Origin of the sequence: Chryseobacterium sp. MDT2-18 (assembly GCF_030815285.1) — a bacterium.
Taxonomy (GTDB): domain Bacteria; phylum Bacteroidota; class Bacteroidia; order Flavobacteriales; family Weeksellaceae; genus Kaistella; species Kaistella salivictor.
This window is the reverse complement of the sequence record NZ_JAUSWQ010000003.1, coordinates 1-57671: the sequence shown is the minus strand read 5'-3', so window position 1 is coordinate 57671 and position 57671 is coordinate 1. Positions and strand designations below refer to the sequence as shown.

Genomic DNA, 57671 nt, shown 5'->3' with positions numbered 1-57671 from the left:
AGTCAATGCAAAATTTCATTAATAGCAAGTGGTGGAATTTCTTCAATACAGGATTTGCAGGATTTAAAACAGATCGGCTGTTCCGGAGCGATCATCGGAAAAGCTTTATACGAGGGAAAAATCAGTTTAAAAGAACTTCAAAAATTTAATTAAATGTTGAAAAAGAGAATAATCCCGTGTCTGGATATCAAAGACGGAAAAACGGTGAAAGGAATTCAGTTTGAAGATTTACGGATTGCCGGCGATCCTGTGGAACTTGCCAAGAAGTATGTCAAAGACGGTGCTGATGAATTGGTTTTTCTGGATATTACGGCGACTTTAGAAAACAGGAAAACTTTGATTCAACTCGTTGAAAAACTGAGTTCGGAGATCAATATTCCTTTTACGATTGGTGGCGGAATTTCTTCTGTAGAAGATGTTGAAGCTTTATTAAAAGCCGGCGCGGATAAAGTCTCCATCAATTCTGCGGCAGTTCGGAGACCGGAACTCGTTCGGGAACTCGCACAGCAATTCGGGAATCAGTGTGTCGTGGTGGCGATTGATACGAAGAATATTAATCGTGAAGATTATGTTTTCATTAATGGTGGAAAAATTCAGACGGAACTGAAAACGCTGGATTGGGTGAAAACCGTTACTGATCTCGGAGCCGGAGAAATATTGCTGACTTCCATGGATTTTGACGGTACGAAAAACGGTTTCGATATCCGAATGTTGCAGAATGTTGCCGGGGTTTGTCAACTTCCGGTCATCGCTTCCGGCGGCGCAGGAAAAATGGAGGATTTTACCGAAGTTTTCACCAAAACAAAAGTGACCGGCGCTTTGGCTGCGAGTATTTTTCATTTCAATGAAGTCAATATTTTTGACCTTAAACAGCATTTAAAACGAAATAAACTCGCCATACGGTGAAATCGCTATTAACAAGTTTACCAATAAACGCAAATAAAGTCTGATGCTTGCTTATGACATTTAATTTAAAAACAATAAAAAATTACAGATGAATATAGATTTTGAAAAAGGGAACGGTTTGGTTCCCGCAATTATTCAGGATTCCCGCACACAACAGGTGTTAATGTTGGGTTATATGAATGCAGAAGCGCTGGAATTAACTCAGAAAGACGGACGGGTTCATTTCTTCAGCCGCACCAAAAACAGGATTTGGCTAAAAGGAGAAACCTCTGAAAATTACCTTTATGTAAAAAGCATTAAAGAAGACTGCGATTCCGATGCGCTTTTAATTCAGGCAAAACCAGCAGGAAATGTTTGTCACACCGGAAGTTTCAGTTGTTTTGGCGGAAAAAAATCGAGTGGATTTTTGTATGAATTAGAGGAAACGGTTTCAGAACGAATTGATGACAAAGTTGAAAACTCTTACACCTACCAATTGTACCAGAGAGGCATCAATAAAATGGCGCAGAAAGTAGGGGAGGAAGCGGTAGAACTGGTCATTGAAGCGAAAGATGATAATGCCGATCTTTTTAAAAATGAAGCGGCAGATTTGCTGTATCACTTTTTAATCTTGCTGAAAGCAAAATCTTTTTCTCTAACTGAGATCGAAGAGGTGTTGCTGGAAAGAAATAGAAAGTAATATAAGGGCTTTTACTTCTCACAGATTCCACAGATCTCACAGATTAATAAGCGATCTAATTTTGTTTCTTCTTGCGCATTTGCTAAGTGTAACGTCCTTGCGTCCTAAAAAACACACGCAAAACAGCATGATTGTCAGCTAACCGTTGCGCCGTTGCGTTATAAAAAAAACATCATCATTTAGAGCTTTTGTCAATTTGTTTTTAAGCGTGTTTTTTTGTCAACAACCTTTAGTTTTTAAAATTTATATAAAACTGAGCATATCTCATAAAAAAATCTCATACCTGGTGGTATGAGATTTATAATTGATAACAAATAATTCTACATTTATTTTACTTGATCAACGATTGCTTTGAACGCTTCAGGGTGATTCATTGCTAAATCAGCTAAAACTTTTCTGTTCAATTCGATGTTGTTCGTTTTAAGAGCGCCCATAAACTGGGAGTAAGACATTCCGTGTTCTCTTGCACCAGCGTTGATACGCATGATCCAAAGAGATCTGAAATTTCTTTTCTTTTCTTTTCTACCGCGGTAAGCATATTGCATTGCTTTTTGTACGGCATTTTTAGCGACGGTCCAAACGTTTTTTCTTCTACCGAAAAAACCTTTCGCCAGCTTAATTACTTTTTTTCTGCGAGCTCTTGAAGCTACTGCATTTACTGATCTTGGCATAATTAAATTTGTTTTTTTGAAAAGGGCGGCAAATTATTTCATTACACTTGTTTGCACCGTTTCAGGGTTAAATTTTCTGAATTTGTTAATTCTTATAAACCGGTTGATTTATAAAAACTATTTTAAAGCTAATTGACGTAAAACGCTCTTTTTGTCCACTTCTGCAACATAAGAAGTTTGCGTAAGATTTCTCTTTTGCTTCGTTTCTTTTTTGGTCAGGATGTGGCTTTTGAAAGCACCTTTTCTTTTAATCTTTCCGGTTCCGGTCAGCTTAAAACGCTTCTTAGCACCTGATTTAGTTTTTAATTTTGGCATTTTGCTTAATTTTATCTATTTGTTATCAATGTCATTTTCTTATCATGTGCACCCACTTTACAGTATTCTACACATTTTTCAGACTGCAAAAGTACGAAATTTCAGTGAATTACAAAAACATATTACGACCGAATATCAATAAAGGTTCTCGCAGGTTAGTTTGTTCCTGAGTTCAGAATTGGGCGTGCCCTTCAGTCGGTCATTATCCCGTCTGACGACGGAACCATTCCCTCCTTCCGGTCGGGCTCTCCGCTCATACTCCTCATGCCAAAGCTTTCCCACCGCTTATTCCGGGGTAACCGCTGCGATCCCTCACGCGGGAGCGTTTTGTTAATTAGAAGATTTTGTGTGCCGATATGATTATCGTTGATGAAATTTAGATCTTTTGTGGGAATTATTCTTTATATTTGAGATGATAATGAATGACGAAGATGTCCGACTTGTCCGGGTAATGGTTTTGTTGCCCGTAGTTTTAGATGAACGCCACCAAGTAAAACTTATTAAAAAATGAAAAATTTAATACTATTCTTTTTACTCTTAATTTCCCTCAATTTATTTTCCCAAAATTCTGAAGATTATAAAACATTTATTGAAAAAATAAAAAAAGATTCAAAAACTGACAAAGCTGACAAAACAGTATATCATCTTTTCAATGATTTCTACGAACAAGGATTACAATCTGATCAAGGGGAATTAAGCGAAGACATTTCCCAAAGAATTCAAAAGTTATATTCTGATAAAAAAGCAAAAAATTTGCAGATACTAACTATGTTTTTGCTATACCAAAACCATATTACTGAAACCGCTGCAGTTGGAAAACAGCCTGATCCAAATTTTCAGATTAATTTGATCAAAGATTTAGAAAGCGAATTGAAAAACACTTACGGAAGTGTTCCTATAATTATTAATATTTATAAAGCGGAAGCTTTAAACTCTGCTGGAGCAACGAAAGAGTCTGCTGAAATAATTTCAAATAGCTTAATTCAATATCCAAACTCTGTTCCGCTAAAAGTCTATAAATATTTAGATACAAAAGATGAGAAAATTAAAAAAGATTTAGTGGATAATCATACTAATCATTGGATGGTTAAACAATTTGGGATAAAATAAAAACGTTCGAAAATCTATCTATCTGCAACAAGGATTTTAGCCATATTTTTGTTTTAATTTAAATATCCCACTTTGGCAGTTTCCATTTCCTCCCTTGCAAATTCTACTACTTTAATCCGAAAACATCATTAACTTTATTTCCGGTAATTTGCTCGCTGCAATCTCTGTCGGAAATAACCGCCGATTCCGCAGAACAGTTTTAATTCCAAAAGATTCTGCCGATATTTAACGTTCCGCATTTTTAAATTATTTTTGTAGGAAGCTTTACAGTCCTTTATAAAAACCGATTTATAAAAACCATGATCCAAAATAAAATTGAAATAATAGAATATTCTGACGACCTGAAAGAAGCCATCAAACTCCTCAATTACGAATGGCTGGAAAAGTATTTTCGGATAGAGGAAAGTGATATTCAGTCGCTTTCAAATCCAAAAAAAGAGATCATTGATAAAGATGGATTTATTTTTTATGCAAAACTTAATGATGAAATTGTGGGCACCGTTTCCCTGTTAAAGAAAACAGAAAGTGTTTATGAATTAGGAAAAATGGCCGTCTCTGAAAAGGCACAAGGCTACAAAATCGGAACACTTTTAATGGAGCATTGCTTAGATTTTGCGAAACAAAAACACCTAAAAACTTTAATTTTATACTCCAATACGCAATTAGAATCTGCCATTCACCTTTACCGTAAATACGGTTTTTCTGAAATTAAGCTGGATGAAGGCCTTTACGAAAGAGCAAACATTAAAATGGAAAAACATCTTTTGTGAATTTTCTTACTGATACCATCAATCACACAAATCAGATTTAAATAACAGAAATTGAAGTAATCGTTGAATATTTTCCTCATTTTTGCACCTTGAAAATAGGAGAATGAAGTTAGATAAAAGAATAATACCTCTGGCCATCGGAGGTTTAGGAATAGGAACGACGGAATTTGCGGTAATGGGGTTATTGCCGGACATCGCAGATACTTTACAAGTCAACATTCCACAAGCAGGGCATTTGATCTCGGCGTATGCTTTTGGCGTGGTCATCGGAGCGCCTTTAATCATTGGATATGCGGTGAGATTTCCGCCCAAAAAAGTATTGATTGCCTTAATGGTTATTTTTACTTTATTTAATGGTCTTTCGGCAATTGCGCCCGATTATACTACCATGCTGATCATCAGATTTCTTTCAGGTTTACCACACGGTGCATTCTTCGGAGTGGGAACGGTGGTTGCTGCAAGAATGGCACAGAAAGGCAAGGAAGCATTTAACATATCACTGATGTTTACGGGACTTACCGTCGCGAATCTCGCAATGGTCCCCTTCGTTACCTATATTGGTCACATCTTTCACTGGCGGTGGTATTTTGTGATTGTTGGAATCATCGGGGTGGTCACCGTGCTGTCTTTAAAATTTTGGCTTCCGGAAATAGAAAGAAAAGGAGAGACTCACTTTTTAGAAGAATTAAAATTTCTAAAACACAAACAATCTTGGTTAGTTTTACTCATCACAGCCATCGGATTCGGAGGATTATTTACGTGGTTCAGCTATATCACGCCTTTAATGACCGAAGTGTCAAAAATTGACAGTGCTCACATGGCCTATGTAATGGTACTTGCCGGTGCAGGAATGGTCGTCGGAAACCTGGCCGGTGGATTTTTATCTGACCGGTTGGGTCCGGAAAAAACATGCTCCCTTTTATTGTTTTCAATGATGTTTTCTTTAGTCGGAGTATTTTTCCTTTCAGAATATCAAAGTGTTTCTCTGGTGCTAACTTTTATCTGTGGAGCACTTTCTATGGCTGTTGCAGCACCGATTAATATTATGATGATGAAGGCGGCACCAAGAAGCGAAATGATGGCAGCCGCTTTTATGCAGGCAGGATTTAATATTGCGAATGCTTTGGGAGCTTTTTTGGGCGGAATTCCGTTAGAAAAAGGATATGCATTCAATTACCCTGCACTGGTCGGTGTCGGAATGACTTTTTTCGGATTGCTCATAAGTTTGCGATACCGGTATTTACACCAAAAGGGACGTTTTGAAACGGATAAACTGGCACTTTGATTTTGATAACTGAGGCTGAAATTTTATAAATTAGTATTTAACTAAAAAAGAGATTCGTTAGAGTCTCTTTTTTAGTTTATCAATCAAAGCAATGTTAGCAAGAAATCAGTACATCAACTGATCATCAAATTTATTTAGCAGGATTTTTAGGGCTCATCATTGAAATCATTTTCAGGCTAAAAAAACGATTTCAATAATAACGAAATTGATGTGAAATAATTTTTTTTAAAAGGTATTTCGACTTCCTTCAGAGTCCATATCCGATTCCATACCATCGCTTGTGGCATCATAAAACCGGGTTGCGTCGGTAAAATAGAGATTGTTTTTTGCTTTGCTGATTATTCTGGCGCGCTCCGCTTCACTTAGATCATGATGTTTTTGAGCGGTTTCGGGATATCTTTCTTTTGTAAATTCGTTGACGTTAATTGCTCCTTCATCGTTCATGATTTTTCTCGCTTTTTCCGCACGATCCATTTCATCGGTGTAAACGGTTACAATATTACTTTTTGTACCCGCATAACTGTATTTATTTTTTTCATCTTCATTATCACCGAAAAGCCAATGCCAAAATCCCGAAGTTTTTTCATCTTCCTTGAAATGATTAAAACCTGAGGATTTGTCGTCTAATGCTGAAGTGGAATAGCGCGAAACAGTATAATCTTGTTTTGGAAAACCGGCACTTTCCAATTGTCTTTCGACTCTATCTAAATCTTCATTGTTCGGGAACATTCCCACGATGGTATACGACATAATTTTAATTTTTTAATATTATTAATGGTAATTTGGTAGTTGATATCATATCAAAAATGATGACAAAATCAATGCCTATAGTCAACTTTACAAGTTTTTAACACAAACCCTGAAACGGAAATTTCGGTAAAGTTTCTTTAAATGAAAATTTTTCTGTAATTAAACTGTCTTGTCTAAACATTATTTTTTCCCTCTTCCATTGTTATTTTCAGCGTACGATTGTAAAAAAGATATTTGATTTTAACGCAAAAAAAAAGAGATTCAAAAGAATCTCTTTGCTATTTTATAATTCAAAGTTGAAAAATCAACTGATCATCAAATTTACTTAGCCGGTTTTTTCGGGCTCATCATCATAATCATTCTCTTGCCTTCTAATTTCGGCAATTGATCAACTTTTCCAACGTGCTCTAATTCCTGAGCCAACTTAAGAAGAAGGATTTCTCCCTGATCTTTAAAGATGATTGAACGGCCTTTAAAGAAAACGTAAGTTTTCAGTTTTGAACCTTCTTCTAAGAATTTTTCGGCGTGTTTTTTCTTGAAATCGTAATCATGCTCATCGGTTTGCGGACCGAATCGGATTTCTTTTACGGTCACTTTTACTTGTTTGGCCTTTAGTTCTTTCTGCTTCTTTTTTTGCTCATAAAGAAACTTTTTATAATCCAGAATTCTGGAAATAAAAGGTTCTGCTTTATCTGAAATAACCACTAAATCTAATTCCTGATCTTTTGCTATTTCAAGAGCTTTTTCTAGCGGATAAACGCCTGGTTCCACATTATCACCTACTAAACGTACTTCTCTTGCCCGGATTTTTTGATTAATCTGGTGCAAATCTTCTTGAACACGTCTCTGTGGACCTCTACCTCTGTAATGAAATTTTTGTGCTATGGTGTCTTATTTTAATTGGTTAAATTCTATTTTTTTTAAATTTTTGCTTCTTTTTTGAAGTAATTGATAAAGTCTTCTACGCTCATGGTGCCCAGATCACCTTCACCTCTTCTTCTTACAGAAACTGTTCCGGTACCTTCTTCATTTTCACCTACGATCAGCATAAATGGCAGTTTCTGTAATTCTGCATCCCGGATTTTTTTACCCGTCTTCTCGTTTCGTTCATCAACCAGTCCACAAATATCGTGATTTTCCAGCAATTGTGAAACTTTTTTTGCATAATCCACATATTTTTCACTTATTGGTAAAATAGTGAACTGATTTGGAGCTAACCAAAGAGGGAAATCTCCTGCTGTATTTTCCAGCAAAATTGCAATAAACCTTTCCATAGAACCGAATGGCGCACGGTGAATCATCACTGGCCGGTGTTTTTCATTATCGCTTCCGTTGTACCAGAGGTCAAATCTTTCCGGTAAATTATAATCTACCTGAATCGTTCCCAATTGCCATTTACGACCGAGTGCATCTTTGACCATGAAATCGAGTTTCGGACCATAGAAAGCTGCCTCGCCATATTCAATCACATAGTTTAAGCCTTTCTTTTGAGCAGCCTGTATAATCGCATCTTCTGCTTTTTTCCAGTTTTCATCGCTGCCGATATATTTTTCTTTGTTCTCCGGATCTCTTAAAGAAACCTGAGTGACAAAATCTTCAAATCCTAAAGATTTAAAAACATACAATGTTAAATCAATTACATTTTCGAATTCTGCCAGCAACTGATCTGGTGTACAGAAAATGTGTGCGTCATCCTGGGTAAAGCCACGGACTCTGGTCAAACCATGGAGTTCTCCTGATTGCTCATATCTGTAAACCGTTCCGAATTCTGCAAAACGTTTTGGTAAATCTTTGTAAGACCATTGCCCCACTTTATAGATTTCGCAGTGATGTGGACAGTTCATTGGTTTTAACATAAACTCTTCACCTTCGTTTGGAGTTTTGATGGGCTGAAAACTGTCAGCGCCGTATTTATCCCAGTGACCGGATGTTACGTATAATTCTTTGGCACCAATATGCGGCGTCATTACGAATTCGTACCCTGATTTTTTCTGAGCAGCCGATAGGAAATCCTCGAGTTTTTTGCGGAGTGCAGTCCCTTTTGGTAACCATAACGGTAAACCTGCACCTACTTTTTCAGAGAAAGCAAAGATTCCTAATTCTTTACCCAGTTTTCTGTGGTCGCGCCGTTTTGCTTCTTCAAGACGTTCTAAATATTCAGTTAAATCTTTTTGTTTCGGGAAAGTGATTCCGTACACGCGGGTTAACTGTTTGTTTTTTTCGTCTCCTCTCCAATAAGCTCCGGCTGCGTTAAGAATTTTTGCTGCTTTTACAATTCCGGTTGACGGAATATGGCCGCCACGACATAAGTCTGTGAAGTTATCGTGGGTACAGAAAGTAATTTCCCCATCATTCAGGTTAGAAATTAATTCTGTTTTATATGGATTGTCGGCGTATTCTTTTAGCGCATCTGCTTTTGAAACAGGGTATAGACTGAAGGTTGTATTTTTTTTTGCATTCTCCAGCATTTTCTTTTCTATTTTCTCAAAATCTTTTTCTGATAAAGATTCGTCGCCGAAATCTACGTCATAGTAAAAACCCTGCTCAATTGCCGGACCTATCGTTAATTTTGCCTCCGGATAAAACTCCATAATCGCCTGTGCTAAAAGGTGAGCAGAGGAATGCCAAAATGCTTTTTTACCCAAATCATCGTTCCAGGTCAGCAATTGAAGCGTAGAATCTGTGGTTATAGGAGTGGTTGTTTCTACCTGTGTTCCGTTTAAAATTGCGGAAATGGTGTTTCTTGCCAAACCTTCGCTAATTGATTTTGCTACGTCAAGCGGAGTTATCGCGCCTTCAAATTCTTTGATGCTTCCATCGGGAAGAGTGATTTTAATCATTTTGAACTAAAAATTTAAGTTGCAAAAATAAGGATTTTTTTGCTTTATCGGATTGTCTTTTATTGAAAACTATCCATTAGTGCAAACTGATGGTATTCAGTTCCAAAATATGAGAAATTTTTGAGTGTTGAAGATAAAGGGTTTGGATTTTGAAAATGAAAAGTTTATTTTCTGAAGTTGTTAAACTCATCTTCAAAATAAGAAATCGTCCCTATATTTTCATTTTGAGACGATTTCTAACTATTAAAAAAAATATTGATGAGGCATCAGTTTAATGGCTCCTGGTTAAACTTGATATTACTTTTCTTTAGTTTTTTTCTCTTTCTAGAGTGCATAAACGAGGTCTTTGCTAGTTTTGCATCCTGTATTTTTTCTTGGCAGATGCCTGTTATCTTATTGAGTTCAGCTCCAAATTTTATCAAAATATTTTTCGCTTTATGCGCCCGGTTTAAGTTGGGGGTATACACTGAAATTTCATTCCGGTCGATAAAATGATCTTCTATCAAAGATTCAGGTTGAAATTTAGTATTTTTTGTAAAACCAGGAAATTGTTTGATAAATCCTGCTTTGGTTAAGCTTTTGGCTGCTGAAATTGCGTCGTCGATGGTTGGGAAAACTCCGGTTATAGTATATGTCATTGCTGAAAATTTGTTGGATTCTGCAAAATGGTATGCGTAACATATTGCATGCAAATTGTGTGACATTTGGCTGGTGCTGACGGACTTTAATAATACTTTAACAATAAAAAACAGCGAAAATTAATTTTCGCTGTTTTGATCTGTATTGTCAGTCTTGCCATCGGGCTGTAATCGGGAACTTTTTTTAATTTGTTTTTTTACAGCATGTTCATTTTTTATTTCTTCAGTGGCGGCCGGTAGATTGGGTAAATCCTCATTTTCCTTTTTTACGCGGGCTTCTTTGTTTTTTTTATTTTTGGGAGAATCCATACTTTGATAATTAAAGTTTTGATAAATCGATCTGACCGGTCTGGTCTTCTATTTTATAGTTCAAAGCCTTTGCCAAAACAAATATTTGATCTAAATCTTTTAAAAGTTGTTTTTTACCTTCATCCCGAAGTCGGTTTTGGTTGACGGTTTTATAAGCGTTGTCTTTTGCTGATTTGGTGATTTTCTGAAAATCTTTGCTGGTAAACCGATTAAAGAAAGCGTCATCCAAAGATTGAATTTCAACGCTTGGAATGATTCGGATTTCTGCATTTGGTAATTCTGTAATAATGAGTTTTTTATTGATAGAATCAACTTTTATTTTCATTTTAGACAAGTCGTAGGTTACCTGTGCATTGGTTTTGGTAAAGGTGATAATCTGCTTTTCAGAGGAAGGTAGCAGCGAGCTGCCTAACATCTGTGAGGTGATTTTCGTTTTCTGCATGCTCGAGAAATCCTGTTCCAGCACGACCAGTTTATTCAGCTTTCTTATTTGATTGGTAATGATGTAATAATCGTTCTGAACTTTGTCTTCAGCTTTTTTTGTTAAAGAATTCCACAGAAAAAAGAGGAGCAACATCACTACTGCGCCGGCGATAAAGAATAATGGTTTTTGGTTTGCTTTCAAATTTACTTTATTAAATCTTTGAGGGATGTATTGTCTTTTTTAAGGATATCCACTAAATCTCTTTCCAGATATCCTGTTGAAGGACTTTCAATAATCCTGCCAATTTCTTTGCCGTATTTCTGTACGATGATGGTCGGGACCCGCTGAATATTTAAGGGGCCTTCTTCGCCGTTCGGAGCTTCTTTTTTACGGTTGACCGCGATCATGGTAAGTTTATTTTCCGGATATCCAACCGCTTCCAATATTTTGAATAATCTGGGAACTTCGCGGTGGCTGTCTTCACACCAGGTTCCCATTACCAAAGTGATATTGTAAGAATTCAGTTTTTCTTTTTTCAGTTCGGCAATTGCTTTCTGATCAATTTGGTATTCGTCGTGTTCTTTTCCGAACCATTCGTTGTAAGGCTCTTTTAAGAGTTGATTTTTTGTTTGAGGTCCTAAAAGCATTTTTCCATCATTTTTTGTCTCTACTTCACGGTTTATCACAATTTTCTGTGAATTGCAGGATTGTAACGCAAGAAACAGCGTAGATGCAGTGAGTATTGTTTTAGTGAAATTTCTCATTGTATAGGTAATTGAAAATGGATTATTATAATTATTCTTCCAGGATGGTTTTCAGATCTGCGGGTGAGTAATAGAGGTTTTTGAGAACTTTGTGATCAGACAGGCGGTGTACATTAATTTTATCCCCGGAATTTTGCGCGTAAGCAGCTTCACCTTTTTCCTTATAAAATGCGATTGTTTCTGCAGCTTCCTGTTGGTTTGCGCACGCTTTAGACATATTGGAGCGCTGAACTTCATTAAATAATCTGACAAATTTTTCGCCCAACCCAAATTCCAAAACGGCTCCGCTTAAAACGTATTGTAAATCACACAAAGCATCTGCAATTTCCACCATATTCTTGTCGGCGATGGCGTCTTTCAGTTCATTTAATTCTTCCTGCAAAAGTGCAATTCTCAAGTTGCACCGGTCAAAGTCGGGAATTGCCGGTTTTTCCAGTACAGGCGCATTAAATGTTTTGTGAAATTCTGCAACCTGATTTAGGGAATCTATTTTATCCATTCAATTTTTAATTTTAACAAATATATACATTCAGTTTAATAAATAAAAAAGCTGACTCATGAATGAAGCAGCTTTTAATTATATTTTTTTCTACAAGAATTATTTTGAAATTTCTCTTCCGATAACCAATCTCTGGATTTCAGAAGTTCCTTCTCCAATCGTACAGAGTTTAGAATCTCTGTAGTATTTTTCAGCCGGGAAATCTTTGGTATAACCATAACCTCCGAAAATTTGAACGGCATTATTAGCAATTCTTACACAGGCTTCAGAAGCATATAATTTTGCCATTGCGCCTTCTTTGGTCATTGGCTGTTTGGCATTTTTCAGATTTGAAGCACGCTGAATCAATAATTCGGCAGCATCGATTTCGGTGGCCATATCTGCCAACATGAAATTAATCGCCTGGAACTGATTGATTGCTTTTCCGAACTGATGTCTTTCTTTCGAATATTTCAAAGCCGCTTTATAAGCACCTTTTGCAATTCCTAAACTTAAGGCAGCAATAGAAATTCTACCTCCATCCAGGATTTTCATCGCCTGTTTGAAGCCGGAACCAACCTCACCTAAACGGTTTGCATCGGGAACTCTTACGCTGTCAAAAATAAGTTCTGCTGTTTCTGAGGCGCGCATTCCCAATTTGTTTTCTTTTTTACCTGACGTAAATCCGGCCATTCCTTTTTCTAAAACAAAGGCAGTAGAATTATTTCTGGCTCCTTTTTCGCCGGTTCTGGTCATTACTACAGCGATATCTCCTGAAATGGCGTGCGTAATAAAGTTTTTTGCTCCTGAAATAATCCAGTCGTCACCATCTTTTACGGCAGTAGTGCTCATACCACCAGAGTCGGATCCGGTGTTATGTTCGGTTAATCCCCAGGCACCGATGACTTTACCGGAAGCGAGTTGCGGCAACCATCTGTGTCTTTGTTCCTCATTCCCGAATTCATAAATATGGTTGGTACACAGTGAATTATGGGCAGCGACAGAAAGTCCTATCGAAGGATCTACCTGTGAGATTTCATCCAGAATAGTCACATATTCGTGATAACCCAGACCCGAACCACCATATTCTTCCGGAATCACGATTCCCATGAATCCCATATCACCCAGCTGGTGAAATAATTCTACGGGGAAAGTTTGGCTTTCGTCCCAGTCCATAATGTTAGGACGAATATTTTTTTCTGCAAAATCTCTGGCGGTTTCTGCGATCATATTAAGGTTGTGAGTAGTCTCGCTGTTCATATATTATTTTTGTTTTCAAAGATAATTAAAATGATGTATTAAGAAAATTTTTTTTAACTTTAAAATATATGTGATAGATGGTTCTTTTTTCAAAAAGTATTGTCAGTGTTTAAAAAATTCATAAAAAATTAATGATTTAGTTATCAAACATTAGTTATTTAACTAATTTAGCAATCCAAAATTTTAACAATGAAACAACTTTTATTTTCTGTTTTCTTATTGCCTGTCTTCTTTTTTTCTCAATCGCCGACAAATTATTATGACGGAACTTCTGGGCTTAATGGGTATGAACTAAAATCGAAACTTCATGATATCATTTCCTCCAAAACCATTACCTGGCATTATGGCGATTTGCCCAATTTCTATGGACAAACCGACGTGGATCATTATTATGATTATGATGCATCGAACACTACTTATTTACTGGATATGTACAGCAATAATCCAAACGGAACCACTGCTTATCATTATACCAAAGAAAATCTCATCAGTTCTGCCGCAACCGAAGGGTTGGGGTATAACCGCGAACACATGATGCCGCAAAGTAGTTTCAACAGCAATTATCCTATGTATTCTGATTTGTTTTTTGTGATCCCTACCGATGCGAAAATTAATCAACTAAGAAGTAATTATCCTTACGGAATTGCAGGAACACCGAATTATTACACTTTTACCAATGGTTCTAAAATCAGTAAAAACGGCACGCCAAATTCCGCTTATACTGGCAGAGTCTATGAGCCAAATTCCGAATTTAAAGGTGATATTGCCAGAACTTTATTGTATTATGTGGTTCGGTATGAAGGAAAATTAAATTCTTTCAATTACTATAACGGTACTTCGCCAGCAAATGACACAAGCCCTCTGGATGGAACAGAAGAGAAGGCTTATGAAGATTGGTTTTTAGCAATGCTTCTGCAATGGCATAAGAATGATCCCGTTTCGCCTAAAGAAGTTGAGAGAAACAATGCGGTGTATGCGATTCAGAAAAACAGAAATCCCTTCATCGATCATCCGGAATGGGTCGACTCAATTTGGTCGCAAAATCACGCGGTCATAACTCCGCAAGCTCCACAGAATTTAAGCAGTTCGCAGACCAGTGCGTATTTTGTTAATTTAATCTGGACTCCTTCTTCAGATCGCGATGTTTTGGGATATAAAATCTTTCAAAACGGAAATTCGGTTGGCTATACAAAAAATGCAAATTTTACGGCAGATCACCTTTCTCCGTCTACTTCTTATCAATTTACGGTAAAAGCATATTACCGAAATTACACCGAATCACCGGAAAGTAATTTGTTGTCCGTAACCACTTTAGATGAGGATATTTATGCAAAAGATTTAATGATTACCAAATATTTGGAAGGAACAGCTGATAATAAAGCTATTGAAATCACGAATAAAACCGGGCATGCTGTTAATCTGAATAATTACCGGATTAATATTCAGTTCTATAGCGGAACAAATTATTATTCTCCGGCTCCTTATGAATTGGAAGGAACTGTGGAGCATAACGAAACTTTTGTAGTTCTTAATCCGAGAGCTAATTTATCTTGCATTACTAATGAACAGGCGAAGTTTGTTTCCGCAGCTCCACAAATGACTTTCGTGGGAAGTAATTATATGGAATTGAAATATAATACCACCACCGTAGAGGCGATCGGAACTTACGGAATGAATAATTCATCAACTTTATCCGATGTTTCCCTTTATAGATTGCCATCAGTGACGAATCCTGCCAAAACTTTTTCGCTTTCGGAGTGGCAAAGTTACCCGACAGATTATTGTGAGAATTTAGGAGTTTTAGCAGCTTCCGATGTCAGTATTTACAGCAGTAACGACTGGTCTGTGTACCCGAATCCTACGGTTGGAAATACTTTATACATCAAAGGAAAGCAGGTTGAGAAAATTCAAAAATCTTCTATTTACGATATTTCAGGAAAATTTATTCAGCAGGAGAATTTACCGTTTAAGAATAAAAACTTCATCAATGTTCAAAAGTTGAATCCTGGCGTCTATATTTTAAAACTTGATAAAGAATCATTGAAGTTTATCAAAAACTAATAATGACGGTGTTTTATAAAAAATCAGCTTCCCCGGAAGCTGATTTTTTATTTAAGGTATAATCTCATATTCTGCTCTGCTTCGGGTTTGATGTTCATTGTTCTGAAAAATTTTTTCTCATCCGAATAGCTGATTCTATAGTAGATGATTTTATCGGCGTAGTATTTAAAGTACGGATGGCTTTTCAACCAAGATTCCGGGGCGTCCATCAGAGCATATTTCGGGATATTATCTGTAGATAAAGGTGCGGTTGCTATCAACTTTTCAGCGAGATCTCTGTCGATATTATAGGTGTCGACAATCTGCCTGGCAGAAACGAATCCTCCTAATTTATTTCGAAATCCTATATAACTTGCCGCGCTTTTCTCATCAAAGCCAAACTCTATCAATTGTTTGAAAGTGATTTTATTCAAATCTGTTTTCGTAAAATCTGTTTTTGTTTCGTCATTACCTGGCGATTTGGCGTTTTGATAAGGAGGAGGACTGTTTATAGTAACAGGCGGATTTGGTAAGTTTCTATTATTTAGATTTTGGGAATTTAAAATGATATAGGGTTTTAACTGTTCAAATTTTTCCGCAGAAATTACAAAGCAACGGGCGATGTCTTCTAATGATTTAAAGCTTCCTTTCAGATTTTTGTCTCTGTAATTAATGATTACCTGTGCTTGTTTTTCAGAAAAACCCAGATTTTTCCAGCCTTCAAGGTTGGTCGTGTTTGGGTCAAATTGGGAATAAGTAACCGCTGGTTTTTCATGGGAGGAAGTCTGGCTTGGAAAGGTTTTTTTTTCGAAACTGTTTCCAGAAGCTGTTTCAGGAAGAAGTAAATAAGGGGCCAGTTTTCTGTAATTTTCTTCGCTGATGATATAGCATTCTTTAAATTTTTCTTTGCTGATAAAACTTCCACCCAGATAGTTTTTATATTTCAAAATCGAAATGGCTTGCTTTTCTGTAAAACCTAAATTAATAAAATCATTGATGCTGTAAGCGTCAGGATCAAATTTTCCGGGAATAGATAACCCTTTCTTCGGTGAAGTGGCAGCGCTGTAGTAAGTTCTTCCGGAGCTGTAACTGCGCACATAATTTTGGTAAGAATTCGATTTTTTTGCGTGGTCGGGAAGAAGCAGATACGGTTCTAATTCCATATATTTTTCTTCCGAAATGGCATAGCATTTCCTGAACTGTTCCTTTGAACTGAAATTTCCGCCCACCACAGATTTATATTTAAGGATGGTGGCTACCTGCCGTTCAGAGAATCCTAAATTTATCCATTGCTGTTCATCGAGGTCATTCGGATTAAATTTGGTTAAACTGACTTTTTTAGTCGTGAGGTTTTCTGTTTCTAAACTCTCTAAAAAAGTGAGCGGTGCTTTTTCGTCAGTTTTGTCGGTATTGAAAAAGTACAAGCCAGACCCCAAAAAAATACAGGCTACTGCAAAGCCCAGAAAATAATTTTTTGCTGCTGATAATGGTACGGAGAATCTCATGATAGTAATTTTCCGTAAAGCTATTATGAAAAAAAATCGTATAAAAGTGAAAAACACCTATTTTTATTAACAAAAACAGTTATTTTTATTCGGGTCTTTCTGCGAGTGATTCTTTTAATTTTTGTAATTCAGCTTTTACAAACTCTAGCCGGTCAATCATCGAGACGGTTTCAGAGATTTTAGAGTTGGTAGTTAAAGCGATTCTGGCGCCGTCGAGCGTATAGCCTTTTTCTTTAACCAAATGATATATTATCTTCAGGTTTTTAATGTCTTCCGGAGTAAAATATCGGTTTCCTTTTTTGTTTTTCTTGGGCTTTATGATAGGAAATTCCTGCTCCCAATAACGAATCAGCGAAGCATTGACATCAAAAGCTTTGGAAACTTCGCCAATAGAATAATAGAGCTTATCTGGTAAATTAATTTTCATTTGGAAAAGGTCAAAAAACAAAATTACATAAAAATTAAGACTTTTCTGAATAGAATATTGCTCATTTTCAGGGCAAACTTATTTTTATCGGTCATTTTTGCTACAAATACACGAATTAAAAATTGATGGAGGTTATAGAAACCAGCGGAGTGTTTTTTATTTTCATCCCATTGAAGAAAAATTCGTGTATTCGTGGTATTTTTAATAAGCAATTTCGATTTTCAGTTTTTTATTCTTCAGTCTATGGTTTTCTAATTTTTTTAGCAAAGCAACCACTTTTTGCCTGTTTACCGCGACATAAGAAGTAGTGTCTTTTACTTCAATCAGTCCAATATCCTCTTTTTGCAGTTCTCCTTTTTTAATTAAAAAACCTACGATGTCCACTTTATTTACTTTATCTTTTTTTCCAGCGCTGATATAAATGGTTAGAAAAGGCGTTCTAGCCGGCATTTTATAATCCTGGGTAAGAATTTCTTCGGGTGTGTTTTTTTTAATGAAAGGGAAATTTTCATCCTCTGTCATTATTAAATAGACAAAACCTTTTGCGTTCATTCTGGCAGTCCGTCCGTTTCTGTGAACGAAAGCGTCTTCTTTCGGAGGCAATTGATAATGGACAATCGATTCCACTTCAGGAATATCTAAACCTCTGGAAGCTAGATCGGTGGTGATTAAAATACGGGAAGAATCATTTTTGAATTTGAGCAAAGCACGTTCTCTTTCATCTTGTTCCATCCCGCCGTGAAAGGTTTCTCGTGAGATTCCTTTTTCCTTGAGTAGTTCCGAAATACGGTCGACCGCGTCCCGGTGGTTGCAAAAAATGAGGGTTCTTTTATTCCCGATTTTACACAGTAAAGTAAATAGCGTTTCTAACTTTTCTTCTGAAGTAGTCATTACTTTCCTCAGTTGAAAATCTGGTTTTATTTCCAAAACTTTCAGAAAATCAACCTTTTCAGGACGGTCGATTCCGGTGAATTCCGGGATTTCCGGCATTGCGGTGGCAGAAGTCAATATTCTTTGCGAAAGATTGGGCATTTCATTAATAATGAAACTCATATCATCATGAAAACCAAATTCCAGTGATTTGTCAAATTCATCCAAAACCATTGTTTCGATGGTTGAAGGGTCGAAATTGTTATTTTTTAAATGGTAAGCAATTCTCCCCGGAGTTCCTATTAATAGTGCAGGAGCTTCAATTAAATTGTTAACTTCTATTTTTTTATCGTGACCGCCGTAGCAAACCGTAACTTTGTAATCGGTGCCCATGCTTTTGAAAACCTGCTCAATCTGTAGTGCTAATTCCCTGGACGGTACTAAAATAATCGCCTGAATTCCGGTGGTGTTTCTCTTTAAATTTCTTAAAACGGGAAATAGAAAACCCAGTGTTTTCCCTGATCCTGTAGGCGAAAGAAGAATAACGTCTTTGTTGTTTTCTGAAGCTTTATAAGTCGTTTTCTGCATTTGATTCAGATCCTGAATCTGCAGGTTTTGATAAATTGTCTGTAATTCCATTTTGCAAAGGTAAGGGAATGCATTTATTAAAGTCTTTTTTTATCATAAAATCATCATAAATTTCATTGATAATAATAGGTATTGTAAAATAATAGCGTAATTTTGCACCACTTTTTGTGGAAGCATTTGGCTAAGGTAAAACATTAACAACTAACATCTTCTGTATTTTTCAAACAACCACATTAAGCCAGATATTGAAAGATAGAGAATACAAATTATTTAATTATGTCAGAAACGACAGACAAAGCAGAGGTTCTTTTGAACCAAAACGTAGCTCCAGAACAGTTTGATTGGGATTCATTTGAATCAGGTCTAGATGCAGAATCCAGACAGGAGAAAAGTGATCTGGAAGAAATCTATAACGGATCTCTTAACAATCTTCAGGACAACGACGTTCTTATCGGTAAAGTTGTAAGACTTACTGACAAAGAAGCGATTGTTGACATCAACTTCAAATCTGAAGGAGTAATCTCTTTAAACGAATTCCGTTACAATCCAGCGCTTAAAGCAGGTGATGAGGTTGAAGTAATGGTTGACAGAAGAGAAGATAAATCAGGTCAATTACAATTATCTCACAGAAAAGCCAGAATCCTGAAAGCTTGGGATCGAGTGAACGAACTTCACGAAACTGGAGAAATCGTTAATGGTTTTGTAAAATCAAGAACAAAAGGAGGTATGATCGTAGATGTTCATGGTATTGAAGCATTCTTACCAGGTTCTCAAATCGACGTGAAACCAATTAAAGATTACGATCAGTTCGTAGGTAAAACAATGGAATTCAAAGTTGTGAAAATCAACCCGGAATTCAAAAACGTTGTCGTATCTCACAAAGCGTTAATCGAAGCAGATATCGAAGGTCAGAAAAAAGAGATCATCGCTCAGTTAGAAAAAGGTCAGGTATTAGAAGGTACTGTTAAGAATATTACTTCTTACGGTGTATTCGTTGACTTAGGAGGTGTAGATGGATTAATCCACATTACCGATCTTTCTTGGAGCAGAGTGAATCACCCATCAGAAATCCTGGAAGACGGACAGACTGTGAAAGTGGTAATCCTTGATTTTGATGATGAGAAAACAAGAATCCAGTTAGGTATGAAGCAATTAGAAGCTCATCCTTGGGATGCTCTTTCTGCTGACTTGAAAGTTGGAGACAAAGTAAAAGGTAAAGTAGTAGTACTTGCTGATTACGGTGCATTCGTAGAAGTTGCTCCAGGTGTTGAAGGTTTAATTCACGTTTCAGAAATGTCGTGGTCAACTCACTTAAGAAGTGCTGGTGATTTCGTAAAAGTAGGAGATGTAGTTGAAGCAGAAGTTTTAACTTTAGACAGAGAAGACAGAAAAATCTCTTTGGGTATGAAGCAGTTAAGCCAAGACCCATGGTCGAATATCGAAGCTAAATATCCGGTAGGTTCAGAGCACACAGGAACAGTAAGAAACTTTACTAACTTCGGTGTATTCGTAGAACTGGAAGAAGGTATCGACGGATTAATCTATATTTCTGATCTTTCTTGGACTAAGAAAATCAAGCATCCATCAGAATTCTGTGCAGTTGGAGATCAATTGAAAGTTGTAGTTCTAGAATTAGATACAGCAGCAAGAAGATTATCTTTAGGTCACAAACAACTACAGGAGAATCCTTGGGATAAATTTGAAACTAAATATGCTGAAGGAACTGTACACGCAGGAACAGCAACTGAAGTTTTCGACAAAGGAGCTCAGGTTCAGTTCGAAGATCTGGAAGTTGAAGCATTCTGTCCATCAAGATTATTAGAGAAGGAAGACGGATCTAAAATCAAGAAAGGAGAAAGCGCTGATTTCAAAGTGATCGAATTCAACAAAGAATTCAAAAGAGTAGTGGTTTCTCATACAGGAATCTTCAGAGACGAAGAAAAGAAAAATGTAAGAGAAGCATCATCTAATACTTCATCTAACAAATCAACAGGTTCTTCAAACAACGAAGAAAAATCAACTCTTGGTGATTTAGATGTTTTAGCAGAATTGAAAAAGAAAATGGAAGGTAAATAAGCCTTGATTTTCAAACTATAGAATGTGAGCTGTCGAAAGACAGCTCATTTTTTTTGCAAATATATTAATACTCTTACTGATTTCATTTTTCGCAGAATTATTTCTTAGGTTATGTGTGAGTTTTTACTGAATTTGTCCTTCAAGGTGCTAAAATCGATGAAAATCTATATTTACGGCCGCGAATTACTATCTGATCCACAGGAACCTGCATGCATATTTAAAATTAAAGTGAACGTTATTGGTGTTTTTGTGTTAAAAATTTAAAATATGTCTATTTTTTTTATAAATTCGGCGACAAATAAATAATATATATGAAAAATAGAAATTTACCTTTGAAGATTGCGGCCGTATGCTTCCTGTTTTCTTTTGGGAATGCGAATTCGCAGGATTTTAAGACGATTATTCAAAGTCATATTTCTGCACAGAATAATTTCATGAAAACTGATTTAAAGAACTTCGAGATCATTAGTGAAGATTTTTCTACCTCAATGAAAGGCGATGTGGTGAAAATCCAACAGACTTATAATGGAATCCCTGTTTATAATGCATTAGGAACCGCTTTAATCAAAGAATCAAAAGTAACCTATTATGAAGATGATTTCAAAAATAATTATTCAGGTGCAGCTAAGCCCACTTCGGCAGTTGCCGGCCCTATTGCTTTCGCAAATGCGGCACAGAAATTAGGTTTAAAGAATCCATCCCAGTATCAAATAATAGGAATTAATGAAAGCGATAAAGATGGGATTCCTACGGTGAAAAACAGACTGATCTATTTTCAAACGCAGGACAGCAGTGAGTTGAAATTATGCTATGAGTTTATTTTTGAGGAAAAAGGAACTTCAAATTACTGGGATGTGCTTGCAGATGCAATGACCGGAGAGATTTTGAGGAAAGATAATTTAACACTTTCTTGTACTTTTAACCACGATGCTTTTCACCATGATTATTCCTCCCATTTGCCCGTTGGTTTTTCAGAAAAATTCAGTGATGAGACTGTAATGATAGGTCCTATCGCTTTAGCGCCCAATAGCGCAAGCTACAATGTGTTTGCTTTGCCGTTAGAAAGTCCAAACCACGGCAATCGTTCAGTAGTAAGTAATCCCTGGTTTTTAGATGCCTCTCCAGAAGGGTGGCACTCTATCTCAGGCGGAACTTACGTCGGCAATTACAATACAACCCGCGGGAACAACGTGATGGCTTATGACGACATGGCGAAGAGTAATACTGCTGGAGCGTATGCCGATGGCGGCACGAACCGAATTTTCGATTTCCCTATTATGGAAGATATTTCGGCTTTTAACCTAAATGCGTCTATTACCAATTTATTTTACATCAATAATAAAGTTCATGATATTTTCTATCGTTTAGGTTTTACTGAAACGGCCAGAAATTTTCAGGCCTATAACTTTGGAAAAGGTGGTCAGCAGAATGATTATGTTCAAGCGGAAGCGCAAGATGGAGGCGGTCGAAATAACGCTAATTTTTATACACCCTCTGATGGAAGCAGACCAAGAATGCAGATGTATCTTTTCGATGGTTCTATAGTCAATAGGGTTTTTTATAATTCGCCTTCAGAAGCGATTGGTAGAACTGTACCCAACGTAGTTTCAACCACTTTTGGACCCAGTTTAACTGTTGCCGGGGTAACCGGTGATGTGAAAATAGCCTCAGTTGCGGATGGGTGTACACCTCTTCCTGCAGGATCACTTACGGGTAAAATTGGTTTGATAGAAAGAGGAACTTGCGGATTTACCGTGAAGGTGAAAATAGCTCAAGATGCCGGTGCAACTGCAGCAATCATATATAATTTACCAGACTCTACGCCAACATCGGGTATGGGAGGAACCGATTCTACTATTAAAATTCCATCAGTTTTAATTGAAAATGATGAAGGGCTTTATATTAAGAATTTATTAGCTACAAAAAATGTGAATGTTACTTTGAAGTATGATGCATCTACCCAAAAAACAAAAGATGGAAGTTTTGACAACGGAATTGTTATTCATGAATATGGCCATGGAATTTCCAATAGATTAACCGGTGATGGTTTTTCTTGTTTGACACCCGCTGGGTCAACAGAACAGATGGGTGAAGGTTGGTCCGATTTCTTTGCTTTAATGTTGACAAACCGTACTGGCGATACCAAAGATATTCCAAGAGGAATCGCAACTTTTGTAAATTCTGAGCCCATTACCGGAGGTGGACTCCGCCCTGCAAAATATTCTCCTAATTTTGGTATCAATAGTTTTACGTATGCAAATACCAATGGAATGGGAACCGATGCTGATCCATTAGTTCATTCAATTGGGTTCGTTTGGGCAACGATGCTTTGGGATCTGCATTGGAAATATGTAGAAAAATATGGATATTCTTCTGATGTAATGGCAAATAAAACCAACGGCAGTACAAGAGTATTACAACTTGTTGTTGATGGTTTGAAATTACAGCCTTGTAGCCCAACTTTTATCGACGGAAGAAATGCTATTTTAAAAGCAGAACTTGCCACAACAGGTGGTGCAGATAAATGTATGATTTGGGAGACTTTTGCGAAGAGAGGGTTAGGAGTTAATGCTTCTGCTGGTTCAAAATTAAGTATTATGGATCAAGTTGAAGATTATGATGTACCTGAAGAATGTAAGAATTTGGCAACAAGTAATGTTTCAGCTGATAATGCAATGAGCATCTATCCAAACCCTGCGAAAGACGAATTCTTCATCAAACCGGCGAAGAATATCTTAGGAAAAATAAGTGTTGAAATCTATGACGCTTCAGGAAAATTAGTTTCCAGCCAGAAAATTGCTTCCAGCGATGCAGTAAAGACACAGGCTCTTCCAAATGGAGTTTATGTAGTGAAAGTTACAGGTTTAGGAGTGAATTACTCTTCTAAATTGATGATAAAAAAATAATATGTAATTAATATTTTTAAACCGTCCTGTCAGATCAGGGCGGTTTTTTTTATGCAAAAACGGTTCAGTTTTCCCATTATTTCTAAAGGAATTATTTCAAATCGATTCGTGGAATTAGGGTTTAGTGATTTTAATGATTTTGGAAGATAAGATAGGAGAAGAATGTATCTTGGCATTACAGCAATAAAAAACCCATCAAAATAAATTGATGGGCTTTTCTAATATCGTAAATTGAATTACTTTTTGTAAGAAGCGTCTTTAATTCGCGCTTTTTTACCTCTAAGGTTTTTGAAGTAGAAAATTCTCGCTCTTCTTACTTTACCTCTTCTGTCGATTTCAATTTTTTGCAAAGCTGGCATGTTCATAGGGAAAACTCTCTGTACTCCAACATCACCACTCATTTTTCTGATGGTAAAAGTTTTGGTACCTCCTGTTCCTCTAATCTGCAAAACAACTCCTTTAAAGAACTGGGTTCTGGTTTTAGCACCCTCTCTAATTTCGTAATACACAGTGATGGTATCACCGGCTTTGAATTTAGGAAATTCTTTTTTTGCAATGTACTTGTCCTGTACGTACTGTAATAAATCCATTTTTTTTATAAAAAATATTTTTGTCAAGCTAAACAACGTTCACGCCTTTCGTCAGAGGTTGATTAACAGGCTGCAAAAATAAGACAAAAAATACAATCTACCAACACTTTACAAAAAATAAATAACCACTTTCTTGACCTTACTCTTCTTGGGCGCCCTTCGCCTGGTCATTACCTCCCGTCAGAAAACGAAACTCTATTTCCTCACTCAGGTCGGGCTGTACGTTCTGTTTTTTTGCGCTTCCTTCTCCTTCCATAAAAAAAAGAATGCCGCTTCCATCCCTTAAATGAGGTTTTATGCTGAAAATCAAAGATTTCCAAAGGGTGAAAAGTTCCGAAAAAATTGTTAAATTTAACAGTCCTTAAAAAAGGAAAGTAATTGTGGTCAGTTCTGGCAGATCCCGAATACCTTAATGGTGTGAAAGTAACAGGATCAAATTAAAAAACAATTTTAAAATGATTGATAAAAGAGTAAAAAACGTACAGGAAGCCATCGCCGGAATCAGCGACGGAATGACCTTAATTGTCGGAGGATTCGGACTTTGCGGAATTCCTGAAAATTCAATTAATGCTTTGGTAGAAAGCAATGTAAAAGATATTACCTGTATTTCCAATAATGCCGGCGTTGATGATTTCGGTCTGGGATTATTGTTGCAGAAAAAGCAGATCAAAAAAATGATCGCTTCTTACGTCGGCGAAAATGCCGAATTCGAAAGACAGATGCTTTCCGGTGAACTCGAGGTAGAACTTACGCCCCAGGGAACTTTGGCCGAAAAATGCCGCGCCGCACAATGTGGAATTCCCGCATTTTATACGCCTGCAGGTTACGGAACTGAAGTCGCGGTAGGAAAAGAAACCAAAGATTTTGACGGTAAAATGCATATTCTCGAACACGCTTATAAAGCCGATTTTTCCATTGTAAAAGCTTGGAAAGGCGATCACGCAGGAAATTTAATATTCAAAGGAACCGCCCGAAATTTCAATGCGCCCATGGCTGGTGCCGGAAAAATCACGATTGCTGAAGTAGAAGAACTCGTAGAACCCGGACAACTTGATCCCAACGAAATCCATATTCCCGGAATTATGGTTCAAAGAATTTTTCAGGGAGAAAAGTTCGAAAAAAGAATTGAGCAGCGAACGGTAAGGAAACGAAATTAGAATCTCCGAAGAGTTCTCTTTATAAATTAACTTTGCCAAAGTTCCGAACTTTGGCAAAGTTTTTATAAGAATAGGCTCTAGTCTATCTTTTTTGTGAAAAAGTGAATTGGAGTCGGTATTTTTAATATCTAGTTTAAAATCACTTTCCTTTCCCCAATCTGTTGTCTCCCCATCGCATAATACAAACTTTTTTCGACCAACAAATTTTCGTGAGAATCATTTTTCTAAAGTTAAGGAGTGGAGGTTTTTAATCAGAAAACTTTACTTATCGTTGTGATGCCCCAAAGATTGTATAAGCGTAACAGAAACTTCTTCCTCAAAAATTTCATACACAAAGCGATCTTTTTTATTAACTTCTCTGCTCCAAACTTCGCCCATGGTACTTTCGTTGTTCTGGCGAACCTGCGCCGGTTCGTGGATGCTCTTCTGATTCAATGAGAAAAGTTTGCACCTTTTCCATATCCAATTTTCTGCCCGATTTTTTAATGGCTTTCAAATCCTTCAAAGCTCTTTTTGAAAGTTGAACTATATACTTTCCCATATTTTTTTGGGATTAATGGTTAATAGTTTTCCTTCTTTTTTTCTTGTCGAGCTTCGTTTATTTTTTTTTCGAGCTCAGGATTTATAGATTCAATTTAATTTTTTTCGTATCTAAACTGAATTTTCATTTCTTCAAGCAATAATTTGAGCAAATTCAATTGCTTTTCGTTTTTAGGGGTGATTAAAATGTTGTCCATAATCCTATTTTTTACAAGGTTATATAATTTTGATTTCTTTATTTAAAATTACAAAATTTTTAAACACTCTCCACAACTTTCCTTTCCCCAATCTGTTGTCTCCACATCGCATAATACAACCCTTTTTCAATCAGTAGATCTTCATGAGAACCGGTCTCGATAACCTGTCCTTTCTCCAAAACATAAATCCGGTCGGCGTGCATAATGGTGCTTAACCGGTGCGCGATGAGAACCGTGATCTGCTCTTTTTCTTTCGAAACATCGATAATCGTAGAAGTGATTTCTTCTTCTGTAATGCTGTCTAAAGCCGATGTCGCTTCATCGAAAATCAGCAAATGCGGTTTTCTGAGTAAAGCGCGTGCGATGGCAATTCTCTGTTTTTCGCCGCCACTTAATTTAAAACCCCCTTCGCCGATGATGGTTTCTATTCCTTTTTCGGCTCTTTGGATTAAGGCGGTACAGCTGGATTTTTTCAAAGCCATTTCTAAGTCTTTTTCCGTCGCATCCGGATTTACAAACAATAGGTTTTCTTTAATGCTTCCGGCAAAAAGCTGAGTATCCTGCGTGACAAAACCGATCTGATTTCTCAGTTCATCGAAATCAAATTCATTCCCGTTGATATTATTATAGAAAATAGTTCCTTCTTTAGGGCGGTACAATCCGACCAGCAATTTCACCAACGTACTTTTTCCCGAACCACTTGGACCAACAAATGCGATCGTTTCACCGTTTTTCACTTCAAAAGAAATGTTATTCAAAGCTTTATAGGAAGCAGAGCGGTGCTGAAAAGAGACATGATTGAAAGCCAGTTTTTCAATCGCACCGATTTTTTTCGGTGTTTGCGGTTTCTGTTCTGCCGGTTTTTTCATCAGCATATCGAAATTATTTAGTGAAGCCTGTGCTTCGCGATAAGAGATAATAATATTCCCGATTTCCTGCATCGGTCCGAAAATAAAGAATCCGTAAAACATTAAGGATAAATATTGTCCCGGCGTTACGATGTTTTTAAAGATCAGAAACAGCAACGTGAACGTAATCATCTGTTGCAGAAAATTCACCATCGTTCCCTGAATAAAACTTAAAGAACGGATGCTTTTTACCTTTCGCAATTCCAATCCTAAAATTTTGTAGGTATTGCTATTCAGGCGTTTCACTTCCTGTTTCGTTAAGCCTAAACTTTTTACGATTTCGATATTTCGCAGACTTTCCGTTGTGCTTCCGGCTAAACTGTTGGTTTCGGCAACGATTGTTTTCTGAATATTTTTAATTCTTTTGCTGAGTAAATTGGTGATGAAAGAGATAATTAAGATTCCCACCACATACACCGGCATAATCGACCAGTGAAGGCGGATCGCATAAACAGAAACGAAAATAATACTCACCAGAATCCCGAAAAAGATATTGATGAAATTCGTTATGAACTTCACTGAATCTTCCCGGACTTTCGTTAAAATAGATAAAGTTTCACCACTTCTCTGGTCTTCAAATTCCTGGTAAGGAAGTGCCATGGAATGCTGCAATCCATCGGTGAAAATATTGGCGCCGAATTTTTGGGTAATGACGTTCACTACATAATCCTGAAAAGCTTTGGCAATTCGGCTTACCATCGCGGTTCCGATTAAAAGTCCGAGAAAATAGAAAACACCGTGGTAAAGATCAGATCCATAAAAATATTCGTCTAAATTTCTGGGCAACAGTTTTTCTTTGTCAAAAAAGTTCGGATGCGTGACGAGCTGATCGAGGATATTTCCCGTAATCGCAGGACCAAACAGGGAGAATACCTGATTGATGGTGGCCAAAAATAAAGATATAATCAACAACCATTTATGAGGTTTTAAATAATGTAAAAGCGTTTTCATTTTTGTAAAATAATAAGGTGCAAAACTACTGATATAATTCTGATTGTTTGCGAAATCTCATCGATTGGATCAATCTCATTTTTATATGAAATGAAATTTATTTAAATTGCAGTCAAAGTTTTTATCATGCTTACAAAAGAACAAATCGCCCAAAGAATTTCCAAAGAAGTGAAAGACCGTTATTACGTGAATCTCGGAATAGGAATTCCGACTTTGGTTGCGAACTTCGTTTCTCACGATCTTTCGGTAGAATTTCAAAGTGAAAACGGGGTCCTCGGAATGGGACCGTTTCCCTTCGAAGGTGAAGAAGATCCGGATTTAATCAATGCCGGAAAGCAGACCATCACCACACTTCCCGGCGCATCATTCTTTGATTCGGCGTTCAGTTTCGGCATGATCAGAAGCAAAAAGGTAGATTTAACCATTCTCGGCGCTATGGAAGTTTCCGAAAACGGCGATATCGCCAACTGGAAAATTCCCGGAAAAATGGTGAAAGGAATGGGTGGCGCGATGGATCTTGTGGCTTCTGCCGAAAATATTATTGTTGCCATGATGCATGTGAATAAAGCAGGCGAAAGTAAAATCCTTAAAAAATGCACATTACCTTTAACCGGAGTGGGCTGCGTGAAAAAAGTAGTGACGGAAATGGCTGTTTTAGAAGTTACACCAAATGGTTTCAAACTTTTAGAAAGAGCACCCGGCGTTTCTGTGGAACAAATTATAAAATCTACGGAGGCCGATTTAATCATCGACGGAGAAATTCCTGAAATGCAGTTTTAGACCAAATCAAATCTTTATATTAAATCCTTTTCAATAATTTTTTGAAAAGGATTTTTTTTAAGTTATTAAATAAAAGAAGAATGAAAATTTTTGAAGTTAAAAAAAATAAAGCTAAGCGTTTTCCTTATTTTAAAATCTCTTTCAAAAACATCAAAGTATGATTCCACGCTCTTTTCGCCATCACCGGATTGTAATCCGGCGATTCCGGATTCGTAAAAGTATGTTTAGAATTGGCGTAAGTGATGATTTGCCAATCGGCTTTTCCTTCCTTCATTTCTTTGATCAAACTGTTATAATCTTCCGGAGTTACACTTTGGTCGTCGGCCGGATTTTCAACTAACACCTTGGCAGCAATCGGTCCGTTTTTTCGGGCCTGGTCCTTTCCTAAACCGCCATGAATAGAAACAACCCCTGCAACGGGAAGATTTCCGCGCGCTGCTTCCAAAGCGCCTGTTCCGCCAAAACAGTAGCCGATCACCGCGATTTTTTCAGGAATCGCTCCGTTTTTTTTCAATTGGTCTAAGGCCAGAGCAATTCTTTTCTGGTACGCTTCATAATTCTGCTTGTAGGAACCCGCAATTTTTGCGGCGTCCGCATTGTCTTTCGGATGGTTTCCTTCGCCATAGATATCTGCAATGAAGGCAATATAACCCTGTTTTTCCAAATCGGATGCAGCGGCTTTCGCTTCATCATCAATACCTTTCCACGCCGGTAAAATCAAAACTCCGGGCAGTTTTTTTCCTGCATTTGAGGTAACCAAACCGCTGAGTTTTTGAGTTCCGTCCTGATAAGAAACGGTGTTCATTTTTTGACTGAATAAACTGCTTGAAACCATAATTGTTGCTGTTAATAATAAGGATCGTATCATCATTTTAAATTTTATTAAGGATAAATTTACATATAATGAACCGAATGTTCATCTGAATTCCTCATAGATTTTCTGAATCATTTTTATTTTCAGTTTTGGATTTCGGAAAGGAAAAGATTAATCCGTAATTTTGAATCACTATTAAAACTTCTTTATGTCAAAATATAAAATTCAAAAATCACCTTTCGTCGTACCTACAACCGATGGAAAACTCATTGAAGAAATCTGGGGAAATTCCACCGGGAATTCTGATATTTCCATAGCTCACATGGTGGCACCGCCCAACTGGAGCGAACCTTTTCAAACCCCCGAATTCGATGAATTTACCTATATCATTAAAGGGAAAAAGCAGTTTGAAATCGATGGTGAAACCGTCGTTTTAGAAACCGGACAAAGCATTCTGATTGAAAAAGGCGCGCGCGTTCGGTACAGCAATCCGTTTGAAAACCCCTGTGATTATCTGGCGATCTGCCTGCCTGCATTTTCGATGGATTTGGTGAATCGGGAAGAATAATAATCGCAGTTTTAATAATGAGAAAGAAGTGAAGAAACTCTAATTTATAAAGCTTCTTCACTTCTTATTTTTGTTATAAGGGGTGAGTTGAAACTAAAACGCCACTCCCAAATCTCTTAATTCCTTTTCTAAATCTGTATCATTTTTGATATGAATGCAGATAAATCCCAGACTTTTCGCCACTTCAATATTCTTGGCATTATCATCAATAAAGACTGATTCTTCAGCTTTGATTTTATACCGTTCCAGTAAAACTTCCCAAATAGTTGGATCTGGTTTAATGAGTTTTTCCGTTCCGGAAACTACGATTTTGTTCTGAAAGATCTTAAAGAAATCATAATTTTCCAATGCGTAAGGAAAGGTTTCTGCCGACCAGTTGGTCAAGCCAAAAAGATGATATTTAGAATGTTCCAGTTTTCGTAAAACAGCGACGTTATGTGGGATTTCTGACTTCAACATGGTCGTCCAGTTGTCGTAATAAGCCCGGATTTCCTTTTCCCATTCCGGATGTTTGGCCACCTGGATTTCCGTTCCTTCGGCTAAAGTGCGTCCGCGGTCCTGTTCTGCATTCCATTCATCGGTTGCGATATTTTTGAGGAAATGTTCCATCTTTTCATCATCCTTAAAATGATCTTTGAAAAAATAGCGCGGATTCCAATCCATCACCACGCCGCCGAAATCGAAAATAATATTTTTAATTGCCATATTTTAATTTAAGTTGTCATTGGTGTTACGGCAGAAGTTTTTTTTCTGACTAATATCGAGATCAAAGTAATTGCCAGTAATAGATGCAGATAAAAAGAATTTAAAACCAAATCGGTATAACTCATTTTGAAACCGCTGAGAGAAATCAGAATCAAGATCTGCGCGCCATACGGGATAATTCCCTGAACATAACATGCAAATATATCGAGAACGGAAGCACTTTCCTGAGGTTTCAGCCCGTATTTTTCGGTAATTTCTTTGGAGACTTTGCCGGAGATTAAAATGGCGATCGTATTATTGGCGACACAGAAATTCGCCACCGTTACCAATCCGCCAATTCCTAATAAAGCCGTTTTTTTGGAATTGATGATTTTATTAATGTTTCTTAAAAGAAAATTAATTCCGCCCGCCCGTTCTACCAAAGCTGCTAAACCGCCGGTAAGAAGCGAAAGCAGAAAGATTTCGGTCATGCTGGTAAAACCTTCATAACTGCTTTTGGCAAAATCCATCAGGCCAAAAGTTCCGTAACCCATTCCTAAAACGCCCGCAAAAAGCAATCCTGAAAAGAGCACGACAAAGACATTAATCCCAATAATAGAAAGTGTGATAACGAGCAAATAGGGAAGGATCAGCATAAAATTAAAATCCTTTTGTTCCATTACAACAGAGGTCGCTTCCTGATTAAATCCGATAATAATTAAAATAATAATGGCTAGTATTGCCGCAGGTAAAGCGAGTTTGAAATTGACCCGGAATTTATCTTTCATTTCGCAGCCCAAGCTCTGTGTCGCAGCAATCGTCGTGTCTGAAATCACCGAAAGATTATCGCCAAACATGGCTCCCGAAAGCAAAGCGGCACCAATTAATCCTAAGGGAGAACCGCTTTTTTCTGCCAGGTCAATAACAATCGGGCCCAAAGTTACGATGGAACCCACCGACGTCCCTGACGCAAAAGACAGAAATGAGGCTATCACAAAAATCCCCACCGGAAAATACGCCGCCGAAATATAATTCAAACCTAAGTTCACAATGGTATCAACGCTTCCCGTGGCTTTCGAAACCGTTGCAAAAGCGCCTGCCAGAAGGTAAATAATACACATGGTCAGAATTTTACCATCGCCACAACCTTTCAAAAAAGTATCGATTTTTTCATTCACTTTTCCTTTCAGCAAAACAAAGGCGGAAACAATTCCGATCAAAGCAGCGATGGGAGAGGGCAAAGCATAAAAATCCTGATTGTAAATTCCGAATCCTAAAAAAATTCCTACAAAGAGGAGCAAGGGTAAAATAGAGAGAAAAGTGCCGTTTGTTTTTGTCATGGTGCAAAACTAAGGTTCAAAATGTCAAAAAGCAAACAATGTTTATGTTATAACAATAGTCAGGATTGATGGTGAAAATAGCATCGGAAAGAAATGAGCTTTAAAATTCACCCATGTAGAATTCATATTTTCCATCAACAAACTTAGCGGAAATATGCTGCAAACCATTGCTCAAAATAATTTCTTCTGCATCTAAAACGGAATTGTATCGTGCTGTTTGTTCGAAGGTTTTTTCGGTCAGTTTAATATGGGGTGCTTTGCATTCAACCAGGATTTTAGCGACCGTTTTTTCGGTCACCAAAAGATCTATTCTCTTTGTGGTTCCATTCAACACCAGCTTTTTCTCTAAAATCAAAGACGATAAGTTTCTGCGTTTTGTCAGGTGAAAATAATGCACCCAATGTTGTCGTACCCATTCTTCCGGCGTGAGCAGAAGCCAGGATTTGCGTACCAGATCATAAATAAAAAACTTATCTTTGTCTCTCTTGATTTGAAAGTCAAAACCCTCATTAAAATTCAGTTTCGGAAGTTCCATTTATGAAAGAATTAGATTTAATCCTCAAAAATATTAAAAATAAAGAGCTTTTGCCTATTTATTTTTTTCATGGCGAAGAACCCTATTTTATGGACGTTGCCTTAAAATCATTTGAAAACGATGTTTTAACGGAAGATGAAAAAGCCTTTAACCAAACTGTAGTGTACGGAAAAGACACCACGTTTGCTGAGGTACTTTCTCTGGCGAGGCAGTTTCCCATGATGGGCGACCGGCAAGTGATTATCGTAAAAGAAGCCCAGGATATTATCCTCACTGAAGCTGAAAGCAAAGCGTTGTTGGCTTACGCCGATAACCCCGTGGAATCTACGGTTTTAATTATCGCTTATAAATACAAAAAAGTAGATGCACGGAAAGCATTTGTCAAAACTTTGACGCAGAAAAAGATGCTGTTTCTTAGTGAAAAAGTCAAAGATTACAATATTGCAAAATGGATTGATTCTGAACTTAAAACTGCGGGACTAAAAGCCAAACCGAATATTCCAACTTTGCTTGCCGAATATTTGGGTACCGATTTATCGCGGATTTCCAATGAACTGCAGAAACTGAAAATGATTTTGAAAGAAGGTGAAATCCTCGACGAAAAGACGATTGAAACAAATATCGGTATCAGCAAAGATTTCAACGTTTTCGAACTTATCAAAGCGCTGGGAAAAAAAGACGAATTTGGTGCCTTCAAAATCGCGCATTATATGGGGAAATCAAAGACGCATTCCCTGGTGATGACCACGGGAAATCTGTATAATTTCTTTTCGAACCTCATTATTTTTCACACCATGAAAGCAGAATCGCCACAAAACCAAGCTTCTGTAATGGGCGTCAATCCTTATTTTCTGAAAGATTTTGCGGAAGCGGCACGTTTTTATAATCTCAAAAACTGTACACGGGCTGTTTCTATTTTACGCGAAATCGACCTCAAAAGCAAAGGACTGGGCGCCATCAATATGACCGACGGTGAATTGCTGAAAGAGATGGTTTACAAAATTTTGCATATCGACCAATACAAAGTTCAGACTTAGTATCTATCTTTTTTGGGCGACTATTTGACTGCGTCGAATGTTTACTTTATATTTTTTTTGGGGGCGACATTTCCGCCCTCCATTCCCGCTTTTTTATTCCACTTCGTTCCGCAAAAAGAGCTCCATTCAGGTCGGGTCGCGGTTGGGATTTTTTAACAAGATTTTTCATGTCATGATTAGAAAGTTTTCTTTTAGAGCCTGTTTAGTTTTAAAAACTATTTTTATTTTTAACACATAAGTTGAGTAAAACTAAAAATAAATAAGTCACATCAGTTCACAACTTGTCCCGTTCCCAAAACGGGATGAGTTAAGAAAATCTTTGATTTTCCAACTAATGTGTCCTTTTTTCTAATGAAAATATTAGAAACTAATGTGTCTTATGTGTTTATAATATATCTAGTCTGTTTCTAAGAAAGTGTTCCTCTTTTTTTGCATTCTTACTTTTAAACGCTTTTTATTAAAGTAATTTCAAATGCAAAATGATCCCGCATTTTCAGTCATCGAAAAAATTCATCGCCAAATAATTCGATAACCCGAAATAAATCCCGATTTTTGAAAACTTTAAAAATTCAATTTTAAATCTAATTTTAAATAATGGAAGACAATATTTTAGACTGCGTCATCGTAGGTTCCGGACCATCCGGTTTTACTGCTGCGATTTATGCGGCCAGAGCCGACTTGAAACCTGAGTTATACACCGGTCTTGAACCAGGCGGACAATTAACGACCACAACCGAAGTTGACAATTTTCCTGGATATCCGAACGGAATTACCGGTCCCGAAATGATGATGGATCTGCAAAAACAAGCCGAAAGATTCGAAACCAAAGTTCATTACGAAATGATTACCAAAGCTGAATTTTCTCAGGAAGTTGGTGGGATTCACAAGCTTTGGGCAGGAAAAAAAGAAATTTGGGCCAAATCCGTCATTATTTCTACCGGTGCGACTGCAAAATATTTAGGCCTGGATGACGAGAAAAAATATTCCGGTGGAGGAGTTTCTGCCTGTGCAACCTGTGACGGATTTTTCTACAAAGGCAAAGAAGTTGTTGTTGTTGGAGCAGGAGATACCGCAGCGGAGGAAGCTACTTATCTGGCAAAGTTGTGCAGCAAAGTTACAATGCTGGTGAGAAAAGACCATTTCCGTGCTTCCAAAGCGATGATTCACCGCGTGAGCAATACCCCGAATATCGAAGTGTTATTCAATCACGAACTGACCGGAATTGAAGGCGAAAATTCTTTGGTTGAAAGAGCTGTGGTGATTAACAATCAAACTCAGGAGACCTCAAAAATTGATGTTCACGGCATCTTTATCGCAATCGGACACCAACCGAATACAGATATATTCAAAGGTCAGATCAATTTAGACGAGAACGGATATATCAACACGCTTCCAGGTTCAACGAAAACGAATTTACCAGGAGTTTTCGCGGCGGGTGATGTGCAGGACAGTCAGTACAGACAGGCGATTACTGCGGCAGGTAGTGGTTGTATGGCTGCTATGGATGCGGAGAAGTATTTAGGCGAACTGGCGTAGAGTCGGGTGAAAAGAACCAAGTAAAAAGTAAAAAGAGCCAAGTAAAAGTAAAGAAAGCCAAGTAAAAGGAGCCAAGTGTGTGGGCGGACATTTTTTTTGCCGGGCAGAGACTTTTAAGATTGGGCATTGGATGGTTACTTAAAAATGAAAAACCTATTTTACATATTCATAGGAGGAGGATTGGGAAGCGTATTGCGCTTCCTGATTTCCAGCTATACCCAGAAGTTATGGAATATCAATTCCTTTCCGATGGGTACTTTTTTGGTGAACATGATTGGTTGTTTTTTGATCGGCGTGCTTACATCTTATTTCATAAAAGTAGATAATTATTTGAAGTTTCTGTTGATTACCGGATTTTGTGGAGGGTTCACCACCTTCTCTACTTTTTCCGCCGAAAGCTATTCATTATGGCAAAGTGGGCACTATCCGATATTGATATTTTATATTTTATTGAGTGTTATGGTGGGTTTAGCCGCTGTTTATCTGGGTTTGCAAGTCATTAAGAATTAATTTTCCCTTTGATAATGAAGGATTTAAAACTTTTTTGTAAAAATAATTTGGTCAATATATAAAAGGTCTTTATATTTGCACTACTGAAAAAGAGAAATCAATTTCATTGGAGAACTGGCAGAGTGGTCGATTGCGGCAGTCTTGAAAACTGTTGACTGTAACAGGTCCTGGGGTTCGAATCCCTAGTTCTCCGCTTGGTGAACAACCAAAACACATCAAAAGCCTTTAAATACTAGTATTTAAAGGCTTTTTTGTATTTAAGATGTATCAAATTATATCAAATTAATACAAAACAAAAGGGAGTACCTAGGTGAGTACTTGAAAAATAAAAAGAAGTACTCACCGAATTTAGCAGTAAACAGCCTATTCATCGCTTATTCATTCATTGAACATCTTGTAGGTTTAGAGGTTTCGAAATAAATTTATTAACCTTTAAAATCATGACTTATGCAAACCTACTGTTTACTACTCTATGCAAAAAAGACAAAAGGTAATTCTGAAATGTCCGCCATTTATTTGCGGATTACTATTGACGGAAAAAGAAAAGAAATTTCAACAGGAAAAACGATTAAAACGACAGAATGGAATTCTAAAGCCGGAAAAGTTTTTGGAAATTCTTCTCATGCAAAATCTTTTAATTCATTCCTCGAAAGCCTACGAGCAAAAATGTTCGAATCTTATAATTATCTTTTGAATAATCGAAAAATAATTACTTGTGAATGTCTGAAAAATAGATTTCTGGGGATTGATGAACGAAAAGTCACTTTAGTAGAAGCTTTTCAAGATCACAATAATCAAATAAAGGAATTAATAGGACGAGGATTCGCACATGGAACCTGGGAGCGGTATGAAACATCTCTTAGACATACTCAACAGTTTATGATGTGGAAATATAATATTTCAGATATTGACGTAAAAGAGATTAATCCTGCATTTATTTCAGATTATGAATTCTTTCTAAGAACGGTACGTAATTGCGCCAATAACTCAGCAGTAAAGTACATCAAAAATTTTCAGAAAATCATCAATATATGTTTAGATAACGAGTGGATTATTAAAAACCCTTTTGCTACTTATAAATCTAAAATTGTCATTACAGATGTACGCTTTCTTACAGAAAATGAATTAGAAAAAATAAAAAATAAAGTATTCAGCACTGATAGGTTACGGACTATTCGCGATATATTTCTCTTTTGTTGTTTTACAGGATTAGCTTATTCCGACGTTAAGAAATTAGCAAATGAAAACATATCAATTAATGCAAATGGCGAGAAATGGATCAAAATTAAAAGAACAAAAACAAAGGTTGAGGCAAGTATTCCTATTCTTCCAATTGCAAACGAGATTTTAGAACGTTATAAGGCAAATGTAAAGTGTGTCAATGATGAGAAAGTTTTACCTGTTCTAAGCAATCAAAAGATGAATGAGTATTTAAAAGAGATTGCCACTTTATGCGGGTTGGACTTTGATATTAGTTTTCATACGGCCAGACATACTTTTGCAACGACTGTAACATTAAATAATGGGGTACCACTTGAGACTGTTAGTAAAATGTTGGGTCACTCCAATGTTCAAATGACACAACATTATGCTAAAATTCAAGATCGAAAAATTGGCGATGATATGAATTTACTTAAAAAGGTATTAACTAAAAAGTCTAAGATTAAAGAAATTAAAAAGACCGCAGTTAATTATTCTTAGCGATAGGACCCACAATTTGTCCTAACCATTTTTTAAATTTATAAGGTAGGTCTATGTAGATCCATTTTACTTTACCTTGATATTGAGGTAGCTCAGATTTTAAGGCTTCAAGGTTATCTATATGAATAATTTATTCTCAGAAATAGCATCACTTTTTTGCCCATCTTTGTACGTGTACGCTTCTATAAATTTCTATAAGAGACATCTTGGTGATGATTAATGACTTTGTTTTTTCTATCCAATGTAGTGCGGGCATTCTAATATTAGTTTTAACAAAAGTAGGAAATCATTTACTAAAAATATATTTGCTAAGAGATTTAATCCCAATTACTACTCTGGGCAAGACTTTATACAAAAAGCTATAGTGTATCAACTTTAGAATACTCGTGGTATAAATCTTTAGGAAGAATCCATCATGGGAGAGACCTGATTAAAATGCTTTCATTAGATCATTAAACTGTACCCGACACCAGAATCGAACCGGTACTTCTTTTTTTATAAATCGCCCTATTTTCAAATTAATATTACCGTTTATGCTTGGTATGAAATATTTATTGTTCTTCTTCGTCAAAATTATCAAAATAGGAAAAATCTTTTGTTATCACTCCGTTTTCAATCGTGAAAATCGTGCAAATAGGTAATTCGAATTTCGAGTGGTCGGGTGCAGTTCCACTTGAGATAAATTCTACAATGATATGTTTGTCGTCCGAAGGATAAGTTTGAATAACCTGATCGTGAAGGTCTGGGAAAACTTTATTGAGTTCTGAATATTTGTCTACAATTTGTTGTCTTGTTTGTTTTACAATTCCCTGTCCTAGTGATGGATCTTTAAAATCGGTAGTTTCAGCATACATATCAGCCATTTTTGTCCACTCGTGATTGTTAAAATGCTCAAAATATTGCTTAACCAATTTTTCATTTGTAGAGGTGTCCATCGTTTTTTCTTTTGTTTGATTGTTACAGCCGATCAGTATAAAAGTCAAAATAAATACGGATAGTATTTTTCTCATAGCATAGTTTATTAATTTCACGTTTTGTTCTTTCGAGATTTTATTCAATTTATTGGTAATGTCTTTTCGCCTTCACGACTATCTTCAGCTTATGAAAAATCTACGTATATACCTTTCAATAATAGCTAAATTATTTTAATAAAATAAAGAGTTGCCCTATTTAATCACAAGAATTGCCAGAAGTCAAATGGTTTTTTCTAGTTTGCTGTAAAAGGCTTTAGCAACAAAAAAAGTGCTTCTGAAAATTACCTGATACCGGAATCGAACTGGCACTAGCACTTCTTTTTTTAGTCAAATAAATACCACCGCATATTACGTTTTCTAAAAAACTGCAAAGTCATGATACTTTGCAGATCAGAATAATTAATAAGTTATGTTTAAATTATCTCAATACAAATCAACACACCCTCAGTATAGCTATAACCATAGCCAAAACCATAACTTCCACCACCACTTACTTTCTCTGTTTCAGAGAAAACTCTTTTTGCACTAGTTATTCCTAGTGCGTTATATTGGTAATTATAACGACCAGAAGTTATTGGTGTAATCGAAATGATTTTGATGTTTTTTGAAGTCCATTTTTCAATTTCTTTATTGATGTCATTAGATAATTTTTCACCATCAATTTCAGAGTCTGACCATCCAACAATTTGATGAGAAGTCACTTTTTCAGTAATCTGTTTTTCAGAACCTAACCAATTCTTTTTAGTTTCTCCCGTTGGTATTTTTTCAATAACATCTTTTAGAATGGGTTTGAACAGTGCAGGAATAAATATTGTTTTTAGCATATAATTGTAGGAGATTTAGTTTTCAATGGGATTGTTCTAATTTCTTGTTTTAACTTGCTATCATCTGAAAAGGTTTTTAGACAATTGTGGCTTAAAGAAAAAGTTAAGTTCATTTGCGACCAAGTGAAGCCGACGATTTTTCCAATGCCTAAAATACAAATTACTTTTCAATCCCAATTACGGTTCCCCGTAATACACAAAAAAAATCCCCACTCTCCTCAGGATTTTTTCTTGTTTTTAGGAGTAGCTTTTAATATATTGTTTTCTTTCATATAAATTTCAAAATCAAATTTTATTGAGAAAAGTTTTGAAGGCTCTATTCCAGCAGCTAGTAATATTCTTATTAATGTTGATAATTTAGGTACATTCTCCTTTTTTATTAATCTATAAATTTGTTTTCGATCAACATTTGCTGCCGCTGCTAAATCTGCTACATCAATTCCTTTTTCATCAATGAATGCTTTGACATAATCAGCTATTACAATAAAATATTTGTCTTTAATATAATTCATTTAATAAAAGTGACATATTTGTCAAATTTATCATTGACAAATATGTCACAAATCAAAAATTATTATTATATTTGTAAAATAAGTTACAGAAAATGTAATTTTGCGATACTTCAAAAAAAATAGAAGCTATTGCTTAGAATCTCGCTCTGAAAACTGGTAATTTAAAGCAACGAGACGATAAGTATAGTAGTTCACGACCTAGGCGTGGGCTCACTTATCTGTTGCACGGTATACCAGTACCTCAGAGTGGATATGTTGAGACCCATGCCGTTTTGTATCCGGTATTCTCAATTCCCTAAGCCTGCTTTTCACAATAAAGTATCTACGACACTTACAATGGCGTGTACAACCATTGCGGCTTAATTGCTTCGCGGGAAATAAGATTACATAATCAACCTCTTCATGCTCTAAAATCATGAACAGACACATTCTCTACTTCAACAACAGCTCTTAAAAAAGCAAATCTTCATATCAATGCCCTTTAAAAGGATTGGTCTTTAGCGGGAAAGTACCCAACTGAAAAGTGTTTCTACACGCTTTCCCCTAAGACGATCCGAAAAAGTTAAAAGTTAAAATTTAAAATCTAGAATCTATAATTTAAAATTATAAAAAGAAAGCCCTTTCCCTCCAGTTTTGCCGACCAAGGAAAAGAGCAATAACAATTATCAGTACAATAATGAACTAACAATCTAAAAAAACAAAACTATGAAAAAAAAGTTTTGCAGGGAAATCCTTTCCCTGACACTTTTGGCACTTCTATTTCTACAGCTGCCTGCCCAGCAAAAAGCCCTGAAAATCGGCGATGCTATTCCTGAAAAAGTATGGACGACACCATTATCAGTCGTCAATGCTCCACAAAAAACTATCAAACTCGGCAAAGACCGGGATAAGTTGATCCTGCTGGATTTCTGGGCTACGTGGTGTGGATCATGTTTAAAAAACTTTCCTAAAATGGAAGCATTAGAAAAGCAGTTTGAGGGAAAATTAAAGGTGCTGCCGGTTACCGGAGAAGATCTCGCCACCCTTAATAAATTCTTTGCCTCCAAAAATGGACAGCGGTTTAAGAATCTGATTTCTGTAGCAGGAGATCCGTTTCTGAGCAAAATTTTTCCCCACTATGCCATTCCCTTTATCGTTTGGATCAAAGACGGGAAAGTGCTCAACACCACCGATGCTTCACAGGTCACCGCCGATAACATTCAGGAAATTCTGCAAGGGAAAAAATCTTCTGTCGAAACCGTTCTGCAGATCGGCAGAGACCGGCCGCTCATGTTGGCAGAACAATTTGATCTGGAGAAAAAAACAACTTTAGTCAATTACACATTGCTTTCGAAGGGAAGAATCAAGGCGATTGCACCGGGATCTGGATTTCACCGCAGTAACGATGGAGTAGTGTATGGCAGACAGTGGACCAACATTTCTTTGATGAACATTTACCGTGGAATTGCCTATGAGTTATTTGAAAAAGAAAACACTCCTTTCAGTGAGAAAAGGCTCGTTAATCTGGTTAAAAATCCAGAGGCAATTGATTTTACAATTACCCATGAAGATGATCCTGTGGATGACCGGCTATATAATTTTGAATTTATTGTTCCGCAGAATAAAGCAGACCAGCTTTATCCAAATATGCTCAAAGCCCTTAATGAATTTTCAGGCTATTCGGCTCTAATAGAAAAGCAACGGACAAAGTGTTTGGTACTGAAAAAAACAGGAGCCTCGGATGACCTGAAAACCAAAGGGGGAACAGTGGTATCAAATGTATTGGAAACAACGATAATATTGCGCAATGCACCGCTGGAACATCTTATCGTGTACCTGAATGTCAATAATCAATTCACCGATTTGAATGTGATCGATGAAACCGGATATACTGATAATGTAGATCTGAATCTGGGTACTGTTAAAGATTTGGCAGAACTGAAGAAAGCCCTGCAAAAATATGGTCTGACCTTAATCGAGGAGGAAAGGGACCTGTCGATATTGGTTGTCCGGGATCGCCCGTAGAACACAGCCGATAATAAACCAATAATCACTAAAATAACTAACGATGAAAAACATTTTTATACTGTCTGCCTGTTTCTGTTCTGTTGCTGTATTTTCCCAGCAGATCATCCGCGGAATTGTGGTAGACCAAAGCACCATGACGCCTTTAAAGGGCATTACAGTGGCATTAATGAATACAGATACAGCAGCAGTTACCGACGGAAAAGGCGAATTCAACCTCACCGTATCCGGTGCTGAAAAAGAACTCATCCTGTCAGGGGGCGGTTATGAAAAAAAACGAGTCAAATTTAATCTTCCACTTTCAGAAAATCTAATGATTCCACTTGTTCCAAAAATAACTGAAATCAAAGAAATAACCCTAGCGACAGGTTATCAGAAAATATCCAAAGATCGAGCAACCGGTTCATTCTCTACCGTTAACCGCGAACTGCTGAATAAAGAGGTTACTACAAACATCATGGAGCGGCTGTCAGCAGTGTCTAATGGCGTTGTTATTGACCGTGCCGTCACTGGCAGTCCACAAATAATGGTGAGGGGGATCAGTACCCTACAGGGGCCCAGAAATCCGTTAATTATTCTCGATGATTTTCCTTATGAAGGGGATCTGAATAACATCAATCCTGATATGGTCGAAAACATTACAGTTTTGAAAGACGCTGCGGCATCAAGTATCTGGGGCGCAAGAGCAGCAAACGGGGTGATTGTCATTACCTCCAAAAAACCGAATGCTTCTCAACCTTTAAAAGCAGAATTTACTGCCAACACGACGCTGTCTGCCCGACCGGATCTCAGCAATATCCGCCAGATCTCCTCCGCAGATTTTATTGCCGTAGAGAAACAGCTCTTTGCTCAGGGCTTTTACGACAGTGATCTCAATGCGCCGAATCATCCTGTTTTAACGCCCGTTGTTGATCTGTTGAATCAGCAGCAGAATGGCTTCATTACTCCCGAATATGCCCAACAGCAGATAGCGATGCTCGAAAAAATCGATGTGCGTGATCAGTACCGCAGATACATGTATCAACCCTCTCAGAAATTACAGTATGCCCTGAATCTTTCGGAAGGGGGGTCCAAATATTCCTGGTTTGCGGGGATCGGATACGACCGCAACAGCGGAAGTCTTGGGGAATCATTTGAACGTAAAAATGTTCGGCTCCAAAACACATGGAAACTAACCGACCGCCTAACGGCATCTGCTGAAATGCTTTATGCCAACACCACCGAAAAAAGCGGGCGAAGTGCCTACGGTACCGTAAGCATGAGTGGAAACTGGAAGATTCCCTACATGCAGTTTGCAGATCAGGCAGGAAATCCCCTCGTGATGTTTTCTACCTATAATCAGCGCTACAAAGAAAGCCTCTCTGGAAAAGGTCTTGTAGACTGGAATTATTATCCGCTCACCGATTGGATGCACAGCACTTCAGAATCCTCCAATGATGAGTTGATCCTCAATGCTTCTCTTCAGTACAAAATTCTCAAGGGTCTTACGGCTGATGTAAAATACCAGTATCAGCGGGGCACCGGCATCAGCAGAGCGCTTTCCGATGCAGAAAGTTATTATGCACGAAGCTACATCAACACCTTCGCACAGGAAAATGAGGAAGGTTTGTTAACTTTCAAAGTACCGAAAGGCGGAATACTTGATCAGATGAACAGCCGGTCAGAGATCAATAACCTCCGTACACAGGCAAATTACACCTACAGTTCTTCCCGGCATTCCATCGCCGCTATTGCCGGCGCAGAAACGCGGGCGACAGATATCCGTTATGAAGAAAACCGCTACTACGGCTATAATCCCAAAACCCAAAGTGCAGTAAGTGTGGATTATACCCAGTCTTATCCGACTTTTGTAACAGGGGATATGGATTTTATTCAGCCGGGGCAGGTGATGAAAGAAAAAAAGATCCGCTTTGTTTCCCTGTATGCCAATGCCACTTATACTTATAATAAGAAATATACGGTTACAGGCAGTATCAGAAGAGATGCGAGCAATCTCTTCGGTCTGAAAACCAATGACCAATGGAATCCCTTTTGGTCCACAGGGCTTGCCTGGAAACTGTCGGACGAAAATTTCTATCCCTTTCCGTTTCTGCCGACCCTCAAACTGCGCGGCTCTTATGGTTTCAACGGAAACATTGATCCTGCCATGGTGGCAGTGACGACTATTGTTTACGACACCAGTCCCTCCATTTATACCGGCACGGGGATGGCAAGAATCGATCAGTATTACAATCCGAACCTGCGCTGGGAAACTTCAAGAATGATGAATGTCGCAGTAGATTTTGCCTCACAAAACAATCGGATAGCGGGATCTGTTGATTTTTTCACCAAGAAAGGAAGCAATTTATTCGGTACAGCACCGCTGGATTATACCACTGGAGTGACCACGCTGCTGTGGAATGTCGCAGGAATGCAGGGAAAAGGTGTAGATGTCGAATTAAAAACCGGCAATTTGATTACCGGTAATTTTAAATGGAACACCGTTCTGAATCTCAGTACCTACCGGGATGAAGTCACCAACTATTACCGGGCTAACAGCTTCGCCAGCAATTATGTAAGTGCTAACGGTGCTTCCCTGCCAATTTCCGGAATTGAAGGTTTACCGGTATATTCCATGTTTGCGTACCGTTGGGCCGGACTCGATCCCGAAACGGGAGATCCCCGCGGTTATCTGAATGGCGAAATCAGCAAAGATTACACCGCCATTACGGCTTCCGAAACGGGAATTGAGGATTTACAGTATTTTGGTTCTGCACTGCCCACTACCTATGGTTCTTTCATTAATACCCTGAGTTTTAAAGATTTTTCGCTCGATGTTGGTCTCACTTATAAATTGGGCTATTGGTTCCGACGCAGCTCAATCAATTATACAAATCTGATCGTGAGCAGAAACGGACACAGCGATTTCGGGCAAAGATGGCAACAGACTGGAGACGAAATACGGACGTACATTCCTTCTTTCACAGGAACAGCAGATTCCTCCCGTGATGCTTTTTACACCGGTTCCGCAGTTTTGGTAGAAAAAGGGGATCATGTACGACTCCAGTTTCTCAACCTGAATTACAGCCTGAACGGCGACCGCTGGAAAAATCTTCCTTTCAGGCAGGCACAGCTGTACGCGTCCGTAAGCAATCTCGGAATTCTTTGGCGCGCCAACAAACAGGGCTTAGATCCCGATTTCAGCTTTGGAAATGCTGCCCTGAGACCTGTAACAACCTATACAATCGGTTTCCGAACTCATTTTTAAACAATATAAAAAAACATGAAACTACTCCTTCTTAATTCGCTGCTTTCTGTGCTGATGTACTGCAGCCGATATCTGGATCAGTACAGCCTAAAAATATTCTAATGATCTTCATTTTAAAAATCAAAAAACATGAAAAAGATAAACTTCCTTTCTCTTACTGCTGCAATATTCCTTATGATAAGCTGCAGCAGATATCTGGATGAAAAATCCGATTCCAGCTTGGCAACCCCTGAAACATTGGAGGATAATCAGGCAATGCTGGACCGCTATTATGTCTTGGGAATCAACGCCACAAGTGGTGAAATTTGCGCAGATGATATCTATGTCTCAGATGCCGATTTCAATACTATGCCCACCGAACCCCAAAAGCGCTTGTACACTTGGCAACCTGATCACGTATCTTTAGCTTCCGGTAATGATTGGGAAAACTGTTTTGCTAAAATAAATATTTTCAACACCGTTTTGTATAATATTGACCATTATCAGATTTCAAATGCTGATAATCTGAAAGGTCAGGCGCTCGTATTCCGTGCGGCCTCTTATCTTGAAGCTGCCCAGATCTGGTGTCTTGCTTATGACGAGCAGTCTGCATCAACGAGAAAAGGTTTGCCGCTGAGATTAGATCCCGATCTCAATATTCCTTCGGTAAGAAGTTCTCTTCAACAAACCTATGATCATATCCTAAGTGATCTGCATACAGCGGTGACCCTTCTGCCTGTAAACCAGATAGCAGTAAGTCGACCTTCGAAGGTCACGGCCTTAGGCTATCTTACCAGAGCATACCTCTACATGGGAGATTATGAAAATGCGTTGAAATACGGAAAAGAAGCATTGTTGAATTACAACACGTTGATGGATTACAACAGTTTAAATGCGGCAGCATCCTATCCTTTCAAAGAGATGAATGAGGAAGTTTTATTGCCTACTTCAATGGCCTATTCTCCCTTTCTTACGAGTTCCAAAGCGAAAGTTGATCCCGCTTTATACCAATCTTATCATTCCGACGATTTGCGAAAAACCCTGTTTTTCAGAATTCTTCCTACAGAAGAAGTGCTCTTCAAAGGAAATTATTCTGGCAGCTCCGGCAGAATGACCTGCATAGCAACCGATGAACTATATCTTTCTGTAGCGGAAGCCTATGCACAACTTAATAAGGTACAGGAAGGTATGGAGGTATTGAATCAGTTATTGATAAGGCGCTGGAAAGCCGGAACTTTTATACCTTTTACGGCCATCACTAGAAATGAGGCGGTCGCATTAATACGAAAAGAACGCCGAAAAGAATTGCTTTTCCGGGGTTTGCGTTGGGCAGATGTCAAACGCTATAATCGTGAAGGCGCCAACATTGTTCTGTCTAAAACCGTCAACGGTGAAACTTTTTTACTTTTACCAAACGACCTTCGTTACGCCATTGCCATCCCGGAAGATATTATCGGAATGACAGGGATGCCGCAAAATGACCGCTAAAAAAAGGGTGGGAACATCATTCCCACCCCTCTTTTTAAATGAGTAGTCCTACGGATTAGGTTTGAAGCCTTCCGAGATTCCCAATACTTGACTGTTTGTTTTGCTGCCAAGTACGGTTCCTAAGGAACTTCCCGTTGCTACAGTAATTTTACACGGACGTATCTGTAGGGTGCCACAGTTCACGCCGTCACTGTTAACCGTATTCCAGTTAGCAGTGTTTTTAAACGCTCCCTCGCTCATGTCTTCACTGACATAATAATGGGTCGTCGCCAACGGCTTACTATCTGCCATTTTAAACGACATTGTAACTCCTGCAGTAAGCAGGGCGATTGCTACTAAAAAGTGACTTTTTATAAATGTTATATTTTTCATTTTGTGGTCTTTTTACTGAAAAAGATTACCTTAAAAACTTGAAGTTTAAAAATTAAGTTCGGTATTCTGTCTTTCGATGACAGACTGTTTTTCTCGGTGCTTACCGGTTCGTCAACCGCTTTGCGTCCGTATTGCAAACAGGAATTCACTGTTTACAAAATTCACTGAATGCCTATGACATTCTACTCTGAAAAGCGTGCACGCTTTTCATTTTTTCATTTTTGATCTCCCTGCCTTCATGCTAATAATGCCAACAAGAGCAGTGATCATTAATCCCATATTTAAATTCAAATTTCCTTTCCACGTCATCTTTTCAAAATGTCCGATGCAGGTACAGGGAAGGTTGTTGCTGTCCATCAAGATGAAACCATTATATCCCGTAAAGACTGTCACAATCACGAATGTCATCCATAAACCCAATAATCGGTAGGAACGATAACAGATCATCCCAATGGCAAGCAGTTGCAGGAAAATAAGACCGGACGCCACAAGCCCTGCGTAAGCCTCTAATCCTGGCGACTGCCCCAGCTGACTGCGAAAGTTTCGGAAAACAATTATTTTGCTGATCGCAGCATAGGACCAGAGAAGCACAAAGAAGAGGCTTATCGTAAAGGGTAGTATTTTTATCACATTTTTCATGACCGCTGTTTGATGATGTAAAATTGCTACATTCCTTTCTCAAATACATATGCTTTATTAACATAAGTATGTCTAATAAAAACATTATTATGTCTAATAATGATGATTATATGTTCAATAATGCAGTTTTTAGGTCTAAGAATTTCGGCAAGATGATAAAAGTCGGTACTGAAATCAGTTTTTTAATGAGATTCGAGGGACGAGATGAAACGGAAAATCATAGATTTTATGAAATAACCTGTAGAGACGGTAGTAACCTGTAAAGCCATTTTTGTAGGCAATTTCCTTATAGCTCAGCGTACTGAGCAGGAGGTCTTCCAGCACAATGATCATCTTTGTTTTGAGATAATGATGGTAAAATGGACTCCCGAAAATAGCCTTGCTGTCTTTTCGGATTTTTACATATGAAAGACCTTTGCTATTTACAAAAGACTCTAAACTTCCATTCTCTTCAGGCTCATACGTTTCCAGCAGTTCGACCAGGTAATGGTATCGGTCATTTCTTATAGAAGTTGGAGGGCTGGGATAAACAGTTTGATGAGCCACGACTGAAATAGTGTATCTTCGCTGCTCTTTAGTCACAATCCCTATAATAATTTGAATTTCCTCTGAATTGATTTGCTGAACATGTATAGGAAGAAAAAACCGGTCTTTGAAAGCTGATTCGGCCATCTGCTGGTAGGCTTCAAGAAGTAATTTTATGATTTCTTTATACTCTCCACTAGCTGTGATCTCTTCCTCCGTCTCCTGATACGTAAAGATAAACCCATGATGATAGTATTCCGTTTGACGATCTAAAAAATTGAGAGTCTGAAACAATCGGATATACTGTTGAACAATTTCTTTGGTTTGCGATAAGATAGTTTCATTGGAATAATACTGTCGATCTGGTGAAAAATCACAAAGTTGACAGTAGCGTTCTAATGCTTTTTTAAGATGCTTCTGTAAAAGATCAAGATGGTAAGTGTTCATGATGATAGGTTTATATCAGGAAGCTCTTGGCTGAATATCCGCAGTTCACTAACTAGGAGATCCTTGTTCTTGTTCAGGAAAATTTGATAGCCGGCCCAAGGTAATTTTATCGGAACTGTTTCAGATCCCAGATAGAGTATAGGCTTACCAATCGCTTCAGCCTCTATTCCTAAAAGCCGGATCGTTCGCAATAATTTGACGTCACATTCTGCAAAGACAATTCCTCCTTGACCTTGTTGCGCAACTTGCAGTGCAAGTGCAATCAGCGTTTTAAAAATATGGAAACCTCTCTTGTCTGCTCCTTTGGATAGTGCGAATCTACCGATATGGTAAATGGGTGTTCCCGCATTGGCTAAATCTTCAACATTAATATTGAAAATTTTTTCTATAGGTAAAATTTGGGTAGCTGTTTTTTGGAATATTCTGATGCTCCCACAAATGATATTATTCGACATTGCAACGAAAATATGAGAGTTAAAATATTGTTTTTCTTCAGCACATAATATTTGTCTTATTGAATTTATTTGTTCAGCTGTTACAATTTCGCGATGATGAAGATGGTTTTCATTAATTACAAACTGAATTAATTCATCTACATTTTCATGGCACATCGTATAATATTCTATATTGTGTATCATATTTACATTATTTTGGTAAAAATATTATGATGTTTTCAGATATTTTCTACACTTTTGTGTAGATTTTGATAAATAAACATAAAAACTACACGATAGTGTAGACAAGTTCAACAATATTCCCACTTAGTTATGGATGAAATACACAGGTTCTTTTCAGGAAAGAATACGGTAAATTATTTATCGGAAGCAGAGTACGCTCAAAGTGGTAACTATCTCGAAACCTTAAGGGCTGTCTCCAGGCTATCATACATGAGCATGTATGTAATCGACTATCAGAGAAAGGAGTTCGAATATGTGTCGGATAATCCACTTTTTCTATGTAATCATACTCCTTCGGAAGTCATGGCGATGGGATATGCTTTTTACTTTAAATATGTCTCTAAGGAAGACTTGGAAATGCTGATTAGAGTAAACGAGATAGGGTTCGATTTTTTTAACAGAACACCATTGCAGGACCGGAAAAATTATAGTATTTCCTATGATTTTAATTTGCAGACTGGAAAAGACAAGATTTTGATCAATCACAAATTAACCCCCATATTTATTACTTCCGAAGGTAAAATATGGAAAGCACTATGTGTCGTTTCTCTTTCTTCAAACGTTGCGTCAGGAAATATTTTACTTTCAAAGACAGGTGAAGATTCATTTTGGGAACTCGACTTAGCCGACGGAGTATGGAATAAAATGGATAAAAGTAGATTAACGGAACGGGAACTGCAGACTGTTCGCCTGCATGCACAAGGATTAACAATAGGCCAAATAGCAGATCGAATGTGTATCGCTGTCGATACCGTTAAGTTTCATCGAAGAAAACTTTTTGACAAATTGCACGTTAAAAATATGGGTGAAGCATTAGCTTACGTAAAAAACAACAAGCTACTTTAATATAGAATTTTTTCCATTTTCTTCTTCCTGAAATAAAGAACTCAAATAGAACTCCGGAAATTTTTTATAGAACTTCCCTGTAGCTATTTTTACCAAAAGATGGGTACACATCGCGGCGACGTACCATGATCCGATAGCAAGCTGGGGCGGTGGTAGCGTGAGTTCTTCATTTTTGTATTGATTAATTACCTCTTCAAGCCATATCTGTGGTTTCTGCCAATAACGTTGGTAACTTGCAGCATATTCTACCATGTCTACTTCATTAAATTTGCTGGATTTTTCAATTGATTGCAAAGGTGGTCCCTTCGGTGAAAGAACAGTGACTAATCCTCCCCAACCGACATTATAAGGATGTAAAACAGGAATACCACTGTTAAAACATGATTCATCAAATAGCCGAGGTGCTTCATTGGTATAATCCAATGCGTTGATTCCAGCATTATATCTCCCTGTTTCTGGCATATTGTTAGTACTTATAAACTCATTTATAAAGCTGATTTCCGCATTCGCATTGATGCTTTTTAGCCTTTCGTAAAGTGCGGTAGCTTTTGAAGTTCCAATCTGATCTTCAGTGTAATTTTGCCTGTTGAGATTGGAGTCTTCGATGAGGTCACCATCAATAATGCATATTTTTTCAAATCCGATACGCAGTGCACATTCCGCGATATTGCTTCCGATTCCACTCCCGGCAATAACGATTGAGAAATTTTTTAATTTTTGTTGCTCGCAGTTACTGAGGTAAATGCGGTTTCTTAAATAACGGTCCATTGTGAAAAATTTGTCAAATCTACTTTTTTTTAATGTTCACCTACCTACACTTTCGTGTAGTTCTTTACGCTTTCCACGTTTATTAATCTACAGTGTAGCAAATGAATTAATGATGGGTAATACATTTGAGTATAAATGAAATATCTATGGTTAAGTTCATTGCAAATCTCGAAAGTGAATTGGAAAGCAGATTACTATTTCTAAGTTTAGAATCTGATAAACCTCTAAAAAGAGCAGAAGAATCAATGCTGGAAATCAATAGTACATTAAAAAAACTGAAATCTTTTGTTTTACGCACTAAGTTTCCCTCAGACAGTGAAGAAATAGATTTTTTCAAAAACCGTAAACCCTTGATATTATCAAAATTAATATATCATAATGAAGTCTATCGAATCGAAACCCGCAAGCCAAGTGGAGGTGAAAAGATGATTCGAAAATACTATCAGACAGAACTCATTAAACTGAAAGAGTTTTTTGAGGAAAATGTCGATTTTTATGGATATTACAGAACCCACAGTACGTACCTTGATCATAAATATTTTGTTCGTAGAAAACTCGACGTTAAGTTGAGTTTAGACTCTTTTGTTTTTGAATCTGATGCAAGATTTAGTACTTCTCATGATTATAAAGTCGCAAAAATCAAGGCAAATGACCTTCTCGAAGTTTACCTCAATGATGAATTGCTGAAATTAAATAGGCAAGGGGAGGAGCAGTACCGAATATCCACGCCCAAAACAAAACTGGTCTGGACAGATAATAAAACTTCACTGATTGAATTAATTTATGCCTTGCACTGCAAAGGATCATTCAATAATGGTAATGCCGATATCAAGGAAATCAGCGCTTATTTTGAGGCGGTTTTCAATATGGAACTCGGTGATGTTTATCGGACATACCTGGAAATAAAAAATAGAACATCCCGTACAAAATTCTTAAATAATCTCCATAGTTTGTTGAACAACAAAATGGATTTGCAGGATGAATAAGAAATTTTTCGAACTATAACACCCACCTTGCAGCAATTCAATAAACTCAATATTTTTGGAAAATTTTTTATTGATTTTTGTTGGAGCTTTCTGAAGTTTAAAGAAAAAAACTGGTGATAATTCCTTTTAACTCAGCTTTCTTTAAAATATCAATACCCAACTTGGGTACACCTTGGGGGTTTAATTCATCAATAATACCAAAATTTGTCATATAAAATAATTTCAAATTATGGCAATAGCAATTATAACCAAAGAAGATCTTCAACAGTTCAAAATTGAACTGCTCGAAAGTATTGAAAAGTTACTTCAGGGGAAGAAAACAGAAGAAAAATTGTGGCTTAGAACCTCAGAGGTCAGAAAGCTCTTAAATATCTCTGCGGGGACCTTACAAAACCTGCGAATTAACGGAACCTTATCGTACAGTAAAATAGGAGGGGTGCTGTTTTACAATTATAAGGATATCGAGAAATTACTTATGGATTTCAAACACTAATGGTTAATCATTGATTATGAAACAGTCTAAAAATATCATCAGTTTTTTTGAGCGGGTTGTTGAGGATGATCGATTGTATCCATCTCATATCAGCATGTACGTTTCTCTTTTCCAATTATGGAGTTTAAACCATTTTCAAAATTCTTTTCGTATTTGCCGAGAAGAAGTGATGAAATTAAGTAAAATAAAATCTATTGCGACTTACCACAAGTGCATTAGAGAACTAAACCAGGCGGGATTTATTATTTATCTACCTAGTTACGACTCGTCCAAAGGAAGTTTGATTGAAATTATTGACTTGGAAAGTAGAAATGTAGAAAAAAATGAATTATTCTCAAATAGAAAATTACTACTAATAGTAGAGAACAAATTTTCAATACCAACTCAATATGAAGTGGAGTTGTATTTTACAGAACGAAATGTGAAGTGTAATGAAGCTGATCAATTTTACTCCTTCTATCAATCTTTGAATTGGAAATTGAGTAATAATAAAACCATGAAATGTTGGCAATCCGCTGCAAGGAACTGGATTTATAAAGCAAAAAAAACAGACAACATGGTCATTCAAAAAAAACTGATTAACCAATAAATTTAAGAATAGTAGTCTAAAATGAATAGTATGGATCCTAAAACACCGATCTGGAAGTTAACGGTTGAGGAATTTCTAGAAATTGCAAAAGTTTTGAATGCAGAAAAGAAATACGAATATGGCTTGAAGGGTATAGCGAAAATGCTGGGTTGTTCATTGTCTAAAGCATCGGAAATTAAATCATCTGGCATACTGGATGAGGCAATAATACAGAACGGTAATATTATTATTGTAGATAAAGATAAAGCTTTACAATTATTCGGAAAAAATGAAATTTAATTATACTGAATTGACAAATCGAATTTGGGAATTTAATGAGAACAGATCATTAGGTTTATCAACTTTGTCCGTTTATTTTTATTTGCTAAAAATTGGATTAGAAAGAGGGTATAACAAATTTAGTGTTTCTGATAGTCAAATGAGTAGAGAACTTAAAATGACAAGAAAAACTGTGAAAGTTTGTAAAGAAAAACTCCGCCAATTCGGAATTATTTGCTATCAATCCAGAAATGGGGTACCGTCTGATTTTCAATTAATTTCTGATTATCCTTTAATTTTTAATGACGCGCGTAGTGACATGAAAATTGATTTGAAGACTTTAAAATTTAAAAAGACCGAGAATCTTCCGGTAGAAACTACTTCCCTTGAAAAAACTCAACCTGAACGGAAAATAAAGCAAAGTACAATTCAAAATGAAAGAATCAATGACATACCAACACTTGAAGAGTTTTTAAAACATGCAAAGTCGCTTGATAGTTATAATGATCAATTAATTTTTGAAGTAAAGATTAAGTACGAAAATTGGATAAATAATGGCTGGAAAAATAATTTTGACCGCCCAATCACCAATTGGAAATCAGCATTGAAAAATACGATACCCTATTTAAAAGATACTGTTCAAGATGATAAAACATTAATTCACAAAATTCCAAATATTACAAGAGTCAATATTAATCGTGAAGAAACATAAAATTAAGTCAAATACATAACGGGTAATTTGTAAAACAAACATAATAACTAAAATGAATTTAAAGGTCGATTAGAGAGTTACCATCAATGGTATACTGGCAGAAATTCAAAAAATTAAAATGTTACGTTTTGGAAAAGTAGAAAAGAGAGTTTTTAAAGGAGTTGGAATGGAGATTTACAAATATTTGCATTAAATGATGGACTAAAAACTCTGTATGATAGTGAACGAACCGTTTTATAAATGACTGAATGATTTGTAATAGAAACAAGTACTAATTTGAGATAAATCTATGGCAATTCCCAATAAGGATCTGAGAATTATCCGGAAAGAATTTGAATCTAGCAGCGAAAGAGTGCCTGATAAAATTCGATTGGGAAATACTTTCGTCGATGATTTTATTTTTGAAAATAGCGAAGCAGCAGATATTCCAATCAATGCTCTTCGGGTAATCTTTAATATTATTTCTATCATTGGGAATAATCAATTTCGTCCAAATGATCGTCCGCATCAACTTTCCCTATTTGAGGAAGAATTTCAGACAGATAACAATATTTTCGCTTCTATAAAAATTAGAAACAGTAAAATTTCTCCAAGTGGATCTACCAAACAAGTAGTTGCAGCTTACGAATTTCTTACAAAATTTAAAATGGGTTGGTACAAATCTGAAAACTCAAAAGGAAAGGAAATTAAAACTTATGGTGGGCTGATTTCCCTTCCGAGTTATGATGTTAGAGGTTATACGACATTTCTGATAAGTAGTTATTGGCTAAAAAAACTAATGGTTATCCCCGAATATAATTATTTATTATACAACTTGGTATATAATATTCGCAACAATAAACATGTCATCTTTGCAATTTGGCTCTCTAAAATCCCTGAAATGGGAACGTCTGTAAAACTTTCTACGTTCAATAAAAAATTTGGACTGAATTATAAAACAGCTAATGATTTTTGTTTTAAATTTTTAAAACCAGCCAGATTAAATCTAAATAAATACAACAATTTATCTTTCAATTTTAAATGCGACAGAGATTTGATTACCATTTATCCATACAACAACAGCCAGGAAGATAGTAGGGAAGTTATAAAGGCTTCAAAGGTGAATTTAAAGATTAGCAGAAGATTGAATTATTATAAAGACAGGTATGGTTTGCACGAAGAGGAAATGGTTCAGTTCTTTTACCATTATAGAAATATTTCCCAAACTAGAGATGTAATTGAAAAAGCATTTGTTGAATTTGTACGCACAACTAGAATGCTAAGAAAAAAATCAACCGATTATCAAGGTCGTTCTTTTCTCCACGAACTACAGAAGATTATCAAAGATAATTATGCCACTACAAAAATGGGAGAATTGTTTCCGAACGGCTATCCGGTTATTATCTGAATTCGGATTTGGACTCATTCATTTTCGGAATTGGACTCATTCGCATTTCGGAATTGGACTCTTTGAAGTTAATAAAATGTTAAAATTATCAATTTTGAACGTTGCTTTTCGGAATTGGACTCATTCATTGCAGTTTAAAAAAGATGTTGTTGATAAGTTGATAGACAATTAGCGGTGCTTTCGGAATTGGACTCATGTGAAATAGGGCTGCTTTTCGGAATTGGACTCGTCTCTTTTACGGAATTGGACTCTTGCGACTTTCGGAATTGGACTCATTATAAAAATGGAGTAAACTACTTTTGGTAGTGAGATACGCTATATAATTAAAAGAGATTTAAAAGTAAACAAAAGTTTTTTTTATCTAAAAAGAATTTCAATTATAAAAATTTGCTTTAAAAAAGAAAAAAAATGAATTGCGAACAAATCAAAGAAATAGTAAGCATTAGGACTGTTTTAGAATCGTTTAATCTATTTCCTGTGAAACAAAATTCTAAAACTGCTTTTTATTTCGCGATTGATCGGGAAGAGAAAACGCCAAGTTTTTGCGTCGATTTTGCAAAAAACAAAGCCTTTGATTTCGGAACCGGAAAAAGTTACGATGTAGTTTCAATTGTACAGCAAGTGAAAAAATGTGCAATTTCAGATGCATTAAAATATTTGGAAAACTTTGACACTTCCGACCAAATACTAAAGGTAAATGTCAACATACTTAAGAAGAGTTACGAAATTTTAAAAGTAAAAGAAATTGGACATTTGGCATTGATTGAATATTTAAAGTCGAGAAAAGTATTTGAGCAGAGACATTTGGTAAAAGAAATTCACTATCAAATGGAAGGAAAGAATTACTTTGGAATTGGTTTTTATAATAATTCCGGAGGAGTTGAAATCCGAAATAAATATTCCAAAATATGTCTGGGCAAAAAGGATGTAACCTTAATCAAAAATTCCAAAAACGAGAAAAAGGAAATTTGCATTTTCGAGGGTTTTTTTGATTTTCTTACCTATCTCAATTTACCAAATGTTCAAATTTCAAATTCTGATTTTCTGATATTAAATTCGACTGCAATCTTTTTTAAAGTTGAAGAAAAATTAAAGGAGTATGAAAAAATTGTACTTTTCCTGGACAATGATTTGAATGGGAAAAATTTAACTGAAGAGATAATTAACAAATATGAAAATGTGGAAGATTGCTCGGTGTTGTATCGGGCTTTTAAAGATTTGAATGAATGGTATTTGATCACCTAAAAGGTGTTTTATGAGTTTTAAAATTATTTTACAATATCTTCAATTAAAATAATAAATATTATATTTGCGTAACACTACACACTGTGTAGTAGATAGCAAACAAAATATAAGTGGAAAAAGGAGTTCAAACATATAATTATTTAGAGGAATATATTGATAGTGTACGTTCTAAAGGAAGATATGCGTTTACTTTGGAAGAATTAAAGGGAAAATTTGATGTAACAGATAAGGCAATTCTCCAAAGTCTATATCGATTGAAAACTAAAAAGAAAATAGTGCAAATCCGAAAAGGGTTCTATACAATTCTTCCGGCCGAATACTCAAATTATGGAGTTATTCCTGCTACGATGTATTTAGATGATATGATGCTATCACTAAATAAAAAATATTATTTAGGGTTAATATCGGCGGCGGCAATTCACGGTGCGTCTCATCAACAATCTATGGAAACATTCGTTATAACAGAAAAACCAGCGTTAAGGGATATAAAAAACCAGAAAATAAAAATCAATTTTTTTGTAAAAAACGAATGGAATAAAGAAGATATAATACAAGTGAAAACGGATGCAGGTTATGTAAATGTTTCTTCTCCAGAACTCACCGCTTTAGATTTGTTGTATTACGTGGAAAAATTAGGAATGAATAGAGTGGTAACAATATTAAAAGAATTAATAGAAGTTATAAAACCAAGTCATTTAGCCAAAACTATTAAAAATTATCCCCAAATTGCAACTGTGCTACGCTTGGGTTACTTGCTAGAGTGCGAATTTGGAAATGAAAAGTTAAGCCAAGTAATCTATACTACCATTGCAGATAAAAAAGGAACGAACATCCCATTGATGCCAGGAAAAAATAAAGAAGGAACAATAAATACAAAATGGCGCATTATAAATAATATTAATATTGAAAACGATTTATGATACCGAGAAGATATATAGAAGAGTGGAGAGAATTTGCTCCTTGGCCAGAAAATGGACAAGTAGAACAAGATTTAATTATCGGAAGAATGCTTGTAGAATTATTTTCTGATCCATTTCTAAATGAAAATTTAGCATTTCGTGGTGGAACTGCTTTACATAAACTATTTTTAAAGCCACAAGCAAGATATTCGGAAGATATAGATTTGGTGCAGATTATACCTGGTCCTGTAATCTTCCCCAAAAATAGGATCATTTAAAAATATAGTTTTTAAATTTGAAAGACTATGAAAAACAGTAAATTTTCAGAAGTTCAGATCATC

57 protein-coding genes, 1 tRNA gene and 1 pseudogene (1 of these 59 running past the window's edge) are annotated in these 57671 nt (G+C 36.7%); 30 read left to right on the top strand and 29 right to left on the bottom strand.

The features are described from left to right. The 3 genes and pseudogenes from hisA to hisIE all read left to right on the top strand — a co-directional run. Positions 1–153, top strand: partial view of a 1-(5-phosphoribosyl)-5-[(5-phosphoribosylamino)methylideneamino]imidazole-4-carboxamide isomerase gene (gene hisA, locus QF004_RS04135; protein ID WP_133440764.1) — the 3' end only. 561 nt of this gene lie to the left of the window's left edge; the window shows 153 of its 714 coding nt (coding positions 562–714); its start codon lies off the left edge, out of view; its stop codon occupies positions 151–153. Next, complete coding sequence (hisF, locus tag QF004_RS04130) at positions 154–906, top strand: imidazole glycerol phosphate synthase subunit HisF (RefSeq protein WP_307423051.1); 753 nt, start codon at positions 154–156, stop codon at positions 904–906. Between the two features lie 82 nt (positions 907–988). Continuing rightward, a pseudogene (gene hisIE, locus QF004_RS04125) lies at positions 989–1585 on the top strand (bifunctional phosphoribosyl-AMP cyclohydrolase/phosphoribosyl-ATP diphosphatase HisIE); the annotation flags it as partial. 326 nt (positions 1586–1911) lie between these two features. On the opposite strand, the gene rplT reads toward hisIE, so the two are convergent. Together rplT and rpmI are read right to left on the bottom strand one after the other, a co-directional pair. Beyond that, positions 1912–2256, bottom strand: coding sequence for a 50S ribosomal protein L20 (gene rplT, locus QF004_RS04120; protein WP_133440761.1), 345 nt, complete (start codon positions 2254–2256; stop codon positions 1912–1914). 117 nt (positions 2257–2373) lie between these two features. Further along, complete coding sequence (gene rpmI, locus QF004_RS04115; protein WP_027377392.1) at positions 2374–2571, bottom strand: 50S ribosomal protein L35; 198 nt, start codon at positions 2569–2571, stop codon at positions 2374–2376. A 507-nt stretch (positions 2572–3078) separates the two neighbouring features. Here rpmI and QF004_RS04110 point away from each other — a divergent pair. The 3 genes from QF004_RS04110 (at position 3079) to QF004_RS04100 (ending at position 5736) form a co-directional block, all read left to right on the top strand. Continuing rightward, positions 3079–3681 (top strand): hypothetical protein, encoded by a 603-nt coding sequence (locus QF004_RS04110; RefSeq protein WP_133440760.1) that lies wholly within the window; start codon positions 3079–3081, stop codon positions 3679–3681. A gap of 299 nt (positions 3682–3980) precedes the next feature. After that, positions 3981–4451: a GNAT family N-acetyltransferase gene (locus QF004_RS04105; RefSeq protein ID WP_307423042.1), complete on the top strand. Its 471-nt coding sequence runs from the start codon at positions 3981–3983 to the stop codon at positions 4449–4451. 103 nt (positions 4452–4554) lie between these two features. Beyond that, positions 4555–5736 carry an MFS transporter gene (locus QF004_RS04100; RefSeq protein ID WP_307423039.1) on the top strand — a complete coding sequence of 394 codons (1182 nt, stop codon included), beginning with the start codon at positions 4555–4557 and terminating at the stop codon, positions 5734–5736. Between the two features lie 225 nt (positions 5737–5961). On the opposite strand, the gene QF004_RS04095 is transcribed toward QF004_RS04100, so the two are convergent. The 9 genes from QF004_RS04095 to QF004_RS04055 all read right to left on the bottom strand — a co-directional run bounded on the left by QF004_RS04095 (position 5962) and on the right by QF004_RS04055 (position 13199). Beyond that, complete coding sequence (locus QF004_RS04095) at positions 5962–6486, bottom strand: hypothetical protein (protein ID WP_307423036.1); 525 nt, start codon at positions 6484–6486, stop codon at positions 5962–5964. 321 nt (positions 6487–6807) lie between these two features. Then, positions 6808–7314 carry a translation initiation factor IF-3 gene (infC, locus tag QF004_RS04090; RefSeq protein WP_185145765.1) on the bottom strand — a complete coding sequence of 169 codons (507 nt, stop codon included), beginning with the start codon at positions 7312–7314 and terminating at the stop codon, positions 6808–6810. Positions 7315–7406: 92 nt separating this feature from the next. Continuing rightward, the gene (gene thrS / locus QF004_RS04085; RefSeq protein ID WP_307423033.1) at positions 7407–9326 is read right to left on the bottom strand and encodes a threonine--tRNA ligase; all 1920 of its coding nucleotides are present in this window, start codon (positions 9324–9326) and stop codon (positions 7407–7409) included. A gap of 266 nt (positions 9327–9592) precedes the next feature. After that, complete coding sequence (locus QF004_RS04080) at positions 9593–10030, bottom strand: hypothetical protein (RefSeq protein WP_307423031.1); 438 nt, start codon at positions 10028–10030, stop codon at positions 9593–9595. Positions 10031–10084: 54 nt separating this feature from the next. Next, entirely contained in the window at positions 10085–10273 is a 189-nt protein-coding gene (locus tag QF004_RS04075) for a hypothetical protein (protein ID WP_133440753.1), read from the bottom strand. Between the two features lie 10 nt (positions 10274–10283). Continuing rightward, positions 10284–10850 carry a DUF4230 domain-containing protein gene (locus tag QF004_RS04070; RefSeq protein WP_373456879.1) on the bottom strand — a complete coding sequence of 189 codons (567 nt, stop codon included), beginning with the start codon at positions 10848–10850 and terminating at the stop codon, positions 10284–10286. A 50-nt stretch (positions 10851–10900) separates the two neighbouring features. Further along, entirely contained in the window at positions 10901–11461 is a 561-nt protein-coding gene (locus tag QF004_RS04065) for a thioredoxin (protein WP_133440752.1), read from the bottom strand. A gap of 31 nt (positions 11462–11492) precedes the next feature. Next, on the bottom strand, positions 11493–11960 hold the full coding sequence (locus QF004_RS04060; RefSeq protein WP_133440751.1) for a nucleoside triphosphate pyrophosphohydrolase family protein: 468 nt from the start codon (positions 11958–11960) through the stop codon (positions 11493–11495). 99 nt (positions 11961–12059) lie between these two features. Continuing rightward, a complete protein-coding gene (locus QF004_RS04055) occupies positions 12060–13199 on the bottom strand; it encodes an acyl-CoA dehydrogenase family protein (protein ID WP_282905839.1) in 1140 nt (379 codons plus the stop codon). Between the two features lie 189 nt (positions 13200–13388). On the opposite strand from QF004_RS04055, the gene QF004_RS04050 reads away from it, so the two are divergent. After that, positions 13389–15260 carry an endonuclease gene (locus QF004_RS04050; protein ID WP_307423020.1) on the top strand — a complete coding sequence of 624 codons (1872 nt, stop codon included), beginning with the start codon at positions 13389–13391 and terminating at the stop codon, positions 15258–15260. A 47-nt stretch (positions 15261–15307) separates the two neighbouring features. Here QF004_RS04050 and QF004_RS04045 read toward each other — a convergent pair whose 3' ends face one another. The 3 genes from QF004_RS04045 to QF004_RS04035 all read right to left on the bottom strand — a co-directional run bounded on the left by QF004_RS04045 (position 15308) and on the right by QF004_RS04035 (position 18680). Continuing rightward, positions 15308–16744 (bottom strand): helix-hairpin-helix domain-containing protein, encoded by a 1437-nt coding sequence (locus tag QF004_RS04045; RefSeq protein ID WP_307423016.1) that lies wholly within the window; start codon positions 16742–16744, stop codon positions 15308–15310. An 85-nt stretch (positions 16745–16829) separates the two neighbouring features. Then, a complete protein-coding gene (locus tag QF004_RS04040) occupies positions 16830–17171 on the bottom strand; it encodes a MerR family transcriptional regulator (protein ID WP_307423013.1) in 342 nt (113 codons plus the stop codon). Between the two features lie 201 nt (positions 17172–17372). Next, positions 17373–18680, bottom strand: coding sequence for a DEAD/DEAH box helicase (locus tag QF004_RS04035; RefSeq protein ID WP_307423010.1), 1308 nt, complete (start codon positions 18678–18680; stop codon positions 17373–17375). Positions 18681–18905: 225 nt separating this feature from the next. On the opposite strand from QF004_RS04035, the gene rpsA reads away from it, so the two are divergent. Beyond that, positions 18906–20705, top strand: coding sequence for a 30S ribosomal protein S1 (gene rpsA / locus QF004_RS04030; protein ID WP_133440745.1), 1800 nt, complete (start codon positions 18906–18908; stop codon positions 20703–20705). A 311-nt stretch (positions 20706–21016) separates the two neighbouring features. Beyond that, positions 21017–23611: a T9SS-dependent M36 family metallopeptidase gene (locus QF004_RS04025; RefSeq protein ID WP_307423007.1), complete on the top strand. Its 2595-nt coding sequence runs from the start codon at positions 21017–21019 to the stop codon at positions 23609–23611. Positions 23612–23847: 236 nt separating this feature from the next. On the opposite strand, the gene rplS is transcribed toward QF004_RS04025, so the two are convergent. Further along, positions 23848–24201, bottom strand: coding sequence for a 50S ribosomal protein L19 (gene rplS, locus QF004_RS04020; protein WP_133440743.1), 354 nt, complete (start codon positions 24199–24201; stop codon positions 23848–23850). 455 nt (positions 24202–24656) lie between these two features. On the opposite strand from rplS, the gene QF004_RS04015 reads away from it, so the two are divergent. Then, the gene (locus QF004_RS04015) at positions 24657–25358 is read left to right on the top strand and encodes a CoA transferase subunit A (protein ID WP_133440742.1); all 702 of its coding nucleotides are present in this window, start codon (positions 24657–24659) and stop codon (positions 25356–25358) included. Positions 25359–25707: 349 nt separating this feature from the next. Here QF004_RS04015 and QF004_RS04010 read toward each other — a convergent pair whose 3' ends face one another. Continuing rightward, positions 25708–25899, bottom strand: coding sequence for a hypothetical protein (locus tag QF004_RS04010; RefSeq protein ID WP_307423001.1), 192 nt, complete (start codon positions 25897–25899; stop codon positions 25708–25710). A gap of 255 nt (positions 25900–26154) precedes the next feature. Then, entirely contained in the window at positions 26155–27954 is a 1800-nt protein-coding gene (locus QF004_RS04005; RefSeq protein ID WP_133440740.1) for an ABC transporter ATP-binding protein, read from the bottom strand. 126 nt (positions 27955–28080) lie between these two features. Here QF004_RS04005 and QF004_RS04000 point away from each other — a divergent pair, with 126 nt between their 5' ends. Then, on the top strand, positions 28081–28734 hold the full coding sequence (locus QF004_RS04000; protein WP_133440739.1) for a CoA transferase subunit B: 654 nt from the start codon (positions 28081–28083) through the stop codon (positions 28732–28734). 124 nt (positions 28735–28858) lie between these two features. On the opposite strand, the gene QF004_RS03995 is transcribed toward QF004_RS04000, so the two are convergent. After that, positions 28859–29602, bottom strand: a complete 744-nt coding sequence (locus QF004_RS03995; RefSeq protein WP_307423597.1) for a dienelactone hydrolase family protein — start codon at positions 29600–29602, stop codon at positions 28859–28861. 154 nt (positions 29603–29756) lie between these two features. Here QF004_RS03995 and QF004_RS03990 point away from each other — a divergent pair, with 154 nt between their 5' ends. Beyond that, positions 29757–30116 carry a cupin domain-containing protein gene (locus QF004_RS03990; protein ID WP_307422996.1) on the top strand — a complete coding sequence of 120 codons (360 nt, stop codon included), beginning with the start codon at positions 29757–29759 and terminating at the stop codon, positions 30114–30116. 93 nt (positions 30117–30209) lie between these two features. Here the strand turns inward: QF004_RS03990 and QF004_RS03985 are convergent, their stop codons facing one another. From QF004_RS03985 to QF004_RS03975, 3 genes are all read right to left on the bottom strand, one after another. Continuing rightward, positions 30210–30821 (bottom strand): HAD family phosphatase, encoded by a 612-nt coding sequence (locus QF004_RS03985; protein ID WP_307422993.1) that lies wholly within the window; start codon positions 30819–30821, stop codon positions 30210–30212. 8 nt (positions 30822–30829) lie between these two features. Beyond that, a complete protein-coding gene (locus QF004_RS03980) occupies positions 30830–32140 on the bottom strand; it encodes a Na+/H+ antiporter NhaC family protein (RefSeq protein WP_307422990.1) in 1311 nt (436 codons plus the stop codon). 100 nt (positions 32141–32240) lie between these two features. Next, positions 32241–32675, bottom strand: a complete 435-nt coding sequence (locus tag QF004_RS03975) for a type I restriction enzyme HsdR N-terminal domain-containing protein (protein WP_307422986.1) — start codon at positions 32673–32675, stop codon at positions 32241–32243. 2 nt (positions 32676–32677) lie between these two features. Here QF004_RS03975 and holA point away from each other — a divergent pair, with 2 nt between their 5' ends. The 5 genes from holA to QF004_RS03950 all read left to right on the top strand — a co-directional run bounded on the left by holA (position 32678) and on the right by QF004_RS03950 (position 37459). Next, positions 32678–33712, top strand: a complete 1035-nt coding sequence (gene holA, locus QF004_RS03970) for a DNA polymerase III subunit delta (RefSeq protein ID WP_307422984.1) — start codon at positions 32678–32680, stop codon at positions 33710–33712. Positions 33713–34306: 594 nt separating this feature from the next. Beyond that, a complete protein-coding gene (gene trxB, locus QF004_RS03965; protein WP_133440733.1) occupies positions 34307–35248 on the top strand; it encodes a thioredoxin-disulfide reductase in 942 nt (313 codons plus the stop codon). A gap of 144 nt (positions 35249–35392) precedes the next feature. Continuing rightward, positions 35393–35758: a fluoride efflux transporter CrcB gene (gene crcB, locus QF004_RS03960; protein ID WP_307422979.1), complete on the top strand. Its 366-nt coding sequence runs from the start codon at positions 35393–35395 to the stop codon at positions 35756–35758. A gap of 108 nt (positions 35759–35866) precedes the next feature. Continuing rightward, positions 35867–35951, top strand: a tRNA-Ser gene (locus tag QF004_RS03955). Between the two features lie 254 nt (positions 35952–36205). Next, positions 36206–37459 carry a site-specific integrase gene (locus QF004_RS03950; protein WP_076387454.1) on the top strand — a complete coding sequence of 418 codons (1254 nt, stop codon included), beginning with the start codon at positions 36206–36208 and terminating at the stop codon, positions 37457–37459. Between the two features lie 551 nt (positions 37460–38010). Here the strand turns inward: QF004_RS03950 and QF004_RS03945 are convergent. From QF004_RS03945 to QF004_RS03935, 3 genes are all read right to left on the bottom strand, one after another. Continuing rightward, positions 38011–38469, bottom strand: a complete 459-nt coding sequence (locus tag QF004_RS03945) for a nuclear transport factor 2 family protein (protein WP_076387455.1) — start codon at positions 38467–38469, stop codon at positions 38011–38013. A 377-nt stretch (positions 38470–38846) separates the two neighbouring features. Next, on the bottom strand, positions 38847–39257 hold the full coding sequence (locus tag QF004_RS03940; RefSeq protein WP_307422969.1) for a hypothetical protein: 411 nt from the start codon (positions 39255–39257) through the stop codon (positions 38847–38849). Positions 39258–39475: 218 nt separating this feature from the next. Continuing rightward, entirely contained in the window at positions 39476–39769 is a 294-nt protein-coding gene (locus QF004_RS03935; RefSeq protein WP_307422967.1) for a helix-turn-helix domain-containing protein, read from the bottom strand. Positions 39770–40474: 705 nt separating this feature from the next. Here QF004_RS03935 and QF004_RS03930 point away from each other — a divergent pair. From QF004_RS03930 to QF004_RS03920, 3 genes are all read left to right on the top strand, one after another. Further along, positions 40475–41773, top strand: a complete 1299-nt coding sequence (locus QF004_RS03930) for a TlpA disulfide reductase family protein (RefSeq protein ID WP_307422964.1) — start codon at positions 40475–40477, stop codon at positions 41771–41773. Between the two features lie 43 nt (positions 41774–41816). Then, positions 41817–45020 (top strand): SusC/RagA family TonB-linked outer membrane protein, encoded by a 3204-nt coding sequence (locus tag QF004_RS03925; RefSeq protein ID WP_307422961.1) that lies wholly within the window; start codon positions 41817–41819, stop codon positions 45018–45020. A 129-nt stretch (positions 45021–45149) separates the two neighbouring features. Then, on the top strand, positions 45150–46487 hold the full coding sequence (locus QF004_RS03920; protein ID WP_307422958.1) for a RagB/SusD family nutrient uptake outer membrane protein: 1338 nt from the start codon (positions 45150–45152) through the stop codon (positions 46485–46487). A gap of 48 nt (positions 46488–46535) precedes the next feature. Here QF004_RS03920 and QF004_RS03915 read toward each other — a convergent pair whose 3' ends face one another. From QF004_RS03915 to QF004_RS03900, 4 genes are all read right to left on the bottom strand, one after another. Continuing rightward, entirely contained in the window at positions 46536–46778 is a 243-nt protein-coding gene (locus QF004_RS03915; RefSeq protein ID WP_307422956.1) for a hypothetical protein, read from the bottom strand. Between the two features lie 288 nt (positions 46779–47066). Further along, positions 47067–47498, bottom strand: a complete 432-nt coding sequence (locus QF004_RS03910; protein ID WP_307422953.1) for a MauE/DoxX family redox-associated membrane protein — start codon at positions 47496–47498, stop codon at positions 47067–47069. 174 nt (positions 47499–47672) lie between these two features. Continuing rightward, a complete protein-coding gene (locus tag QF004_RS03905; RefSeq protein ID WP_307422950.1) occupies positions 47673–48470 on the bottom strand; it encodes a hypothetical protein in 798 nt (265 codons plus the stop codon). After that, complete coding sequence (locus tag QF004_RS03900; protein WP_307422946.1) at positions 48467–49108, bottom strand: hypothetical protein; 642 nt, start codon at positions 49106–49108, stop codon at positions 48467–48469. The genes QF004_RS03905 and QF004_RS03900 overlap by 4 nt, the downstream gene beginning before the upstream one ends. A 129-nt stretch (positions 49109–49237) precedes the next feature. On the opposite strand from QF004_RS03900, the gene QF004_RS03895 reads away from it, so the two are divergent. Beyond that, positions 49238–49993, top strand: coding sequence for a response regulator transcription factor (locus QF004_RS03895; protein WP_307422942.1), 756 nt, complete (start codon positions 49238–49240; stop codon positions 49991–49993). On the opposite strand, the gene QF004_RS03890 is transcribed toward QF004_RS03895, so the two are convergent. Further along, entirely contained in the window at positions 49985–50761 is a 777-nt protein-coding gene (locus QF004_RS03890; protein WP_307422939.1) for a ThiF family adenylyltransferase, read from the bottom strand. The genes QF004_RS03895 and QF004_RS03890 overlap by 9 nt on opposite strands. A gap of 146 nt (positions 50762–50907) precedes the next feature. Between QF004_RS03890 and QF004_RS03885 the strand changes: the two genes are divergently transcribed. The 9 genes from QF004_RS03885 (at position 50908) to QF004_RS03845 (ending at position 57608) form a co-directional block, all read left to right on the top strand. Next, positions 50908–51747 (top strand): RteC domain-containing protein, encoded by an 840-nt coding sequence (locus QF004_RS03885; RefSeq protein WP_307422936.1) that lies wholly within the window; start codon positions 50908–50910, stop codon positions 51745–51747. A 229-nt stretch (positions 51748–51976) separates the two neighbouring features. Beyond that, positions 51977–52240: a helix-turn-helix domain-containing protein gene (locus QF004_RS03880; protein WP_307422934.1), complete on the top strand. Its 264-nt coding sequence runs from the start codon at positions 51977–51979 to the stop codon at positions 52238–52240. Positions 52241–52256: 16 nt separating this feature from the next. After that, complete coding sequence (locus QF004_RS03875) at positions 52257–52829, top strand: hypothetical protein (protein ID WP_307422931.1); 573 nt, start codon at positions 52257–52259, stop codon at positions 52827–52829. 21 nt (positions 52830–52850) lie between these two features. Next, on the top strand, positions 52851–53108 hold the full coding sequence (locus QF004_RS03870) for a DUF3853 family protein (protein ID WP_307422929.1): 258 nt from the start codon (positions 52851–52853) through the stop codon (positions 53106–53108). Next, complete coding sequence (locus QF004_RS03865; RefSeq protein ID WP_307422926.1) at positions 53098–53799, top strand: hypothetical protein; 702 nt, start codon at positions 53098–53100, stop codon at positions 53797–53799. Before QF004_RS03870 ends, QF004_RS03865 begins: the two co-directional genes overlap by 11 nt. A 289-nt stretch (positions 53800–54088) precedes the next feature. Continuing rightward, positions 54089–55186 carry a hypothetical protein gene (locus tag QF004_RS03860; protein ID WP_307422923.1) on the top strand — a complete coding sequence of 366 codons (1098 nt, stop codon included), beginning with the start codon at positions 54089–54091 and terminating at the stop codon, positions 55184–55186. Positions 55187–55594: 408 nt separating this feature from the next. Next, positions 55595–56431 carry a toprim domain-containing protein gene (locus QF004_RS03855; protein WP_307422920.1) on the top strand — a complete coding sequence of 279 codons (837 nt, stop codon included), beginning with the start codon at positions 55595–55597 and terminating at the stop codon, positions 56429–56431. A gap of 110 nt (positions 56432–56541) precedes the next feature. Then, positions 56542–57351, top strand: a complete 810-nt coding sequence (locus QF004_RS03850) for a type IV toxin-antitoxin system AbiEi family antitoxin (RefSeq protein ID WP_307422917.1) — start codon at positions 56542–56544, stop codon at positions 57349–57351. Next, the gene (locus QF004_RS03845) at positions 57348–57608 is read left to right on the top strand and encodes a nucleotidyl transferase AbiEii/AbiGii toxin family protein (RefSeq protein WP_307422914.1); all 261 of its coding nucleotides are present in this window, start codon (positions 57348–57350) and stop codon (positions 57606–57608) included. The genes QF004_RS03850 and QF004_RS03845 overlap by 4 nt, the downstream gene beginning before the upstream one ends. Positions 57609–57671: the final 63 nt, after the last annotated feature.

Bases quoted from the DNA above. Each gene is read 5' to 3' on its own strand.
- QF004_RS03900 (WP_307422946.1), bottom strand. From the start codon at position 49,108: ATGATACACAATATAGAATATTATACGATGTGCCATGAAAATGTAGAT.
- QF004_RS03935 (WP_307422967.1), bottom strand. From the start codon at position 39,769: ATGAATTATATTAAAGACAAATATTTTATTGTAATAGCTGATTATGTC.
- QF004_RS04070 (WP_373456879.1), bottom strand. From the start codon at position 10,850: ATGTTGCTCCTCTTTTTTCTGTGGAATTCTTTAACAAAAAAAGCTGAA.
- QF004_RS04050 (WP_307423020.1), top strand. From the start codon at position 13,389: ATGAAACAACTTTTATTTTCTGTTTTCTTATTGCCTGTCTTCTTTTTT.
- QF004_RS04025 (WP_307423007.1), top strand. From the start codon at position 21,017: ATGAAAAATAGAAATTTACCTTTGAAGATTGCGGCCGTATGCTTCCTG.
- QF004_RS03860 (WP_307422923.1), top strand. From the start codon at position 54,089: ATGGCAATTCCCAATAAGGATCTGAGAATTATCCGGAAAGAATTTGAA.
- crcB (WP_307422979.1), top strand. From the start codon at position 35,393: ATGAAAAACCTATTTTACATATTCATAGGAGGAGGATTGGGAAGCGTA.
- QF004_RS03905 (WP_307422950.1), bottom strand. From the start codon at position 48,470: ATGAACACTTACCATCTTGATCTTTTACAGAAGCATCTTAAAAAAGCA.
- QF004_RS04040 (WP_307423013.1), bottom strand. From the start codon at position 17,171: ATGAAAATTAATTTACCAGATAAGCTCTATTATTCTATTGGCGAAGTT.
- QF004_RS03920 (WP_307422958.1), top strand. From the start codon at position 45,150: ATGAAAAAGATAAACTTCCTTTCTCTTACTGCTGCAATATTCCTTATG.
- QF004_RS03910 (WP_307422953.1), bottom strand. From the start codon at position 47,498: ATGAAAAATGTGATAAAAATACTACCCTTTACGATAAGCCTCTTCTTT.
- QF004_RS04110 (WP_133440760.1), top strand. From the start codon at position 3,079: ATGAAAAATTTAATACTATTCTTTTTACTCTTAATTTCCCTCAATTTA.
- rplT (WP_133440761.1), bottom strand. From the start codon at position 2,256: ATGCCAAGATCAGTAAATGCAGTAGCTTCAAGAGCTCGCAGAAAAAAA.
- rplS (WP_133440743.1), bottom strand. From the start codon at position 24,201: ATGGATTTATTACAGTACGTACAGGACAAGTACATTGCAAAAAAAGAA.
- QF004_RS04075 (WP_133440753.1), bottom strand. From the start codon at position 10,273: ATGGATTCTCCCAAAAATAAAAAAAACAAAGAAGCCCGCGTAAAAAAG.
- QF004_RS03985 (WP_307422993.1), bottom strand. From the start codon at position 30,821: ATGGCAATTAAAAATATTATTTTCGATTTCGGCGGCGTGGTGATGGAT.
- rpsA (WP_133440745.1), top strand. From the start codon at position 18,906: ATGTCAGAAACGACAGACAAAGCAGAGGTTCTTTTGAACCAAAACGTA.
- QF004_RS04015 (WP_133440742.1), top strand. From the start codon at position 24,657: ATGATTGATAAAAGAGTAAAAAACGTACAGGAAGCCATCGCCGGAATC.
- QF004_RS03880 (WP_307422934.1), top strand. From the start codon at position 51,977: ATGGCAATAGCAATTATAACCAAAGAAGATCTTCAACAGTTCAAAATT.
- QF004_RS03890 (WP_307422939.1), bottom strand. From the start codon at position 50,761: ATGGACCGTTATTTAAGAAACCGCATTTACCTCAGTAACTGCGAGCAA.
- QF004_RS04065 (WP_133440752.1), bottom strand. From the start codon at position 11,461: ATGAGAAATTTCACTAAAACAATACTCACTGCATCTACGCTGTTTCTT.
- QF004_RS04035 (WP_307423010.1), bottom strand. From the start codon at position 18,680: ATGGAATTACAGACAATTTATCAAAACCTGCAGATTCAGGATCTGAAT.
- QF004_RS04010 (WP_307423001.1), bottom strand. From the start codon at position 25,899: ATGGGAAAGTATATAGTTCAACTTTCAAAAAGAGCTTTGAAGGATTTG.
- QF004_RS04045 (WP_307423016.1), bottom strand. From the start codon at position 16,744: ATGAGATTCTCCGTACCATTATCAGCAGCAAAAAATTATTTTCTGGGC.
- QF004_RS04095 (WP_307423036.1), bottom strand. From the start codon at position 6,486: ATGTCGTATACCATCGTGGGAATGTTCCCGAACAATGAAGATTTAGAT.
- QF004_RS04005 (WP_133440740.1), bottom strand. From the start codon at position 27,954: ATGAAAACGCTTTTACATTATTTAAAACCTCATAAATGGTTGTTGATT.
- holA (WP_307422984.1), top strand. From the start codon at position 32,678: ATGAAAGAATTAGATTTAATCCTCAAAAATATTAAAAATAAAGAGCTT.
- QF004_RS04060 (WP_133440751.1), bottom strand. From the start codon at position 11,960: ATGGATAAAATAGATTCCCTAAATCAGGTTGCAGAATTTCACAAAACA.
- QF004_RS03975 (WP_307422986.1), bottom strand. From the start codon at position 32,675: ATGGAACTTCCGAAACTGAATTTTAATGAGGGTTTTGACTTTCAAATC.
- QF004_RS03990 (WP_307422996.1), top strand. From the start codon at position 29,757: ATGTCAAAATATAAAATTCAAAAATCACCTTTCGTCGTACCTACAACC.
- QF004_RS03980 (WP_307422990.1), bottom strand. From the start codon at position 32,140: ATGACAAAAACAAACGGCACTTTTCTCTCTATTTTACCCTTGCTCCTC.
- QF004_RS03855 (WP_307422920.1), top strand. From the start codon at position 55,595: ATGAATTGCGAACAAATCAAAGAAATAGTAAGCATTAGGACTGTTTTA.
- thrS (WP_307423033.1), bottom strand. From the start codon at position 9,326: ATGATTAAAATCACTCTTCCCGATGGAAGCATCAAAGAATTTGAAGGC.
- QF004_RS04055 (WP_282905839.1), bottom strand. From the start codon at position 13,199: ATGAACAGCGAGACTACTCACAACCTTAATATGATCGCAGAAACCGCC.
- QF004_RS04080 (WP_307423031.1), bottom strand. From the start codon at position 10,030: ATGTCACACAATTTGCATGCAATATGTTACGCATACCATTTTGCAGAA.
- QF004_RS03915 (WP_307422956.1), bottom strand. From the start codon at position 46,778: ATGGCAGATAGTAAGCCGTTGGCGACGACCCATTATTATGTCAGTGAA.
- QF004_RS03875 (WP_307422931.1), top strand. From the start codon at position 52,257: ATGAAACAGTCTAAAAATATCATCAGTTTTTTTGAGCGGGTTGTTGAG.
- QF004_RS03895 (WP_307422942.1), top strand. From the start codon at position 49,238: ATGGATGAAATACACAGGTTCTTTTCAGGAAAGAATACGGTAAATTAT.
- QF004_RS03885 (WP_307422936.1), top strand. From the start codon at position 50,908: ATGGTTAAGTTCATTGCAAATCTCGAAAGTGAATTGGAAAGCAGATTA.
- rpmI (WP_027377392.1), bottom strand. From the start codon at position 2,571: ATGCCAAAATTAAAAACTAAATCAGGTGCTAAGAAGCGTTTTAAGCTG.
- QF004_RS03995 (WP_307423597.1), bottom strand. From the start codon at position 29,602: ATGATACGATCCTTATTATTAACAGCAACAATTATGGTTTCAAGCAGT.
- QF004_RS04100 (WP_307423039.1), top strand. From the start codon at position 4,555: ATGAAGTTAGATAAAAGAATAATACCTCTGGCCATCGGAGGTTTAGGA.
- QF004_RS03845 (WP_307422914.1), top strand. From the start codon at position 57,348: ATGATACCGAGAAGATATATAGAAGAGTGGAGAGAATTTGCTCCTTGG.
- QF004_RS03940 (WP_307422969.1), bottom strand. From the start codon at position 39,257: ATGCTAAAAACAATATTTATTCCTGCACTGTTCAAACCCATTCTAAAA.
- QF004_RS03865 (WP_307422926.1), top strand. From the start codon at position 53,098: ATGAAATTTAATTATACTGAATTGACAAATCGAATTTGGGAATTTAAT.
- QF004_RS03950 (WP_076387454.1), top strand. From the start codon at position 36,206: ATGCAAACCTACTGTTTACTACTCTATGCAAAAAAGACAAAAGGTAAT.
- QF004_RS03925 (WP_307422961.1), top strand. From the start codon at position 41,817: ATGAAAAACATTTTTATACTGTCTGCCTGTTTCTGTTCTGTTGCTGTA.
- QF004_RS03870 (WP_307422929.1), top strand. From the start codon at position 52,851: ATGAATAGTATGGATCCTAAAACACCGATCTGGAAGTTAACGGTTGAG.
- trxB (WP_133440733.1), top strand. From the start codon at position 34,307: ATGGAAGACAATATTTTAGACTGCGTCATCGTAGGTTCCGGACCATCC.
- QF004_RS03930 (WP_307422964.1), top strand. From the start codon at position 40,475: ATGAAAAAAAAGTTTTGCAGGGAAATCCTTTCCCTGACACTTTTGGCA.
- QF004_RS04105 (WP_307423042.1), top strand. From the start codon at position 3,981: ATGATCCAAAATAAAATTGAAATAATAGAATATTCTGACGACCTGAAA.
- QF004_RS03945 (WP_076387455.1), bottom strand. From the start codon at position 38,469: ATGAGAAAAATACTATCCGTATTTATTTTGACTTTTATACTGATCGGC.
- QF004_RS04000 (WP_133440739.1), top strand. From the start codon at position 28,081: ATGCTTACAAAAGAACAAATCGCCCAAAGAATTTCCAAAGAAGTGAAA.
- hisF (WP_307423051.1), top strand. From the start codon at position 154: ATGTTGAAAAAGAGAATAATCCCGTGTCTGGATATCAAAGACGGAAAA.